We start from the raw sequence: 57671 nt of genomic DNA, 5'->3' as shown, positions 1-57671 counted from the left end.
TGAGCAGTTCGATCAGCGACTTGGTCGAGAACATGCGCTTGAGGCCGGGACCGGGATTCAAGCGGCTGAATTTGGGCGCCATGGAACTCGCCGCGAACAGCCAGCCACCCAGGGAAACCGGACCGATGATGGCGGCCAGCACCAAGGTGATCATCACGGGCTGGATCGACCACAGGGCAATTTGCCCCGAGCGCATCAGGTAGGTGGCCATGGAGCGCTGATCCAGAATCACTTCCCGCGGCAGCGAGAAATTGATGCGCATCAGCTCCATCATGTCCTGCGCCATGGCACCGCCAAAAATCAGCAGCGCCGAGGCACCGACCAGCATGATCGCCAGGGTGTTGAGTTCCTTGGACCGGGCTACCTCACCCTTTTCACGGGAGTCCTGCTTGCGCTTCTCCGTGGGGTCTTCTGTTTTGTCCTGACCGCTTTCGCTCTCAGCCATGACTCAGCTCGCCCGCGCCATTTCGCGTAACAACTGCAAGGCTTCGGTGGCCAGCGGTTGATACTGGTTGAGAATGTCCGCCAGCCCGACCCAGACGATGAACAGCCCAAGCACCAGGATCAGCGGGAAGCCGACCGAGAAAATATTGAGTTGCGGCGCCGCCCGGGTCATGACGCCAAACGCGATGTTGACCACCAGCAGCGCGGTGATCGCCGGCAGCACCAGCAACAACGCCGAACCGAGCACCCAGCCGAGCTTGCCGGCCAGTTCCCAGTAGTGATTGACCATCAGGCCGCCACCCACCGGCAACGTGGTGAAACTCTCGGTGAGGATCTCGAACACCACCAGATGACCGTTCATGGACAGGAACAGCAGCGTCACCAGCATGGTGAAAAACTGCCCGATCACCGCCGTCGATACGCCGTTGGCCGGGTCGATCATGGAAGCGAAGCCCATGCCCATCTGGATGGCGACGATCTGCCCGGCCACCACAAAGGCCTGAAAGAACAGCTGCAAGGAGAAGCCCATCACCGCACCGATGAGAATCTGCTCGGCAATCAGCAACAGCCCGCTCAGATCCAGGGCATTCACCGGCGGCATCGGCGGCAAGCCCGGCGCGATGACCACGGTAATGGCCAGCGCGAAATACAGGCGAATGCGCCGCGGCAGCAAGGTCGTGCCGAACACCGGCATGACCATCAGCAAGGAGCCGACGCGAAACAGCGGCAACATGAACGTCGCCACCCAAGTGCTGATCTGCGTATCGGTCAGCGCAAGCAGTGACATGGTTTAGCCGATGACCTGAGGAATGCTGCCGTACAACTGCAGGATGTAATCCATGAAGGTCTGCACCATCCATGGACCGCCGACGATCAGCGTCACCAGCATCACCAGCAGGCGCGGCAGGAAGCTCAGGGTCTGTTCGTTGATCTGGGTGGCTGCCTGGAACATCGCCACCAGCAAGCCCACCAGCAAACTTGGAATCACCAGGATCGCCACCATCATGGTGGTCAGCCACAGTGCTTCGCGAAAGATGTCGACTGCGACTTCCGGCGTCATGGCGAGACACCGCCGAAGCTGCTGGCCAGCGTGCCGATGATCAGCGCCCAGCCATCCACCAGCACGAACAACATGATCTTGAACGGCAGGGAAATGATCAGCGGCGAGAGCATCATCATCCCCATGGCCATCAACACACTGGCCACGACCAGGTCGATGATCAGGAACGGAATGAAGATCATGAAGCCGATCTGGAACGCCGTTTTCAGCTCGGAGGTCACGAAGGCCGGTACCAGGATGGTCAGCGGCGCCTGATCCGGCGTCGCGATGTCAGTGCGCTTGGACAGGCGCATGAACAGCTCCAGATCGCTGGTGCGGGTCTGGGCGAGCATGAAGTTCTTGATCGGCACCTGCGCCTTGGCGACCGCATCCTGGGCCGTCAGTTTTTCCGCCAGATACGGCTGCAAGGCGTCCTGGTTCACCCGGTCGAATACTGGCGCCATGATGAACAGGGTCAGGAACAGCGCCATGCCGGTAAGGATCTGATTCGACGGTGTCTGCTGCAAGCCCAGGGCCTGGCGCAGGATCGAGAAGACAATGATGATCCGGGTGAAACTGGTCATCAGCATGACAAACGCCGGGATAAAACTCAGCGCGGTCATGATCAGCAGGATTTGCAGGCTGACCGAGTACTCCTGCGCCCCCTGCGCATTGGTGCCCAGGGTGATGGCCGGGATCGACAGCGGATCGGCGCCGAATGCCAGTGGCGCGGCCAGCATCAGGGCCAGCGTCAAGACGATGCGTAGCGCACCCATTACTTCTTATCCTTCTGATCTTTACCCAGCATCTCCAACAGGCGCTGGGCAAATTCCGGCGTCGGCTTCTCGGTACTCGGCACTTGCACCGGCTCCTTGAGCACATGCAGCGCAGCAATGTTGCCGGGGCTCAGGCCGAGCAGAATCTGCTCGTTGCCGACCTGCACCAGCATCAGCCGGTCGCGCGGCCCCAGCGCGCGGGAGCCGACAATCTCGATCACCTGCCCCTTGCCGGCCGGACCGGCCTGCTGGACCCGACGCAGCAACCAGGCGAGGAGAAAGATCAGCCCCAGCACCAGCAGCAAGCCGAACACCAGTTGCGTCAGTTGCCCAGCCACACCACTGCTCACCGCCGGCGCAGCAGCCGTGGTCGCCGTTGCGACCGGTTCGGCCGCCAGCACGCTGAACGGCATCGCCAGCACAAATCCCAGAACCTTTTTCACTCAGCGCAGCTTCTTGATGCGTTCGCTTGGGCTGATCACGTCCGTCAGGCGGATGCCGAACTTCTCGTTGACCACCACCACTTCGCCGTGGGCGATGAGCGTGCCGTTGACCAGCACGTCCAGCGGCTCGCCAGCCAGGCGATCGAGCTCGATCACCGAACCCTGGTTCAGTTGCAGCAGGTTGCGGATGTTGATGTCGGTGCTGCCCACTTCCATGGAAATCGACACCGGGATATCGAGGATCACGTCCAGGTTCGGGCCTTCGAGGCTGACCGGATCGTTGTTTTTCGGCACGCTGCCGAACTCTTCCATTGGCAGGCGGTTGGACGCGGAGCTGCCGGAGTCAGCGGCCAGCAAAGCGTCGATGTCGGCCTGCCCGGCATCGCCGGTTTCTTCCAGGGCCGCAGCCCATTCATCGGCCAGTGCCTGATCGTCCTGCATGTTCATATTGTCAGTGTCCTCGGCGAGCAAAAATTCAGAATTCGGTTAATCGCGAATGGGTACGAGCGCCGGTCAACGGCGCTCGATCGGCTCGATCACTTGCAACGCCAGGTTGCCCTTGTGCGAGCCCATCTTGACCTTGAAGGCCGGCACGCCGTTGGCGCGCATGATCATTTCTTCCGGCATCTCGACCGGGATCACATCCCCCGGTTGCATGTGCAGGATGTCGCGCAGGCGCAACTGACGACGGGCCACCGTGGCACCGATCGGCACGTCGACGTCCAGCACGTCCTGGCGCAGGGCGTTGACCCAGCGCTCGTCCTGGTCGTCGAGGTCCGACTGGAAGCCGGCGTCGAGCATTTCGCGCACCGGCTCGATCATCGAGTACGGCATGGTCACGTGCAGGTCGCCGCCACCGCCATCGAGTTCGATGTGGAAGGTCGACACCACAATGGCCTCGCTCGGGCCGACGATGTTGGCCATGGCCGGGTTCACTTCCGAGTTGATGTACTCGAAGTTGACTTCCATGATCGCCTGCCAGGCTTCCTTCAAATCGACGAACGCCTGCTCCAGCACCATGCGCACCACACGCAGTTCGGTCGGGGTGAATTCACGCCCTTCGATCTTGGCGTGCCGGCCGTCACCGCCGAAGAAGTTGTCCACCAGCTTGAACACCAGCTTGGCGTCGAGGATGAACAGCGCGGTGCCGCGCAGGGGTTTGATCTTGACCAGGTTGAGACTGGTCGGCACATACAGCGAGTGCACGTATTCGCCGAACTTCATCACCTGCACGCCGCCGACCGCCACGTCCGCCGAGCGACGCAGCATGTTGAACATGCTGATGCGGGTATAGCGGGCGAAACGCTCGTTGATCATTTCCAGGGTCGGCATGCGTCCACGGACGATGCGATCCTGGCTGGTCAGGTCATAGCTTTTGACGGTGCCGGGTTCGGCAGCGTTTTCGGTCTGTACCAGACCATCGTCGACGCCATGCAACAGCGCGTCGATCTCATCCTGGGACAGCAGGTCCTGCACGGCCATGTCGTGTTCCTACTGCAGTACGAAATTAGTGAAAAGCAACTGTTCGATCACCACTTTGCCGAGCTCTTTCTGCGCCACTTCCTGGACGCTGGCGGTGGCTTTCTGCCGCAGCATTTCCTGGCCGACCGGCGAGGCGAGAGTCGCGAAGTCCTGCCCGGAGAACAGCATGACCAGGTTATTGCGGATCACCGGCATGTGGACCTTGAGCGCATCCAGATCCGCCTGATTGCGACCGAGCATGGTGATGCTCACTTGCATGTAGCGCTGGCGACCGTTCTGGTTGAAGTTGGCCACGAAGGCCGGCGCCATCGACTCGAAAATCGCTGGCTGTTTGCCGACGGCAGCGACTTGCGCCTCGGCGGCGGCAGGCTTGCTCTGAGCGCTGTGCATGAAGTACCAGGTCGCCCCCACGGACACACCGATCGCCAGCAGCAGGGCCACCACGATCACGATAATCAGCTTGAGTTTGCCTTTGGTTGCGGGGTCTTTTACTGCTGCGTCGCTCTTCGCCATGCCAATAATCCGTCACTAATCGGGTTTTCACAGTCGCACGGCAAGGCAAGAGCAAGTGTTATGCCATGTAGGAGCGAGCCTGCTCGCGAAAGACGTGAGAGCGCCGCGTTTATTCAGATGGCCCTCGTCATCGTTTAACTCCATCGCGAGCAAGCTCGCTCCTAAGAGGGTTCGTTCCCATGCCATGGGAACGATTGGAGTGATGGCTTTGATCAGGCGTAGTAATCGACCACACTGGAGCCGATCACGCGGGTGGTATTGGCAGCCACTTCAGCGACGCCCGGGGCCACGTCGTCATCCATTGAATCGAGGCGACCGCCGCTGGCATTGGTCCGCCCGCTCTGGCTTTGCCGGGCCTGTTCCTGCCCTTGGTGCGAACCACGGGACTGGTCCGACACGTTGACATCGACCTGCCCCATGCCCTGCTGCGCGAACATGTCGCGCAAGCGATGGACCTGGCCATCCAGCGCCTCACGGACACCCGGATGCGCACTCATGAACGTAACCTGGGTCTGTTGATCGGGAACCATGTTCACCCGAATGTCCAGGCGCCCGAGCTCAGCGGGCTGCAACTGGATGTCCGCCGCCTTGAGGCTGGCGCTGGACAGGTACATGACCCGGTTCACCACCTCTTCGGTCCACCCGCTCTGATGCATGGCGATCGGCTGGTTCACCGGCAAGGCATTGGCGGTCTTCGGTGTGGCCGCCTGGGTCAGCGCGGCCAGACGGTTGGCGAAATCATCGACACGGGTGTCGCTGCTGGCGGACTTGAGGTCTTTCAGGCCGTCATCGAGCAACCCGCTGAAAGCCTTGTCATCCCCTTGGCTGGTGCTGTTCTTGTCGGCCTGAACATCCAGCAGGGTCGCCATGCCGGCGGCAAAGTTTTGCGCCGGTGTCAGCTCACCATCAGCCTGGGCTTGTGCCTGTGTCGGCGCAGCCTTGGGCTGCGCCTGACTGGAAGCCGAAACGTGACCGCTCTGCTCCATTGCCAGGCGTAACGCTGGCAGGGCGTCGAGCGGATCGGCCTCGGGATCGAAATCGCCGTCAGCAGCAGCCTGTGCCGGTGTGGCTGTCACGGTGATTGCTGCGGCAACCGGCGTGTCAACCGTTGGCGGCACAATGTTGGCCGCGGCAGGTGTTGCCGGCGCTGGCGCAGTGACTACTGGCTGTACGGCTTGCTGCAACGAGGGATCAAGCGCCGGATCGAGCGGTGCGGTATCGACGACCGGAGCACGGTCGACATCTGACGCCTCATTGTCGGCGGTCTTGTCGTCAGCCTGCACCGGCGTATCGGAAGGCAAGGATTTGCCGCCATCGGCAACCACCGGCTCCCCGGCGGCAGACTTGTCGTCGCCAGCGTCTTTTTCTCCGGCGACATCGGAGCTTTTTTCGCGACTCGGCTTGACCGAGGCATCCGCCGACGCATTGGGCTTGTTCCGGGCCTGATTGGCATAGACATGAGCGAAGCTTGCGGCCTTGTCCCCAGGCTCAGCGGTCAGCGCCGGAGGATTGGCGCAGGCCGCTTGAATCTTGGCCTGCCTGGAGGCCTGAAGCAGAATATTGGGGGTAACGGGCATGAAACAGTCTCCGCTGCACGGGGCTCGTAAGTACAGTTGGACGAGTTAAATGCAAAGGTCGAGCCAGTTTCACTCGAAGGAGACAAAATGCAGCGCATGCTCAGATTTTCGCTGGGCAACGCTGTCGTTCAGCTTCGTACAGAGGCCGGATAGCGGCGAATTCGCGGTCGATTTCGCCGACCAGTTCCTGAACGGCGGCACATGGCAAATCTTTGGCCCGCTGTTCAAGTTGATGGCAGAGCTCGGTCAGCCTGACTGCACCCATATTGCTGCTGCTGCCCTTGAAGCTATGGGCGGTTGCAACGAGCAGTGCAGTACTGTCAGTCGTTCGCAAGACGTTAATGCGCGCTTCGGAGTCCGCAAGAAAGATATCCAGCAAATCCGCATAGCCCTCTTCCATCACTTCCTGCAATGCACTCAGCACGCCGCGATCCACATGTTTGTCGTTTTTGTCGTTCATTTGCTCACTCCTTGATCAAGAATGCGCGGATTACTGCGCAGCCTTCCAGATAAACTCCACACGTGCACTTCGACCATCGTCGGTCCAGCGGGCATTACGCCCCAACTGGCGGATCAGACTGACTCCACGTCCCGACAGGCGGATGTCATCCACAGGTCTTTTCATCACCCGCTCGACATCGAAACCCTTGCCGCTGTCTTCGATGTGAATGGTCAGGCAACCGCCGTCGTCTGTTGGCGTCACCTGCAAATGCAACCGTACATGGCCTTCCTGAAGTTCGTCCAGACGGGTATTACGCTGCTGATAATAACGCGCAAAACCCGATGCATCGCGCTTGAGGCTCGAGTCCAGCCCCAGCACGCCATGCTCCAGCGCATTGGAATAGAGTTCCGCCAGCACACTGTAGAGCGCACCGCTCTGGCCCCGCAGACCATGGACCTCAAGCAGCAATTGCAACAGATAAGGCAAGGGGTTGAAACGCTTCAGTGTGGCGGCGCGAAACTCGAAACTCACCGACCAGTCCAGCGGGCACGACTGGCCGCTGTCGGAGTAGACCAACGCCGGCGGCGTGATCTGCGCCGGCTCCAGCAAGCTGATTTCGACCATGCTGACATCGTCGCGCGCTTCACCGCCAAACTGTCGCAGCGCATGCTCGATCTCTTCGAACAGCGCATCCGGCTGGCGATTGGCGGCGAACACCTGCTGCAATCGCTGCACGCCAAACAACTGGTCATTGGCGTCGCAGGTGTCGATCACCCCATCGGACAACAGGAAAACCCGATCCCCGAGCGCCATGGGAAACACCTCGGTACGCTCATCGAAGGACTCCGGACTCAGCACCCCCAAAGGCAGGTGCCGCGCCGGCAGAGGCGTTCGCTCGCCACTGGCAATGCAATGCAGATAACCGTCGGGCATGCCGCCGTTCCAGACCTCCACTGAATGACGCTGAAAACTCAGACACAGCAACGTGGCACAGCAGAACATGTCCACCGGCAGAATGCGCTTGAGCTTGGCATTCATCTCGCGCAGGGTTTCCGCCAGGCCATAGCCCTTGGCGGTCATTCCGTAGAAGACTTCGGCCAGGGGCATGGCGCCCACCGCCGCCGGCAGACCGTGGCCGGTGAAGTCGCCCAGCAGCACGTGCATGTCGCCGGCCGGGGTGAACGCGGCCAGCAACAGATCGCCGTTGAACAGCGCATAGGGCGATTGCAGATAACGGATATTCGCAGCGGCATTCAGGCAGCCGGAGTGCGCCACCTTGTCGAAAACGGCCTTGGCCACACGCTGCTCGTTGAGCAGGTAGTCGTGGTGCCGGGCGATCTGATCACGCTGTTGCAGCACGGTCTCCTGCAAGCGCCGCAAGCGATCCATCGCCTTGATCTTGGCGGCGAGAATCACCTGGTTGTAGGGCTTCGCCAGAAAGTCGTCACCGCCGACTTCCAGGCAACGGGCCAGGGCTTCGCTTTCGGACAACGAGGTGAGGAAGATGATCGGCACCAGGGTTTCCCCGGCCAGGGCCTTGATTTGCCGGGCCGCCTCGAAGCCGTCCATCACCGGCATCATCGCGTCCATCAACACCAGGTGTGGTTGCTGCTGGCGAAACGTGTCGACCGCTTCGGCACCGTTGGCCGCCGTCAGCACTTCGTGCCCCAGGCGGCGCAGGATGCTCGACAGCAACAGGCGATCGGCGGCGCTGTCCTCGGCAATCAGGATCTTCAGCGGCTCCAGTGGCTGCATGGCAATCAACTGATGTCGAACAGCTTGTCGAAGTTGGAGATGGCGAGGATTTTGCGCACGTCGGTATTGCTGTTGACGACGCGCACATCGGAGTCGTCGCCACCGGCGTGATCGCGCAGCAACAGCAGCATGCCCAACGCAGAGCTGTCGAGGTAGGTCGCATCTTTCAAATCGACCACGATCGAACTCGGCATTTTGCCCTCGGGGAGCTCATAGGACTCACGAAATTCCTGATGCTTGGCGAAATCGAATCGTCCTTTGACCGATATCGTCAACTTTTGCCCATCAGGGGACACTTCGGTAACGACTGGCATTCAATGGCTTCCTTGTCTTTGGAGAACGTACGTGTAGAAGGTTTAGCACTTGGTGGGAATAGGAGCAAGATCAAAAGATCGCAGCCTGCGGCAGCTCCTACAGGGGATTGCATTCTCATGTAGGAGCTGCCGCAGGCTGCGATCTTCTAATACGGATCCTGACGCGGCAAGCGCTGGGACAACTCATCCAGCAGTTTCTGTTCGCGCCGGTCCTCAAGCGCCCGCGCCTCATCGGCATAGCGCTGAACCAGCTTGCGCAAACCTTCGACCCGGGCAAACGCCTGCTGCCAGGTTTCCCGCGCCTTGTTCAGGTTGTTCTGATGCCAGGCCAGGCTTTGCCGCTGCTGGTCGATGGCCGTGCCCAGTTGCGCGAGAAAGCCCTGATAACCCAGCAACCATTGGCCCGAGACGCCACCGCTGCCGCGTACGATCCATTGTTCCTGATAGTCGAGACGGAAGGCTTCAAGGTCGGCGAGTTTGCTTTGTGCCAAACGCACTTGCCCCTGAAAGTGCCCCAGGCGCTGGACCGCGGTTTTCTCGGCCTTTTCGGCCATTTCCACCACCGGCGCCAGCCTTCCTGCCCGACTCAGGGCCATGATCGCTTAACCGCCCGCCGCGGGCGCGAAGATCGAGGCGAGATACGCTTCGCTTTCACCCAGGCTGATGCTGTCGTTGAGACCCTGACGCAGGTATTTGACCAATTGCGGCTGCAGGGAAATCGCCAGATCGGTCTCGCGATCTCCGCCGGCGACATAGGCGCCGACGCTGATCAGGTCGCGACTCTGCTGATACCGCGACCACAATTGCTTGAAATATTGCGCACGGGCCATGTGTTCCGACGAGACCACCGCCGGCATCACCCGACTGATGGACGCTTCAATATCGATGGCCGGGTAATGCCCCTCTTCGGCCAGGCGCCGGGACAGCACGATGTGCCCGTCGAGCACGCCCCGTGCCGAGTCGGCAATCGGGTCCTGTTGGTCATCGCCTTCGGACAGCACGGTGTAGAACGCGGTGATCGAACCACCGCCCTTCTCCGCATTACCGGCCCGTTCCACCAGTTTCGGCAGCTTGGCGAATACCGACGGCGGATAGCCCTTGGTCGCCGGCGGCTCGCCGATGGCCAGGGCGATTTCCCGTTGGGCCTGGGCGAAACGGGTCAGGGAGTCCATCAGCAACAGGACATTCTTGCCCTTGTCGCGGAAATACTCGGCGATGCGCGTGCAATACATCGCCGCGCGCAGCCGCATCAGCGGCGCATCGTCCGCCGGGGACGCCACCACCACTGAACGCTTGAGCCCCTCTTCACCGAGGATGTGCTCGATGAACTCTTTAACTTCACGGCCTCGCTCACCGATCAGCCCGACGACGATGATGTCGGCCTCGGTGAAGCGCGTCATCATCCCCAGCAACACCGATTTACCGACACCGGTACCGGCAAACAGGCCCAGCCGCTGGCCGCGCCCGACCGTCAACATGCCGTTGATGCAACGGATGCCCACGTCCAGCGGTTCACTGATCGGTTCGCGCTTGAGCGGGTTGATGGTCGGGCCATCCATTGGCACCCAGTCTTCGGCCTTCATCCCGCCCTTGCCGTCCAGTGCACGGCCGGCGCCATCCAGCACCCGCCCGAGCATGCTCATGCCCATCGGCAAACGCCCGGTATCGGACAAGGGAACTACGCGGGCACCGGGTGCGATGCCAGCGACGCTGCCGACCGGCATCAGAAAGACTTTACTGCCGGAGAAACCCATCACTTCGGCTTCGACCTGCACGGGGTGATAGCTGTCGTCGTTGATGACCATGCAGCGACTGCCCATGGCGGCGCGCAGACCTTCGGCTTCGAGGGTCAGGCCGACCATGCGCAGCAAGCGGCCCTCAAGGATCGGCGCGCCGGCAAGCGTAGTCGCCTCGGCGTAACTGCCCAGGCGCCTGGCGAAGCTGGTGCGCTCAAGGCGCATCAGGCACATCCGCTACTGGCGCGGCAGCAGGCTTGCTGTCGACCGGCAGTTCCAGGCTCAAGTCCGGTGCGGCCGGGTGCAAGGACTGTTCGTGCAACTGGTCGAACAGCTTGTCCATCACCTGCGCGACACGGGTTTCGACTGTGGCGTCGATGCGGCTGTGTTCTGTCTCGACCCGGCAACCGCCGGGCAACAACGACTCGTCCTCGACGATGCGCCAGGTTTCTTCATGGCGTTCGCGCAGGGCTTTGACCTGTTCGAAATCCTGCGGGTTGATATACAGCCGCACATTGCCCACGCCCAACGGCAAGAGCTTTAGAGCCTCGCGCATGACGTGTTCGATTTGCGTGGAGTCGATGGCCAGTTCGCGCTGGATCACCTGTTTGGTGATGTGCTGCACGAGGTCGACCAGGGTTTTTTCGATCTGGGTGTCCTGCTCGGCGATGGGCTCGAACAGATGGCTCATCAATTGCTCCAGCGCTGCAATCTTGGCGGCCAGGACCACCTCGGCTTCCTGGCGGACCTTGAGCGTGGTGCTGTGGAAACCTTCCTTCTCACCCACCGCAAAGCCTTCGTTGTAGGCTTCCTGGCGAATGCTTTCGAGCTCTTCGAGGGTCAGCGGCTGGACTTCCTCCAGCGGCACTTCCTCCATTTCCGGCGGCTCGGGTTCAGGCGTTGGTTCAGGCTCCGGCTCCGGCGGGTCGAAACTGGGCAGCGCCCAGGACTCGAAGCCACCGACATCCCTGGCCCGGATCAGGTCAGTGGGTGCATCATCATTCTTGACCATGGTGTTAGATCATTTCCTCGCCGCCCTTGCCGCCGAGAACGATTTCTCCGGCTTCGGCCATACGGCGGGCGATGGTGAGGATTTCCTTCTGCGCGGTTTCCACGTCGCTGACGCGCACCGGGCCCTTGGCTTCCAGGTCGTCGCGCAACAGTTCGGCGGCACGCTTGGACATGTTCTTGAAGATCTTCTCCTTGACGCCTTCGTCCGAACCCTTGAGGGCCAGCACCAGCACATCGGAGGACACCTCGCGGAGCAGCGCCTGGATCCCGCGGTCGTCGACATCGGCCAGGTTGTTGAAGACGAACATGAGGTCTTCGATCTGACCGGACAGGTCTTCGTCGACTTCGCGAATCGAGTCCATGAGCTGGCCTTCAATGGAGCTGTCGAGGAAGTTCATGATGTCCGCTGCGCGCTTGATGCCACCCAGGGTGGTGCGTGAGGCGTTCGAGTTGCCGGAGAACTGCTTCTCGAGAATCTGGTTGAGTTCCTTCAGGGCCGCTGGCTGTACGGTGTTCAGCGAGGAAACCCGCAGAATGATGTCCAGTCGCACCTTGTGGTCGAAGTTGCCGAGCACTTCACCGGCCTGGTCCGGATCGAGGTACGCCACCACGATTGCCTGGATCTGCGGGTGCTCATAACGGATCACGTCGGCGACGGCGCGCGGCTCCATCCATTTCAGGCTGTCGAGGCCGCTGGTGTTGCCACCGAGCAGGATGCGATCGATCAGGCCGTTGGCCTTGTCTTCGCCCAGGGCCTGGGTGAGCATCTTGCGCACATAGTCGTCGGAGCCGACGCCCAGGCTGGTCTGGTCGCCGACGATATCGACGAACTCGCTCATCACCTGCTCGACCTGCTCGCGGTGCACATTACCCATCTGGGCCATGGCCACGCCCACGCGCTGAACCTCTTTGGGGCCCATGTGGCGCAGCACCTGGGCAGCGTCGGTGGAGCCCAGGGACAACAACAGGATTGCGGCTTTGTCGACCTTGGACAGTTTGGCGGCAACGGCTCGGTTATCACTCATCTGCGTTAATCCACTCTTTCACGACCTGGGCCACACGACCCGGATCTTCTGCCACCAGACTCTTGATTGCGTTCAACTGAGCGTCATAGCCTTCGCTCGGGCTCGGCAGCAGGATGCTTTGCGGACCGCCGAGGCTGACACGGTCGTTGGCCAACTCGCCATCCAGACCGCCCATGCCGCCCAACTCGACGTCGCTGCCGATACCGGCCAGCTGCTTGCCCTTGCCGCCCCCGGTGATGTTGTTGAGCACCGGACGCAGCACACCGAACACCAGCACCAGAATGAACAGCACACCCAGCACTTGCTTGACGATGTCCCAGAACCACGGCTGGGAATAGAACGCAATATCGGCAATCACTTCACCGCGCTCGGCGGAGAACGGCATGTTGATCACGCTGACGCTGTCACCACGGCTGGCATCGAAGCCGACCGCGTCCTGCACCAGGCGAGTGAAGCGCGCCAATTCATCGGCGCTCCAGGGCGCACGGGTGGTTTCGCCGTTGGCCGGATTGATCTTGACCTGATCATCGACCACCACCGACACCGACAGGCGATTCAATCGGCCCTGCTGCTGCTTGGTGTGGCTGATGGAACGGTCGAGTTCGAAGTTCCTGGTCGATTGTGAACGCTTGTCCGCCGGGTACGGTGCGAGCATTGGCTGACCGGTGGCCGGGTCCATGATTTGCTGGCCGTTGGCATCGATCAGCGGCTGGCCTGGCTGCACCATGCCGGCCGACGCGGTGGCACCCCCGGTGGTTTGCGGCGCGGAGGCCGGCGACGGCGGCTGGTTGCTCAAGGCACCCGGCACACCTTGCGGGCCGTTGCTGGCGGTACGCTGCTCGTTGACCGACTGCTCGCTGCGCAACGCCGGTTGATCCGGGTTGAATTGCTCGGAAGTCGACTCGACCGCACTGAAATCCACGTCGGCCGAGACTTCGGCCTTGTAACGGTCGTTGCCCAGCACCGGCTGCAGGATATTGTGCACGCGCTGGGTGAGCATGCTTTCCATGCGACGGCTGTAGTCGAATTGCTTGCCGGCCATGGTCAGTTCGGAGTTTTCCGCCTGATCCGAGAGCAGGGTGCCCTTCTGGTCGACGACGGTGATCTGCGACTTGCTGAGTTCGGGAACGCTGGTCGCCACCAGGTTGATGATGGCCACGACCTGGCCGGGTTCGAGGGAGCGACCGGAATAGAGCTCAACCAGAACCGAAGCGCTCGGCTTGCGCTCGTCGCGTACGAACACCGAACTTTTCGGGATCGCCAGGTGCACGCGGGCACCCTTGACGTTGTTCAGGCTGGAAATGGTCCGGGCCAGTTCGCCTTCGAGGCCGCGACGATAGCGGGTCGCTTCCATGAACTGGCTGGTGCCCAGTCCCTGCTCCTTGTCGAGGATTTCAAAACCGATGTTACCGTCGCTGGGAGTGACACCAGCGGCCGCAAGCTTGAGCCGCGCGCGGGACAGGTCATCGGCCTTGACCAGCAAGGCACCGGAATTGGGTTCGACGGTGTACGGGATATCGGCGGAGGCCAGGGTTTCCATGACCTGCTTGGCGTCCATGCCGGCAAGGCTGCCGTACAGAGGCCGGTAGTCCGGTTGCTGGGACCACAACACCACGGCAAAACCAATCGCCACGCTCGCTGCCAGGCCGACCAGCAGGCCCACCTGACGCAACATGGTCATCTCGGAAAGGTTTTCCAGGAAGGACAACCCGAACAGCGGCGGCTTGCCGTCTATTGGAGTGGCCTTGGCCGGAACATTATCGGCGACTGCTTCTGCCATGACTCAATCTCGTCCTTTAAACCGGCATCTGCATGATGTCTTGGTAAGCCTGAACCAGCTTGTTGCGCACCTGGGTCAATGCCTGGAATGACACACTGGCCTTCTGCGAGGAAATCATCACGTCTGTGAGGTCGACGCCGCTTTTGCCGATTTCGAAGGCGCTGGCCAACTGAGTGGAAGCCTGTTGCGTGTCGTTCACTTTATTGACGGCCTGGCCGAGCATGTCGGAAAAGCTGCTGCCCGCCACTTCAGGGACGGCCGTCGATTTCGGCGCAGACATGGCATCCATTTGCATGGCGCGCATGTCGAGCATCAACCGATTGAATTCAATACCTTGGCTCATGGTCTCTCTCTTTGACGACCCGCAATTTTTTGACACTCACTCGGCGGGTAATGAGGTGTTAGCAACAAGGGTGCCAGCTCCATGGCCTTGTTTCACAAAAGCCCTTCTCATCGCCGCCGCCCCCCCTGTAGGAGCGAGCCTGCTCGCGATGAACCCGAGAACACCGCGGGGTGTCAGGTTCCCAGCGTTATCGTTCACGTCCATCGCGAGCAGGGCTCGCTCCTACAGGGACACAATCAGGATCAGGTGGCGAACAAAAAGGCCTCCACATCCATGCCGGCATCGCGCATCTGCGCCAGCTTGTAGCGCAGGGTTCGCGGGCTGATACCCAGGCGCTCGGCCGCCTCTTTGCGACGACCGCGCTCGGCGCGCAAGGTATCGATGATCATCTGGAATTCACGGCGACGCAGGTCATCGCCCAGCGCACCGACCGACTCGGACTCGACTTCCACGGGGCGCGCCACTGCCTGCGCCAACGCAGGCAGTGGCGCGCAAGCCACCGGCCCGGCGAGGCAGAAATCCTGCGGCTGGATCAAGCCACCCTGCTGCAGAATCAGCGCACGCTGAATCGCGTTGTCCAGCTCACGAACGTTACCCGGCCATGGATAACCGATCAGGCACGCCTGAGCTTCGGGCGACAACCTGGCAGGCGAATGCTTCATTTTATTGACGTGCCTGGCCAGCAGACGCCCGGCCAGCGGCAGGATGTCGGCGGTACGCTCGCGCAACGGGCGCCAGGCCAGGGGAAACACCGACAGGCGATAATAGAGGTCCTCGCGGAAACGCCCCGCCGCCACTTCACCCGCCAGGTCGCGATTGGTGGTGGCGACCACGCGAATATCCAGCGTGATCGGTTTGCGCGCACCAACCCTTTCGACCTCGCGCTCTTGCAGCACACGCAGTAATTTGGCCTGGAGCCCCAGGGGCATTTCGGAAATTTCATCGAGCAAAATGGTGCCGCCGTCGGCCTGCTCGAACTTGCCGGCTTGCGCGGCAATGGCGCCGGTGAAGGAACCCTTCTCGTGACCGAACAACGTCGCTTCGAGCATGTTGTCCGGAATCGCTGCGCAGTTGATCGCGATGAACGGCTGATTGGCGCGATGAGAATGCTGATGAATATAACGCGCCAGCACTTCCTTGCCCGTACCCGACTCGCCCGAGATCAACACCGTGGAATCGCTGCGTGCAACCCGCGCCGCCAACTCGAGCAACTGCGCGCTCGCCGGCTCGAACGCTACCGGCCCTTCGCCCTCGGTCAGGCCGAGACTGCCCAGGGCATGACGCCCCACCAGATCGAGCAACGCCTTGGGCTCGAATGGCTTGACCAGATAGTCCGCCGCCCCCTGGCGCATCGCATCGACCGCGCGCTCGACCGCACCGTGAGCCGTCATCAGCAACACCGGCAACTGCGGCTGCCGCGCTCGCAGCATGCCAAGCAACTGGTGGCCGTCCATGCCCGGCATATTGACGTCACTGATCACCAGGCTGAAGGCCTCGCCGCCAACGGCAAGCAACGCCTCCTCTGCCGACCCCACCGCCTTGTAATCATGCCCCGCGAGCAGCAGCGTATCAGCCAGTGCCTCGCGCAAAGCGCGGTCGTCCTCGACCAGCAGAACCTTGATACCCATCGGCGTCACTCCGCGCCTTGAGCGCTGCTGAACAACGGCAGGATGACCTGCGCGCAGGTGCCGCGACCGAGCCGCGAGCGCAGCTGCAATTCGCCCCGATGAGCACGCGCCACGGCCTTGACCACGGTCAGGCCAAGACCTGTACCGGTGCTCTTGGTGGTAAAAAAGGGTTCGCCCAATCGCGCCAGAACGGCCGCATCGATACCGCTGCCACTGTCACTGACGCACAGGCGCAGGTTGTTGCCGCGGGTGTAGAGGTGAATCTTGAGGCGCAATTGACCGGCACTGGCCTGGATGGCGTTCTCGATCAGATTGAGGATCGCACCGACCAGGGTGTCGCGATTGCACAGCAACTCCCCCGAGTGACTGTCGCACTGCCAGCGGATCGGCAGATCCTGTACGTGGGTCAGCGCCGCCGCTTGCAACGATTGCATCAGTTGACCGGGGGTCACGCGGTCGGTCAGCGGCAACTCGCCACGGGCGAAGACCAACATGTCGCGCACCTGGTGCTCCAGCTCGTGCAGGCGCTCCTTGAGGCGCCCGGCAAAGCGCTGCCGGGTAGTGACCGGCAACTCTTGCTCGGTCAAGTGACTGGCATACAGCAGCGCGGCGGACAACGGTGTGCGTATCTGATGAGCCAACGAAGCGACCATGCGCCCCAGCGACGACAGACGCTCATGACGGGCCAGTTGATCCTGCAGATGGCGGGTTTCGGTCAGGTCATTGAGCAGCACCAACTGGCCCGGCTCGGCGTCCAGCGAGCGCGTGGCGATGGACAGGCGCCGACCGTCCTTGAGCGAAACTTCATGACCATCGTCTTCGCGCGGGGCAAAACTGCGGGCAATGACGTAGCGCCACAATTCACCTTCCAGCGGCAGGCCCAGCAGCTCGCTCGCCGCCGGATTGGCTTCGCGCACGATGCCCTGGGCGTCAATGACGATGACACCGCCGGGTAACAGATCAAGGAGGTTTTGCAGACGGTTGGCCAGGCGTTCCTTTTCCGCCAGCTCCTGCATGCGCTGGGCACTGACCACCGCCAGTTCACCCTTGAGCTCGGTGACCCGGGCTTCAAGCATGCTGTAGGAATCAGTCAACTGAGTGGACATCTGATTGAACAGTGCGAATGCCTGCTCAAGGCCCAGCCGACTCGCCTGCTCTACGGACGACGGCTGCCGCGAAACATCAGGGACAGGAGACATCTGGGCGGCTTGGGGCATTGTGCTCTCTCGCTTGGCTGACCGTCAGTGAAACGGAACGTTGCGAGGGACGTAGCAATACCCGTGCCTAAAAAAAACTTCTTATAAATGAATGACTTGAAAAACAGGCGTCAATCATCCGCCTGTTCGTCTCCATCACGACGACTCATGCCGTACTTGCGCATCTTTTCCACCAGCGTGGTACGACGGATACGCAACCGCTCGGCCGCGCGCGCCACAATGCCATTGGCGTCATCCAGCGCCTGCTGAATCAAGCCTTGCTCCAGACCACCGAGGTAGTCCTTCAGGTCCAGACCCTCCGGCGGCAACATGGCGTTGGCCGTGAAGTCCGGCGTATGACCGTTGATGGCCACGCGCTCTTCCAGATCGCTGCGCAGGCTGTCGACCATTTGCTCGTCTTCATCGTCGACGTAGCGGAATTTCTTCGGCAACTCGACCACGCCGATCACGCCGTATGGATGCATGATCGCCATGCGCTCCACCAGGTTGGCCAGTTCGCGGACGTTGCCCGGCCAGCCATGGCGGCACAGCGACATGATCGCCGCCGAGTTGAAACGGATCGAACCGCGCTTCTCGTGCTCCATGCGCGAGATCAACTCGTTCATCAGCAGCGGAATGTCTTCGACGCGCTCACGCAGCGGCGCCATCTCGATCGGGAACACATTCAGGCGGTAGTACAGGTCTTCGCGGAAGGTGCCGATCTCGATCATGCTTTCGAGATTCTTGTGGGTCGCCGCAATGATGCGCACGTCGACGCTCTGGGTCTTGTTGCTGCCCACGCGCTCGAAGGTGCGCTCCTGCAACACGCGCAGCAACTTGACCTGCATCGGCAGCGGCATGTCGCCGATTTCATCGAGGAACAGGGTGCCGCCGTTGGCCAGTTCGAATCGACCGGCGCGACTGGTGATCGCCCCGGTGAAGGCGCCCTTCTCATGGCCGAACAATTCGCTTTCCAGCAACTCGGCCGGGATCGCCCCGCAGTTGACCGGCACGAACGGCGCTTCGCGGCGCTTGGAATGGTAATGCAGGTTGCGCGCAACCACTTCCTTGCCGGTGCCGGACTCACCGAGGATCAGCACGCTGGCATCGGTATCGGCGACTTGCTGCATCATCTGGCGGACGTGTTGGATCGCCCGGCTGGTGCCGACAAGACTGCGGAAAAGATTAGGCTCGCGATGACGACCGCGCTCGCGGGCCTGGTCGTACATCTCGCGATAGACCTGGGCACGGTGCAGCGAATCGAGCAATTTGCTGTAGCTGGGCGGCATTTCGAGAGTCGAAAGCACTCGCCGACGCTGGTCTTCCGGCAGGTCAATGGAAGAATTATCGCCCATTAACAAAACCGGAAGGAACTCATCCCATGTCGAGAGTGTCTTTAACAAGCCCAGAAGTGAACCAGGAGCATTGACTGTCCCGATGAGGACACAGATTACTTCACGACTTGACGACAAAGAGCCGACAGCCTGCTGCCAGTCATGGCTACCGCAGGGTAAATTTTCTTCACCGAGAAAATTCAAAATCACCGCCAGGTCGCGGCGGCGGACGCTATCGTCATCAATCAGCAGAATTTTGGTTTCACGCCACATGCAATAGCAACTTCCCTAGTCAACTCAATGCCCAAAATGCTGGGGCAAGCTAGACGCTTGCAGGCATGTTATGCCTGAAGACGACTGAAATCTGGAACCAGCCACTAGTTAAGTCAAAAAACCGCGCACAGTCAAATTTATGGCGCACATATCTGGATTAACTTGGGGTTAATTAACCAAACAGATGGTAAACCTTTGCCGCGTTCCGCGCTTGCTGGATCTGAGACATTTCATCGACTATCGCCTGCCTCTCCCCCATCGCTACCTCAAGTAGCTGCTTGTAGACATACAGCAACTCCTCAAGATTGCTACGCAGAACTTCTTCGTCCAGCGAAGCCTCGCTCAAGACGTCTTCCATGCAGGAACGGCAATCCAGGTCCAATTGACCGATGGCCTCCCAGTCGCGCTCGGCCAAAGCACCGACCAGCGCTTCGCGAGTTTGTTCTATTCGCTGCAATACAAGACTCATGGCGATCTCCCTAGAACTGCGGAGCTGGCGCAGCAATGCCGTCCCAGCCTTCTTTCACCGTGCGCAGCAAGCCCGCGACCTCATCGAGAATCCTCGGGTCGCTGCTGATGTTCGCCTCGGCCAGGCGCTTCATCATGTAGATGTAAAGGCTGTCGAGTTCGCCCACGGCTTCGGCGCAATTTTCAAGATCCAGGCCTTCACGCAAGCCACCGATGATGCCGATCGCCTTGCTGATCGACACACACTTGCCGGGAATGTCCTTGCGCTCCAGGGCACCTTTGGCCTGAGCGATCCGGTCCAGGCCACCTTCCATGAGCATCTGCACCAAACGATGCGGACTTGCTTCGGACGTCTGGGCGTGCGCCCCCACTTTCTGATACTGCCGAAGGGCTAACATTGGATTCATGTTCTACCTCATTACCACAATGACTCGTATAGCCAGAGTATCGTCTGCAAGACAGAAAACTTTAGATCAAAAGACAAAAACCCGGCACACGCGAAAATGCGTAGCCGGGTTTTTTCGTCAACTCATGACTAGCTGTTGGACTTCTGGGCGTTCAAGGAAGTGAAGAACGAGGTGATGTTCGTCGCCGTCGCCTTCATTTGCCCGACCAACAGGTCCATTGCGTTGTATTTGGCGGTCAACGTCTTGGTCATGTTGGCGACACGCAAGTCCAACGCAGACTGCTGGTTTGAAAGGTTCTTGCTCAGGCTCTGCAGGTTGGTATTGCGCTGGTCAAGCAACCCGCCCGTCTGCACATAGGGCTTGATTGCAGTGCCCATGCGCGCCAGCAGGCCGTTGGTAGCATTGCTACCGTTGAACAACTGCTGCACCTGGCCGCTCATGCCGTTGATGGCCATCGTCTTGTTGAACGCCGTTGCATCGAACGCCAGGTTGCCGGTTTTCTCGTTCGTCAGCACGCCGATCTGCGACAGCACCGCCAATGGACCGCCCGCCCCGGGAGCGGTCAGCACACCGCGGATATCGGAGATCAGAGTGCGCGACATCGAGTCGCCGGTAAACGCCGCCTGAACCGTCAGTTTGCCATCGGCATCCGCGGTCGCCTTGGACAGGGAATTGATGGTGTTCATCAGGGTGTTGTAGGAATCAACGAACGACTGGATCGAGGTTTGCAAACCGGCGGTATTGGTCGCGACGGTGACGGTCGCCGCAGCCGGCGGCGTACCTGGACTCACCGACGCCAGGTTCAGGGTCAGGCCGCTGACTGCGCCGGTTACCGTATTGCTCTTGCTGGTCACTGCCAGACCATCGATGGTCAGCGATGCATCCACCGCAACCCCGTTGACAGCCCCTGAACTTGAAGCCGAAGGGTTGGCGCCCATCGCTTGGGTACCGTCGATTTCAAGACCGACGATACCGCTGACCGTAAGGTCGGAACCCGCGCCGGTCTTGCTGGAGCTGATCACCAGTCGCGACGCACCACTGCTGTCGGTCACGATGTTGGCAGAAATACCATTACTCGCCTGCGCGGAGTTGATGGCATCCCGGGTGCTCTGCAGGGTCGCACTGGCTGGAATCGTGACATCGTAATCAGTGCCATTCTGACTGATTTTCAAAGTACCACTCGGAATGGCACTGGCCGCACCGCCGGCGAAAGAAGCACTGGCGACTTTCGAGCTGGTGGCCAGGTTATTCACAACAACGCTGTAGGTACCGGCAACAGCGGTGTTGTCGGAAGTCGCACCCAGAATCGACGGGGTACCCGAAGTGGCGGTATAGCCCGCAAACACGGGATTGGTCTTGCTACCGAGATTGGTCAGCGCCGTCTGAAAGGCCGTCAGTGCGCTTTTCAGGGAACCGACACCGGAAATCTTCAGCGTGTTGGTTTTGGTCTGAGTATCGATCTGCGTCTGTTTCGCCGATTTGTCGGCGTTGACCAGCGCAGTGACGATCGCACCGATATCCAGGCCAGAGCCTAAGCCCGCACCCGGTAAAATTGGACTTGCCATTTTTCGTCTCCCTTCAGGTTGCTGCCACTCTTTTGACCAATGCCTGCGCCCAAGAACGTACAAACACTATTCATGCCAGCTATCAGACTTTGGCGTCGAACAATACGTGACTCGCATTGCTCAGGCTTTCTGCCAGCTTGAGGGCTTCTGCGGAGGGGATCTGTCGCACGACTTCACCCGTTTCGCTTGCAATCACTTTGACGACGACCTTTCCGGACTGCTCGTCTATCGAGAACTCCAGATTGCGCTTGATCGACTGTACAAACTTTTCGATCTGCTGCACCGCCTGCTTCAGGTGGACGTCATCCGCATCCGGTTTCTTATCCGCCGCTGGAGTCACGCTGGCGGCTTCAGGCTTTTCCGGCGCTTTATCCGAAACGGTGCTCGCTGGCTGGGGAGCCGGATAAGACACGCCAAGCTTTACGCTCATCTCCATGTCCATCACCTCTTAACGTAAAAAGCGAGAGAGCGTGACCAGCACACTCCCCCGCTCAAACTTATTCCGAAATTACTGAAGCAGCTTCAGTACAGCGGAAGGCAGTTGGTTGGCTTGAGCCAGAACCGAGGTAGAAGCCTGTTGCAGGGTTTGCTGCTTGGTCAGGTTCGCGGTTTCTGCGGCGAAGTCGGTGTCTTGTACACGGCCTTGTGCAGCAGTGGTGTTTTCCACGATGTTCTGCAGGTTGGAGATGGTGCTGGTCAGACGGTTCTGCGAAGCACCCAGGTTTGCGCGGGTGGCGTTGATCGATGCCAGAGCGGCGTCGATCGCGGTGATCGCGTTGTCGATGTTGGCAGACAGGGTAGCGGAAGTCGCACCGGTCAGAACAACAGTACCGCTGCCTACGGACAGGGATACGGCGTCGAACTTGGAGCTCAGTACCAGGTCGATGCGGTTGGCCGAACCAGTGTTGGCGCCAACTTGCAGCTGCATGGTGCCAGCCGAACCGTCCAGCAGGTTTTTGCCGTTCAGGTTGGTAGAGGCAGAGATACGGGTGATTTCGTCAGACATCTGAGCGAATTCGGAGTTGGTAGCGGTCTGGTCAGCAGTGCTGTTGGTACCGTTACGTGCTTTAACAGCCAGTTCACGCATACGCTGCAGAATGTCGGTCGAAGCTTGCAGCGCGCCTTCAGCGGTCTGGGCAACGGAGATACCGTCGTTGGCGTTCTGCACTGCCTGGTTGCCACCACGAATCTGTGCGGCCATGCGAGTTGCGATCTGCAGGCCAGCGGCGTCGTCTTTGGCGCTGTTGATTTTCAGGCCGGAAGACAGGCGAGCCATCGAAGTCGACAGAGCGTCGGTAGCACGGTTCAGGTTCTTCTGAACGTTCAACGACGTGGTGTTGGTGTTTACTGTTAAAGCCATGACGAATTCCTCGTTGGTTGGGTACTGCGGCTTCCGGCCCTGGCAACCGCCGGGTATGGCCTAGAGAACCTTCGTAATAGTTATCGTCGGGTTGGCAGGTTGCTTGAGGGCTTTTTTTAAAAAAAATGCCATCACCCTGCCATCTCCGAGAAAACAAGGGCTTAGCGCCCCTCAACCGCGAAAAAATGACGCCATAAAACTGTCCAGCCCACAAACGCCCGCGCCAAAGCTGTCGCCACCCCTCAAGCCGGCAGGTTTTCGAGCAACTCGATCAACTCATATTCCATGAAGTCGGCGAGCCCCAGCCAATCCTGGCGCTCCTGACAGGCCAGCATTTGCCTGAGCATCAAAGCCCACGCCTGCTGAACCTCCTGGGGCGCCTGCGCAAACAGTCGCTGCGCCTCATCGAACAGATCGACCATGTTCAATGCCGCTTCGACATCACGTCCCAGGCGAAAAAGCCCTGCGCACTGCCGGTACTCGTCAATGCCTTTCACTTGAGGCTTCATTGCACGAAATCCTGATTGAACTGCGTACCGGCAATCATCGCCCCTGCCCGACTGCTATTGAAAAAAAGCACCTCGGGATGCCTGGCAATGTAACGCTCGAGCTCGCACAGGTAACTGCGGAAATTCAATTGCGTCTTGACCTTTTGCCCATGACCATCGTGCACCCAGTGCCTGGCCTGGTTCACTGGCGGCCCCAGGTCACCATCGTTCCAACCGGTATGGGTGCGGTTCATCGGAAAGGAAAAATCCGCACCGAAAAGCGTGATGCGCTGCGCGCCCATCTTCACCGCCAGATCGACCGCAGGATGGATCACGCTGCCACTGACGTAGAGCTGCGCACGCGGCTGTTGCTCACGCAACGCAGCGTAGATCGGGCTGGCGGAATAACCGCCATAACGCTTGCCTTTCCAGGCCTTCAGCATGTGTGGATCGCTCAAAGGCAAGTACACCAGCGGAATGCCTTCGGAGCCCTCGCCCGGCAAGTGCAGCACGCTGATGCGCTGATCGATGCTCACGACCAGGTCAGGCTTGATTCCGTGCTCGCGAAGGGGCCGGTAAGCGGTATCTACGCTGATGAACAGCGGTCGCGGCGTTTGATTGCGCACCGCTGCCAAACGCTCGAAATTCCCTTCAAGGCTGGGCCCTGTGGCGATCACATAGATTTCACGCTCGGAACACGTGCCAAACAGCTGTGCCACATCATCATCGGCCAGCAGCACTTCAAGGGTGTCCTGCAAGCGCTGCTGAATGACGGGAGACTGCGGGTCGAACTCACGATTGTTGAAACTCAAGTGCACTTCGCTGACCAGGCGATCACGAATCTTCGCACTGAAGTCATCCGCCAGCAGCATCTCGGCAGGCAATGCAAAGAACGGTGTGCAGATGTCCGACAGATCGCCGGCATACAGCAATTGCACACGCGGATCGCCCAGCCACTGGCGCTGATCGATCAGCTGCAACACCAATGCGAAAAGCGCGCCGTTGAGGATATGGACATAGAGTTTCTCAAGCCCGGCACGCTCCAGCAAAACCGAAGGCAAATCGCCAAAACCGGTGCCGTAGACGTGCAGATGAGGCTTGTCGAACGCAAGACTGGCAGCCTGTAAACGGGCCTCGCGCAGGCGATCATGGCGGCTGGTGAGCTGGATGCCGCCCACACACAACGTCGAGTCTCGTCCTTCGATCAGGTCAACATCGACGGTCAGGCGATCTTCCGTATTCAATCGCGCATACAGCGACGGCCAGCGCCGCTGGATAACCTGAGCATTGTCTTCAAAGCATTCGCTCATGCTACCTCGCATTCCCTACAAGCAAAAAAGCGCTCAAGGTTAACCCTTGAGCGCTTTTTTGTACCGGCCTTTTTATTAAAAAACTTTCACTCAAGGGCGATAGATGATCGCCGAACCCCATGACAGCCCCACACCGAAACCGCTGAGCGCAACGCGCTTCCATTCGGAATCGAGAATATGCTTTTCCAGCAGCAATGGAATGCTCGACGACACCGTGTTACCGGTCTCGACCATGTCCTTGATGAACTTCTGCGGGCATTCTTCGAAGCGCCGCGCGACCGCATCGACAATCGCCGCACTGCCCTGGTGAATGCAGAACGCGTCGATGTCATCCGCGCTCAATTGCGACTCACCGAGCAACTCATGCAAATGTGCCGGCACCTTGAGCAGTGCGAAGTTGAACACCTGGCGACCGTTCATGAAGAACACGCCGTCGGTGACTTTCAAATGTGGAGCGCCGGAACCATCGGTGCCGAACTTGGCCTTGCCCAGTGCCCAGGTCGGGTTTTCGCCCATCCAGGTCGCGGTGGCTGCATCGCCGAACAACATGGTGGTGTTACGGTCTTCCGGGTCGACGATCTTCGAATACGGGTCGGCAGTGATCAGCAGGCCGTTCTTCAGGCCAGCGGCCTCCATGAAGCCCTTGATCGCATAGATGCCGTAGACGTAACCGGAACAGCCCAGGGAAATATCGAACGCGGCGACGCTGGTCGGCAGGCCGAGTTTGTCCTGCACGATGGCCGCGGTATGCGGCAGGCCTTCTTCGTCACCGTTCTGGGTGACGACGATCAACGCATCGATGGATTCACGTTTCAGATCAGGGTTGCTGGCAAACAGCGCATTGGCCGCTTCAACGCACAGATCGGAAGTTTCCTGATCAACGCCCTTGCGCGGCAGGAAAGCCGAACCGATCTTGCCCAGGATGAATTCTTCATCCTTCTCGAATTTTGCACCTTGTGCGTAATTGTCCACGCCGGCTACAGGAACGTAGCTCGCAATGCTTTTTATGCCAATCATTACGGCTTCCCAATAATAAACAGCCCAATACCACCACCCGCAGGAATCGAGGGGCGCCGACAAACCTGGATTTCTGTCGCCCCAAGGCGACGGCCGGGAAGCGTAAAGGACCATCACTGAACCCAATAAAGGGTCAGGCGCCATCTTCCCGGTCAATACAATACAGTGAAGATGCCCGTTATGACTCGCAGGTCACGCTATTTTGCCGAATCAGCCCGGCAATGGGTCATTCGACCAACGACCAGTCCAGTGGTGTTCCACGCTTGATAGCCTGACGGGCACGGCGTTCCAGGAGGCTTTGCGCATGCTTGGGCGCCAGCCCGAGCCCCGGACGGATGGCTCGCAGATTTGTCGCATTGAAGGGCTCGCCAGCCGCCATGTCCTGGGTGACATACAACGATCGACGGTACACCAGGGATTGGCGCTCCGCCTCGGTGACGCCGTAATGTACGTGCCCCATGGCTTGCCAGGCGCGTTCGGTTTCGATCACCAGGCTGGCCAGCTCCGAGGGCTCCAGCGAGAAACTGGCGTCGACGCCACCGGCCGCACGCTCGAGGGTGAAATGCTTTTCCACCACCGTTGCGCCCAGTGCCACCGCCGCCACGGACACACCGACGCCCATGGAGTGGTCGGACAGCCCCACCTGGCAATCGAACAATTCGCGCAAATGCGGGATCGTGCGCACATTGCTGTTCGCGGGAGATGCCGGATAGGTGCTGGTGCATTTGAGCAGCACCAGATCCTTGCACCCGGCTTCGCGGGCGGCACGCACGGTTTCATCGAGCTCGGCGATGCTGGCCATGCCGGTGGAAATGATCAGCGGCTTGCCTGTTGCGGCCACCCGGCGTATCAGCGGCAGGTCGGTGTTTTCGAAACTGGCGATCTTGTAGGCCGGCACGTCGAGGCTTTCGAGAAAGTCCACGGCGCTCTCATCGAATGGCGTGGAGAACGCCAGCAGCCCCAGTTCTTTGGCGCGAGTGAAAATCGGCGCATGCCATTCCCAGGGCGTGTGGGCCTTCTCGTACAGCGCGTACAACGAAGTACCGGCCCACAGACTGTTGGGGTCCTTGATGAAAAACTCGCCTTCGGCCAGGTCCAGGGTCATGGTGTCGGCGGTGTAGGTCTGCAGCTTCAACGCATGGGCACCGGCCTTGGCCGCGGCCTCGACGATTTGCAGCGCCATGTCCAGGGACTGGTTATGGTTGCCGCTCATCTCGGCAATGATGAAAGGCGGCGCATCGGCACCGATCAGGCGCTCGCCAATCTTGAAGCTAGTCATCTGTGTGATCCTTCAATACGCGCGTGAACGCGCAGGCACTCTGGGTAAAACCGGCTTCGCGAAAGACCTTCAGCGACGGCTGGTTAGCGGGCAAGACCTGGGCCGTGAGTGACTGAAGTTCTGGCCAGTGGGCCTTCACAAAGTTTTCTCCACGGTCCAGCAGCGCCCTGCCCCAGCCCAGGCCGAACCGGCCTTCGAACAGGTAAATCGACACCTCGGCGGTAAAGCCACGCAGGTCATAACGCAGCACACCGACCGGACCGTCATCGGCCTCGGCAATCAACAACAGCCGCCGGGGATTGCTCAGGCTCGCCGTCAGCCAGTTTTGATGCGCAGGCCACTCGATCACGCCGGTCTCCAGCGACGAGCGGCGCACGGCCTCGGTGTTGCGCCCCTCGAACAACAGCTGCGCATCACCCAGGGTCGCCGGGCGCATCCTCAGCACCGCGCCGGCCAGCGCCGCCGCTACCCGCTGCGCGCCACGACCATCGACCAACAGTCGAGATTGTTGCGCCAGGCTCTGGCGCAAACCCTGGTTACCCGCGACAAAGCCAATGGCCAGGCGCAGCTGCTCGACGCTGACATGCTCGCGGGCCCCCATGAATACATGGGCGCCCGCGGCCGCCATCACCTCGCCGTTGGCCTGCTGGTTGTTCGATACGGCAATGCAAATCGTCGGCAGCCCCATGGCCGCCCGCTCCCAACTGGTGCCGCCACCCGCCCCGACAAACAGGTCGGCTTCGGTCATCAATCGATAAAAGTCGCTGACAAAACTGTGCAGGCGCCAATGCGGGCGACTCGCCGCCAACGCCTGCATCTGCGCCCAGGCCGGATTACCCGCACCGGCGACAAAATCGACTTCCAGCTCGGCAAAGTCCGCCAGCGCCAGCATCGCATGATGGGTCTGCATGGCTGCGTCGAAACCGCCGAAATTCACCAGCACATGCCGGGCCTGGGGCTTGATTTCGATGGCCGGGCAACGGAACTCGTCGCGCAGCATGGCAAACCGGGGGCCGAACAATGTCCGGCAGCCTGGCGCCAGCAACGACGCATAAGCTTCTGGCGTACCCGAAAGATTCTGGTTCAGCAGCAAATCGGCGCTGTAGGTCCGCGTGGCGAGGTCATCCACCACGGCGATCCGTGGCGAAAAGCGCCGGGCGGCCGTCTGCCAGTGATGATCGAGGCCGTAGTGGTCGACAATGATCCAGTCGAACGCCGGCTGGTGTTCCAGCAGCGGCTCGAGCGCGGCGATGTCCGCCTGCCATGGCAGCATGGATTCGATGGCTTGCTGCGGGTCTTCATCGGTGTAGCGCTCGGGCAGCGCGAAGGTTTCGAAACCTTCGGCCCGCAGTGCCGCCACTCGATGCCCCGGTAACAGGCGACAGGCAAAAGCCACGTGACTGCCCTGCCTGCGCAATACGCGGGCCAGGCACAGGCAGCGCGCGATGTGGCCGCTGCCGATGGTCGGCGAGGCGTCGGAACGAATCAGCACTCTCATTTCAGCTCACCTCCGGCTTTGAGCGCGGCATACAGGTACTCCGCGCGCGTCCAGTCTTCCGGTGTGTCGATGTCCTGCACCAGATGACGCGGCAGGATAACCGGCAGGCTGTACGGTGAATACAGCACCTCGCCACGCAGCCACGCATCGCTGCGGCCCCAGTAGAACTGGCCGGCATCCTGATAGGCGATCGACAAATCCTGGGAGCGGGTATCACGATACTGCGGATACAGTGCCGTCAATGCGCCGTGATCATCAAGGGTCAGGGCTCGCTGAACCGGGAAACCGAAGTCGCACACCGAGAAGGCGAACGACTTGTCGGGATGCTGTTCCAGCAGGTTCAGCCCCTGGGCAAGAAATCGCGATTGCAGCAACGGCGCGGTCGCGTAGATGCAGCAGGCGCGATCAAACGTCTCCCCTTGCTCACGCAGTGCTTGCAGGGCATGGGCGATCACCGCTGCGGTACCCGTGAAGTCATCGGCCAGTGCCGCCGGGCGCATGAAGGGCACCTGGGCGCCGCAGTCCCGCGCCAGCCCGGCGATTTCTTCGTCGTCGGTGCTGACCACCACCCGGGAAAACAACCCGGACTCCAGGGCGACCTGAATCGAGCGGGCAATCATCGGCACACCGGCGAACGGCTTGAGATTCTTGCGCGGTATGCGTTTGCTGCCACCACGGGCCGGGATGATGGCGACGTTGTTCAACGGCGTTTTTCCAGGACAAACCAGGTGATGTCATCCACCGGGAATTGCCGATCGCGGTGGTAGCCAAAACCGTAATCGAGCAGTTGCAGGTCGTCATAGCGATCAAGCATTTCACCGGCAAAATCGCGCTTGAACAACTTGCCGCTGTTGCCACGATACGGGACCTCGACCGGCGCCGGGTTGTAGTATTCGGCGATCAGTATGTAGCGCTGGCTCAGCTCATACAGTTGCGCGTACGCGGCCGGCAGCAACTCCGGCGCCAGGTGAATCAGCACGCCTTTGCTCAGGGTCAGGTCGAAGGTACGTTCCCGGGGGAAATCGAACAGCGAACCGTGCCAGATCTGTGCAATACCCAACGCCCGGGCCGCGGCACAGGCACTGGCATTGATCTCCACGCCGAACAACTCGCAGCGTGGCAACAGCTGCCGCAGTGCCTGCAGGTTGTTGCCGGCATTGGTGCCCAGTTCCACCAGGCTGTCGATGCGCCCGACCCGTGTCAGCGCCTTGGCAAACAACGCCAGGTTAGCGGCCACCAGCGGCTGTCCGAGATTGCGATCAACGTACTGGTTGCCGAATTCGCCCTGCCAGAAAGCTTCCTGCTCGGTCAGTTCACGCATCACACATTTCCCACCCGCCGCAATGGCTGGATTATTTCGATCATCTGCCGCATCTGCTCGACCACATAGTCCTGTTCTTCATCACTGAGCAACGGGTACAACGGCAGGCTGATGGCTTCGGCGTAGTAACGTTCGGCCTGCGGAAAATCACCTTCGGCGAACCCGAGATCACGATAGTAAGGCTGCAAATGCACGGGAATGTAGTGCAGGTTCACCCCGACCCCGGCAGCTCGCAAGCCCTCGAACACCTCACGATGCGTGAGATTGATCTGATCGAGTTGCAGGCGCACCACATACAGATGCCATGACGACTCGGCCTCGGGTTGTGCACCGGGCAAGGTCAGCGGCAAATACGCCAGCAAGCGCTCATAACGCGCCGCCAGTTCACGCCGACGCTCGATGAACTCATCCAGTTTGTTCAACTGCGACAAACCAAGGGCCGCCTGCAGGTCGGTAATGCGGTAGTTGAAACCGAGCTCCACCTGTTCGTAGTACCAGGGGCCGTGGCTGGGTCCGGTCATTTGCTGCGGATCCCGGGTCATGCCGTGGCTGCGCAAGCGTTGCAAACGCTCGGCGAGCTCCGGGCTGTTGGTCATGACCATGCCGCCCTCGGCACTGGTGATGATCTTCACCGGATGGAAGCTGAACACAGTCATCGCGGCAAACTCGCCACAGCCTACCGGGCGCCCGGCGTAGGACGCACCGGCGGCATGGGCCGCGTCTTCGATCACCGTTATGCCATAGCGCCTGGCCAGGGCGGCGATCCTGCGCATGTCGCAGCTCTGCCCGGAGAACGCCACCGCCACCAGGACTTTCGGCAGCCGGCCTTCACGCTCGGCCTGCTCCAGCTTGACGGCCAGCGCAGCGGCATCGAGGTTCCAGGTCAGCGGGTCGATATCGACAAAATCCACCTCGGCACCGCAGTAGCGACCACAGTTTGCCGAAGCGAGAAAGGTATTCGGTGTCGTCCACAGCCGATCGCCCGGGCCGAGCCCCGCCGCCAGGCAAGCGATGTGCAAGGCCGCCGTGGCATTGCACACCGCCACGGCAAAACCGGCCTCGCAGCGTTCGGCCATCGCTCGCTCGAAGCGCTCGATGGTCGGCCCCTGGGTCAGCCAGTCAGACTGCAATACACCGACCACGGCGTCGATGTCCGCCTGATCGAGGCTTTGCCGAGCGTAAGGAATCATGCTGGCAACCAGACACGCACCAGCGCGTCCCGGATGATCTGACACCCGAACGAACCGGTCCGGCCTGCGATGAAAATCGAATTACCGTTGAACATGCCTTGAATCCCTTATACCTTTTCGCCGGGCCTAACCGAGCATCTGCACCCAGTTCACCGAAGCACTTTCGCCCAGGGCAAAGCCCTTGCCGCTCAAGGCCAGGTTGGCGTTATAGGCCTGGTCCTGGGCAAAGGCTGGCGCCCACTTGTGACGCAGCGCATCGAGGGCCTGCGGCGCCTGTGGCACTGCACCCGAATGAATGACCTGTACCAGCGGCGTCCACACGGTGAGGTAACCGGCCTGACCGGCCCGCAAGCACAGATCGACGTCGCTCAAGCCGTCGGCGAAGGTCACGCTATCGAGACCGTCCAGCTCGTCGAACAACGCTTTGCGCACCATCAGGCACACCTTCGACACCGCCGAGTAGTTCTGCTCCAGGGCCAACCGGTGCAGGTAACCTTCGGCGTCGTGTTTTTCCCCGACAAAGGCTGAGCCCACACCACCGTTCATGCCGAGAATCAGCCCGGCCTGGGTGACCTTGCCGTCGCGGTCGATCAACTTGGGACCGACCACGCCGACTTCCGGACGCTGGGCGTGATTGAGCAGCGACTCAAGCCAGTTCGGGTTGACCACTTCACTGTCGGCGGCCAACAGCACCAGGTACTCGCCCTGCGCCTGCTGGCTGGCCGCGTTGTACAACGCCGCGTCGCTGAGGGTCTGGTCGGCACGCAGCACGCTGACTTTCGGATGCTGGTAAGTACCCAGCCAATCGTTGACCTCGGCCGACTGATTGGGGTTGAGCGCGATCAGCACTTCGTACTGGATGTAGCGGGTACGCAGCAAGACCGCTTGCAGGCACTGTTGCAGGGCCGCCAGGTCATCCCCGGCCGGCAGGATGATCGACACCAGCGGGCGCTCGGTGTGGCGGTAGTCGATCTGATAAGTACCCGGCACCGTCGAAGTGACCTTGGCCTTGTAGCCACGATTGCCCAGGTGACGCATCAACGCCAGGCGCTCATCGGCGTTTTCTTCCAGCACCGGTGCCTGGCTGATCAGCAACGGCTCGTCCAGGTGGGCCAGCCCGTTGAGGCCACCCTGCTCGATGATGCGCAGCAGCAGGTCGAATTCCAGGGCCTTGCTGAAGTCAGGCTGGTAGCCGCCGACTTCAATGAACACTTCCCGGCGGATCAGCCAGTGACGCGCCATCAAGGCCGGCAGGCTTTGCAGCAAGTCAAGATTGAAGCCAGGGCGGAACACGTCCACCAGTGCGCCTTCGGCGGTGCGCAGGATTTCGTCGGTGGCGACGGCGCGGCAGTCTGCGGCGACCAGCAATTCCAGGCTGGCACGCAACAGGCCACCGGCAGTGAACTCGTCGCCGGCTTCAGCCAGCAGCAGCCAGTCGCACGTCGATTGACGAGCACTCTGGTTCAGTTTGTCGACGTAGTTGCTTTGCGTGACCCGGACAAAGTGCAGGGTGTTCTGCGCCGTGGTCGCCGCCGGTGCTTCACCGGTGGTGAAGACCACAATCCTGAACGCCTTGCTGTGACCTTCGAGCAGGCTGTCGAGAGAGACTTGCAGCTTGTCGATATCGTTATCCAGGTCCAGCAGGAAGATCCCGAACTGTGGACCACCGTCGTTGGCCGCCAGGTGTTGGGCGATCGACTCAGCCTCAAGTGCATCGGGCTGACGGGGCGCAAGCCACTTGAGCAAACGACCGGAGAGCATCTTGTCGAACGTCGCACCGTTGCCCTCGACCGACACCGCGTCAAGACGTGCAGCCCAGTCGTTCAGGGGCTGCGCCTCTTCTTCTTCGCCCAGCAGTTCCAGCTGAGCCACCAGACGCTTGACCACCGTGCGGTTGAACACATTACTGTCGTGGGCCTGCCACAAACGGTCGACCACACTTTCCGGCGTGTCATTGTTACGCGCCAGCATCAGGCTCTGCTGGCGGGTCCAGATACCCTCCAGGCCTGCCAACTGAACGCGACCGGCCGGCATGGCGTGCAACAGGAATTCGAACTGGGTCAACTGATCGAAAAACTGCTGATTGTAGAACGGCATTTCGACGTATTGCTTAGGGCCGAAACGGCGCTCCGGGCCTTTCTCGACGCTCGTCCAGGCGGACTCGATAATCAGCTCGGTGGTCAGTGCGCGACCGGTGCGCAAGCTATCGGCCAGGGCTTCAAAACTTTGCAGCGCGAACTGTTTGCCTTGCTCCGGGTTCTCGCCTTGAACTTGAGTCGGCAGCCCGAAGAGGAACGCGGCAAAGGCTTCACGCTCGGCGACCGTCTTGGCATCGGTATGAGCCAGCGTGTGGAAGATCTCGGTGTTGTGGTCCGAATACCCGTAGTTCATCTCCCGCACGACATACGGGATCGGCAGAATCCGCGCCTTGCCCCGCGCCAGCATGTAATACGTGTGACCGATTTCCTGCCATTGGAAGGACGTATCCTGAGGCATCACCTGATACCAGTCACGTACCAGGTCGGTACGCTGTACGGCATAGAAAGGCGGCAGGTACTGGTGCATGTAATCCAGTACACGCTCCTCGGCATTCTCGGACGAATAGTCCTCGCAGACCTTCTTGTCACGCCGAAAGTAGCTGACGCTGTTGGGTTGCGACAGGTACATCATGCTGTAGCCGTGGCACAGGCCGTAATCGGGATTGGCCTCCATGAATGCCACGGCGGCGCGCAGGGCGTCATGTACATGGAAGTCATCGTCGGCGGCGAACACCATGAACGGCGTGGTCACTTGCTCCACGCCAAAAGCCAGCTTGGCGCGAACGCCCCAGTAGCCAAACTGCGGGACATGCTGGTAATCCACATTTTCAAACTGCCCGGACAGGCTTGGCTGGCCTTCGGTCGAAGAGTCCAGCACCAGAATCCTGCAAGGCAAGCCACTGTAGAAACGTGCCGCCCGGCGCAAAAATGCCGGCCGCTCGTGAGACATCAGCACCACGGTCAACTGTTCGTTGAGTGCCAACCCGTGTCCAGAATTGTTCTTGCCTTGCATACCTTTCCCCACAACGGCGTATCGCCGAAAAAACCCAACGATGTCTTGTCGATTACCGCACGCGACGCAAATAGCCATCCGGCGCGACGGTGATCAGCAGCTTGCTGTGAATGGCCTGGTCGATTTCAAAATCGCGGTTTTCTTCCAGATAGGCCCATACCGCAGTTTTCGGGTTGTCGCCCTTGCCCCACGGGCGGTCCGGGAAGGCGTCTTCGGGCATGTCTTCCACCACGGTATCCATCACCACGCAGTAACTGCCTACCGAGGTCATCGGCGCATAGGCCCGCAGTTCTTCAAGCACATGCTCGTGGGTGTGGTTGGAGTCCAGAACCACCAGCACTTTCTTGCCTTCGACGCGCTGGCGAACCTGTTCGACAATCGCCGGATCGATACTCGAACCCTGGATCATCCGGATCCGCTTGCTCATCGGGTGCGCTTCGATTGCCTCACGGTTGTGCTGGCGGATATCGATGTCGACGCCCAGCACTTCGCCGTGGCCGATCAGTTCCAGCATCGAGGCGTAAAACACCAGCGAGCCGCCGTGGGCGATACCGGTCTCGACGATGATGTCCGGCCGCAGCGCCCAGATGATCTCCTGCATGGCGACCATGTCCTGGGGGAACTGAATGATCGGGCGGCCCATCCAGCTGAAGTTGTAGGTGTACTTATGTCTGGCGGTCGTGCCAACCCAATCCAGCGACGTGGCTTGCAAGGCTTTGTCCTGTTGCAGGCCTTCGATGTTGTCTTTTACTTCTTCACGAAACTGCTCATGAGGATTCATTACAGACTCTCCGGAAATTAGTCGCGGTGGTTACTTGAAAACCCGACCGTCTTGAAAGGAAGCAGGATTGGTCTTGATGGTCCTGGCGGGGCTGCCCACCACAACCGCATAGTCTGGAACGTCTCTGGTCACCACGGCGCCCGCACCGATGGTGACCCAACGACCGATGCGCAATCGCGGCAGGATCGTGGCGTTGGTGCCGATAAAGGTGCCGTCACCGATCTCGACACAACCGGCAATGCAGACGCCCGGCGCCATGAACACCGAATGGCCGATCTGCCCTTCATGCCCGACCACGCTGCCGGCGCTGATACTGGTGTTGTCACCCAGGCTGACTTGCGCCTGCATGATCACGCCCTCTTGCAGATACGTGCCGACGCCCATCGTGATCATCGTCAGATCGATGCCCGGGTGGATGAAGTTACCCAGGCTGCCACCGGCCTCGACGATCTCGCAGGTGGTCCGGTAACGCAGCGCCGTGCTGCCAGTGATCAAATTGACAAAGCGTGTGTCGGGGCCTTTCAGCTCGGCCACCTTATCGGTGCCACCCACCACCGGCACGCCATGAAACAGCGTGCCTTGTTTCGCCGGATCGTTATCGAGAAAGGCGAACCGCACGTCCGGCTGGCTGCGTTGCAGGGTGAGGATCATCCGTACCGCTTCAGGATTGGCCGCCCCCAGCAGGTAAACCTTCATAGCCGGGTCCTTTTGAGTACCAGCGCGCGCAGCACCTCGATGACCCGGTGCTGATCGTCATCGGTCATGTCGTGGTAACTCGGCAGATTGATCGCGCGTTCCGGCAGCGCATGCGCCACGGGTGAGTCGGCCGTCAGTTGGCTGAACATCGGCAAGGACGACAGCGGCCAGAAGAACACCCGCGCGTCGATATCGGCGGCCTGGAAGGCGGCGCTCAACATGTCCCGCGTGATCCCCAGCTCGCGGTCAAAGACCACGGTAGGCATCCAGTAACCGTTGCGCGCGTGTTCCGGTTCAGGGTTCATGGACAAGCCCGGCAATGCAGCCAGGGCGCCGGCGTAGTTGGCGAAGATCGCACGCTTGCGCTCGATCAACTCGTCGATCCGCTCGACCTGCGCGCAACCGACGGCGGCTTGCAGGTTGCTCATCTTGTATTTGAAACCGAGGAAATCCGGCCAGAACTGTTTGCTGCTGCCGGCCACGCGGCCATGGTTGGACAGGGTCAGCACACGGTCATACAGAACCTTGTCCGACGTCACGAAGATGCCGCCTTCGCCGGTGGTCATGGTCTTGGTGCCATGAAAGGAAAACGCGCCGAACGCGCCCAGGGAACCGGCGGCCTGACCGCGCCACTGCGAGCCAATCGCCTCGGCGGCGTCTTCGATGACCGGCAGGCCAAACTCGCGACCGATGGCCAGCAACGCATCCATGTCGCAGAGATTGCCGTAGAGGTGCACCGCCAGAATCGCTTTGGTTCGTGGGGTGATCGCCTGGCGAACCTGCTGCGGGTCGAGGCACCAGCTGTCGGCCAGCACGTCGACGAACACCGGCGTCGCGCCCAGATAGGTGATGGGCGCGGCCGAGGCGATCCAGTTGGTATCGGCGAGGATCACTTCATCGCCGGCACCGATGCCCAGCGCCGCCATGCCCATGTGCAGCGCGCCGGTGCAACTGGACGTTGCAATCGCGTACGTCGCACCCACGTGCTCGGCAAAGGACTTTTCGAAGCGCGTCAGGTATTCGTAGCAGCGCTCTCCCCAACCATGGCGGACGGCATCGAGTACGTAGTCAGCTTCCAGCTCACCGACACTGGGTTTGGTGTAATGAATTCGGCTCATCGAATGATCAACTCGGGAATGGCAATGACAAAACGACCGTCCCATGCACGAATGCCGGCAAAGGCCTGGGTGATCTCATCCAGCAGGTTCCACGGCAGTACCAGCACGTAGTCCGGTTTTTCGATGTCGATCTGTGCCGGCGACACGATCGGAATGCGGCTACCGGGCAGGTATTTGCCTTGCTTGTGCGGATTGGCATCGGCCACCCAGGCCAGCAGGTCCGGCTTGACCCCGGCGTAGTTGAGCAAGGTATTGCCCTTGGCGGCGGCGCCGTAGCCGACCACGCGCTTGCCATCGGCCTTGGCCTGCAACAGGAAGCGCAGCAGGTCATGCTTGATGCGCTCGGCGGCGGGCGCCAGGGTCGCGTAGAACCCAGAGGTTTTCACCCCGGCGGCGAGTTCCGCCTGCAATTGTTGCCGGACCGCCGGTTGCACTTCGCGACGCTCGCCATCCAGCCGCTGGACGAACACCCGCAACGAACCGCCATGGGTCGAGAGCTGACTGACGTCGAACACTTGCAGGCCATTGCGCTCGCACAAGGTCTGCACAGCGGTCAGCGACAGGTAGGAATAATGTTCGTGGTACAGCGTGTCGAACTGCTGGCCGGCCATCAGGGTCAGCAACTGCGGGAACTCGAAGGTCGCCACGCCCGTCGGCTTGAGCAGGGTCGCGAAACCGCCGAGAAAATCATTGATGTCCGGCACATGCGCCAGCACGTTGTTGGCAGCCATCAGGTCGGCGCCCCAGCCTGCGCTTTTCAACTGCGCGGCGGTGTCGCGACCGAAAAACAGTTCACGAATCTCCAGGCCTTTTTCCCGCGCCGCTTGCGCGGTGCTGCGGGTCGGCTCGACGCCCAGGCAAGGGATGCCGCGCCCGGCCACGTACTGCAACAGGTAACCGTCGTTGGCCGCGACTTCCACCACACGGCTGTCGGCGCTCAGGCCGAAGCGCTCGACCATCTCGGCCACATAGCGCTCGGCATGGGCCAGCCAGGTGCTGGAGAACGAACTGAAATAGGCGTACTCGGCATCGAACAGGCTGTCGGCGCTGGTGTAATCCTCGGTTTGCACCAGCCAGCATTGCTGGCACACGGCAACCTTCAGTGGCACCCATTGTTCGGCCTGCTCCAGCTGGTCGACACGCACATAAGCGTTGGATGGTGGCGAGGTGCCCAGGTCGATCAGCGGCAGGGTCAGCGCAGTGGCGCAACCACGGCAGTTCATAGACGCACTCCGGCAAAGTGTTCATCGAGCGCCCGATGACTCGCATCGCGCACCGACAGATTATTGACAGGCAACGGCCAGGCAATCGCCAGCCGTGGATCGAGCACCGACAACCCGCCTTCGTGTTCCGGCGTGTAGTCGTTGCTGTGCAGGTAAAGCAGCTCGGCGTCGGCGCTCAGGGTCTGGAAGCCGTGGGCGAACCCGGCCGGAATCAACAGGCTGCGGCCATCGCCGGCACGCAGGTGTTCGGCGTGCCAGTGCAGGAAGGTCTCGGAATCTGGACGCAGATCCACCGCGACATCCCAGACTTCACCGCGCAGGCAGGTGATCAATTTGGCTTCCGGCGCACGGGCATTCTGGTAATGCAGGCCACGCACGCTGCCGCGTTCGCGGGTGCAGGAGTGATTGATCTGGCGGATATGAAACGCCTGGCCAAACGCACCGAGGCTGCCTTCGCAAAACAACCGGGAAAAGTGCCCGCGCTCGTCCTCGAAGCGTTTGTGCTGCACGCTGAACAAACCGCTCAGCGGCAACGCCTTCAGCAGAAATTCACTCACAGCGCGCCTCGGTACAGGTTCAATTGCGCCAGGCTGATGGCGCGCATGTCATCGCCGTTCTGCCACGCCAGATGCCAATCCAGGGTCTGGGTCAGGCACTGCTGCAACGACCAGCGCGGTTGCCAGCCGAGCAATTGACGGGCGCGGCTGCTGTCCAGGCGCAGCAGGCCGGCCTCATGCAAATCGCTCGGTTCGATGCGCAGCCCGCGTGCCTGCGGCCAGCGGCTAGCGAGCAGTTCGACCACTTCACCGACGCTGCACATGTCCGCTTCGCCGGGACCGAAATTCCACGCACCAGCGAATTGCGGGCCCTGCTCAAACAGACCGGCCGCCAGTTGCAGATAGCCGGCCAGCGGTTCCAGCGCGTGCTGCCATGGGCGCACCGCCTGCGGATAGCGCAAGGTCACCGGCTCATCCGCCGACCACGCCCGCAGCACGTCGGGAATCAACCGCTCCGGGGCGAAATCGCCACCACCGAGTACGTTGCCGGCACGGGCCGTGGCCAGCGCCAGACCGTGCTCGGCGTGCTTTTGCGGCGCAAAGAACGAGGCGGCATAGGATTGCGCCAGCAATTCGCAGCAAGCCTTGCTGCTGCTGTAGGGATCGTGACCGCCCAACGCTTCGTTTTCGCGGTACGGCCACAGCCATTCCTGATTGGCGTAGACCTTGTCGGTGGTCACCAGCACACAAGCACGCACGCCGCCGACCTGGCGGATCGCTTCGAGCAGGTTGAGCGTCCCCATGACATTGCTGGAGTACGTGCCCAACGGGTCGCGATAACCTTCGCGCACCAGCGGCTGTGCCGCCAGGTGCAGGACGATTTCCGGCCGGGTCTCGGCGATCAGTTCCAGCAAAGCACCGAGGTCACGCAAGTCGCCGCGCTGATCATTGATGCCTTCGTGAACGCGGGCCAGTTCGAACAGGCTCGGCTCGGTGGACGGATCGAGGGAAAACCCGCTGACTTCGGCACCCAGGCTTTGCAGCCACAACGTCAGCCAACTGCCCTTGAAACCGGTGTGGCCGGTGACCAGCACCCGCTTGCCGCGCCAGAATTGCGGGCTCAGTCCCATTGCTTCCATGGGGCCTCCCCGCTCTGCCACAACGCCTCGAGGTGGTTTTTGTCACGCAGGGTGTCCATCGGTTGCCAGAAACCGTCGTGCTGGAACGCCATGAGTTCGCCGCGCTCGGCCAGACCATCCAGCGGCCCGGACTCCCAAGAGGTCTCGTCGCCGTCGATCAACGGCAGCACCTTGGGCGACAGGACGAAGAACCCGCCATTGATCCAGCCACCATCGCCGCGAGGTTTTTCGGTGAAACCCAGGACCTTGTCACCATCGCGATTGAGCGCGCCGTAGCGGCCGGGTGGTTGTACCGCGGTGACGGTCGCCAGTTTTCCGTGCTGCAGATGGAAATCCACCAACGCGCCAATGTTGAGGTCCGACACGCCGTCGCCATAGGTAAAACAGAACGCCTGTTCGTCTTCGAGGTAGCGTCGGGCGCGGCGCAAACGGCCGCCGGTCATGGTCTCTTCGCCGGTGTCGATCAGCGTGACGCGCCATGGCTCGCTGTAGTTCTGGTGAACATCCATGCGGTTGTTGCACATGTCGAACGTGACGTCGGAGGTGTGCAGAAAGTAATTGGCGAAGAAGTCCTTGATCGCATAGCCCTTGTAGCCAAGGCAGATCACGAAATCGTGGATTCCGTGAGCGGAGTACTGCTTCATGATGTGCCAGAGAATTGGCTTGCCGCCGACCTCGATCATCGGCTTGGGCTTGAGGTGCGACTCCTCGCTGATCCGCGTACCCAGGCCACCCGCCAAAATAACTGCCTTCATCCCCTTCCTCTCTTGTTCGTCGCAGGGCTCAGCCAAGCTGTATCAAGCTTTTGCGGGCCATCCGGGTTAAACCTGCCGCCGTTCAGGGCGCATCCGGACTCACCGGAAGTGCTCGTTTTATGGCGATATAAGGGGGACTTGCAGGAAACGCGCCAGCTCTTTCAATCCGCTACCGGGCGATGCGCTGCGGGGGGGACTGTAGGAGCCGGCTTGCTGGCGATGGAGTCGAGTGCGCTGCGTTTATCCATGTTACCCGCGTTATCGTTCGCGACCATCGCTGGCAAGCCAGCTCCTACAGGGGACTGCGTTTATTCAGGCTTTGCGCGTTATCGTAGGCGACCATCGCCAGCAAGCCGGCTCCTACAGGGGACCGCGTTTATTCATGTTTGCCGCGTTATCGTTGACGACCTTCGCTGGCAGGCCAGCTCCCACAGGAGGCCATGCCTAAACCGGTCCAAGCAAAAAAAAAGGCAGGCGACTCAACGTCGCCTGCCTGGTCGGGATCGATGCGCGAACGGTCAGTCCGCCAGCCAGCCATTTTCCCAGTAGCGCAAATTGTCGCCGCGCAGCACGTAGTCACGCAGCACGATCTCGCGCAACTCATCGCCCATGCGATAGCTGGCGTCCGGATCGTCCAGGTGCATGCGGATCGCTTGCAGCCATTCATCCGTGGAGTTGGTCTTGATCCGGGTGCACGGCAGGTAGCCGCGATAGGCTTCGGTGTCGGTGCAAATTACCGGGTAACCGCAAGCGCCATACTCCAGCAGGCGCAGGTTGCTCTTGCAGTCGTTGAAGATGTGGAATTCCAACGGCGCCAATGCCAGATCCAGGTTCAGGCTGGCCAGTTTGGCCGGGTACACATCCAGCCCGATCACCCCGTGAAACTCATGCATGTACGGGCGCAAATCGTCCGGGCACATGCCGAAGAAGACCCAGTCGACTTCATTGGCCAGTTCGCGAACCACATCGGCGATCACTGCCAGGTCACCGTGGTGGCTGGTGCCGCCGCCCCAGCCGACCCGGGGCTTTTTCGAGGTTCTGCGCTGACTGCGCAGGTCGGTCCACAAGTGCGACGCCAACATGTTGGGCACCACGCGAATGTCCTGATGCATATCCGACAGCGCGTTACCCAGCGGCTCGGTGGAGACCACCACGCGATCGCACATGCCGATGGCGCGCCGCACCAGTTTTTCCATTTCATCCTTGCCCGGCATATTGCGGATATGCGCATTGCGGTGCGGGACGTTGATCACGAAGTCATCCAGCTCATAGATACGCCGCGCACTGGAGTATTTTTGCAGGCTCGGGATTTCGTTGATCGGACCTTCGGAATAGCGCCCCTGCAGGATGATCACGTCAGGCGAATGGCGCTCGACTTCGATGATGGTCGGCAGGTTGTAATGAATGCGCCCGTGCGCCCTGCCGGCGGCCTCCAGCTCGATCAACGGTTGCGTGACCCGGTAATGGCCGATGGCAGACGCATTGACCGGCAACGCGAGAATCTTCGGCAGCTGCGCCCTGGAAAACGGGCTCCAACCGGATCGCAGGCCGGGCTCGAGACTGAAGCTTGCCCCGCCCAATCCCTGCAACGCCAGGTTGGTGTTGTAGGCCGGATCACGGGCCACGATCGGCAGCCAGCGCTTATAGAAAACTTCCTGCTCCTGCTCGCTTCGAGCCTGGTCACCCTCTCGCGCAACCACCGCCGGCTGCGCGCCCAACGCCAGTTGCGCGTGAGGCGTCCAGACCACCAGATAACCTTCCTGGCCAACCCGCAAACACAGATCCACCTCATTGAGGGACTGCGCCAGGCCCTGCTCATCCAGGCCACCGACTGCATCAAAGACAGACTTGCGCACCATCAGGCAATCGCCGCCGACGGCACTGAAATTGTGAGCGACCTGCAAGCGGTACATGTACCCCGCCGCCTGCAGCGACTCACCATGGAACGGCACGCCAGCCGGCCCTTGCAACCCGAGTATCAGGCCGGCATGCAGCACGCGGCCATCGGGGTTGAACAGCTTGGCGCCTACCACGCCGACTTCCGGACGTTGCGCATGATTGAGCAGCTCGCCCAGCCATTCACCTTGGGTTATCACCGTGTAGGGGTTGAGCATCAGCACGTACTCGCCAGCGGCCTGCTGCGCGGCGAAATTACGCGCCGCCGCATTACCCTGCAACTCGCAGCGCAGTACCCGGATCCGCCCGCTGCCCAATTGCGCCATGCCGGCGAACCAGTCGAACGCCTCGACGCTCTCGCTGCCGTTGTCCACCAACAGCAACTCGTATTCGCCGTAGGCGGTTTTCTCCAGCAGACTCTCGACACAACGTTGCAATGCCAGGGTCTGGTCCTTGCTGACGATCACGATCGACACCAGCGGCCGATCAGCATGCTGATAGTCGACTCGATTGAGCAGCGCCGAACTGCCCTCACGAATGTCGTGGGCGACACCCAGGCGCTGCAAGTGTGCCTCGAGTAACCGCGGATTGGTGTCCATCACTTGCGGCAGCGACAGCCATTTGGCCAGGTCGAACGCCGACTCCAGCAACACCTCTGAAATGTGCCCGACCACATGCGTGCCAGCACTCTCGACCATTCGCCACAACATATCGTGTGGCGCCAGTTCGCCGTACACCGAATCGAACCCGCCCAGCGCCAGGAATTGCTCGCGCTCGAACGCCAGCGCTCGCCCCACGTAGGGATAGCTGCGCATCAGGTCCAGGTTGAAGTCTGGCTTGAATGCAGGCTCGGCCGACTCCCCCTGATGCAAGCCACCTTCGTCGCTGTACAGGCAGGTCAGCGTGCGCGACAACGCAATTCGTTCAGCCATGACCAACAAGGCCGGCGCCACCAGACGATCACCGGCACGCAGCAGATAGAACCAGCCAGTGCCTTCCAGTTGTGGTAACAGGGCGTTGATCTGCTGCTGCCAATCGTCCTGCAGCGGCAAGCGGAACACACGCTCATCCAGCGCGGCCTCAGCGCAGGATGCCGACAGCACCAGTGTCAGTTCAGGGGCGTAATCCTGATCCGCCAGCGATTGCAGGGTGAGTTCCAGCGCCGAACGGCTGCCTTGCTCATCGATGATGACCGGAACGATTTTGGGTCGGGTTGACCAAGCCTCCAATGTATCCGCCAGCAACTCGCGCTGACCGTCGGTGAGCGTGCGGCACGCCAGCCACTGGGCATACAGTTGCGCGAAACTGACACTGGCGATGCCGACATGCCAATCCTGGGTGGTCTGCTTGGTGCCCAGGGTCCGGCTCAGCGGCAACTCTTCCCAAACCCGCGGTGACTCGTCCACTTTGGTCAGTGGCACATAGCGCACCCAACCCTGGGCCGGCGCAGATTCGCCGCCACGAGCCTTGAGCATCTGCGACAGCCATTGCCGCTCGGTTTCGGCCGCGTCTTTCATCGACTGCTGGCCGCTCAGACGCTCGGGGTACAGGCGCTCGACGCCGAGCACATGATTGGACACCGCCAGATTGCCGCGCCGCATCAGGCAGACGTACAAGGCAAAATCGAGGGTCGCGACGAAACAATGGCCGGGCTGCGTCAGTGCCGGGAACAGTTCGAGCACGTCAGCCCGCCGGAACATCGCGTTGCTGAAGCCACCGAGAATGTTGACCGGGAAGTTTTCGAAGATCGCCAGCAGGTCCTCGCCCTTGAACACCCCGCCCACCGGGGAAAGCGGAGTGTTTTCCAGGCGCGACGGCAGCGGCATGTCGTCGGCATCCCAGAGCAGACGCTGGGCCACGACCAGATTGACGTCAGCACAGTCGATCAGCACCTGGGCCTGACGCTCGATGCAGGCCGAGAACAACTGATCGTCATCACACAGAAACTTGATGTACTCGCCTTGCGCCACTTCCAGGCAGGCTTGCAGATTACCCACCAGCCCCAGGGTTCGCGGATTTCGCACATAACGTACGGTCGCGCCCTGCTCGACCACCGAAGCCACGATCTCTTCGATCTCATGCCCGCGACTGTCATCGCAAACGATGATCTCCAGGTTGCCGTAGCTCTGGTTCACAGCCGTGTGCAAGGCACGACCGAAAAAGCGTGGATTGAAGGCGGGAATGACCAGGCTGACAAGCGGAAGTGAATTCACGGCGGGCTCACAGGCGGCGCGAGCCCGCCCTGAAAAGCGAGCCCTTGGTTACCGCAAAAAAGACGATAAATACTGAAGGGGCACGACCATCGGGCGCCTGCGCGCCCGACCACGGTCATATCTTGTTGAACAGGCCCAGTTGAGAAATCTTGCTGAACGCCAACTGCGCCGCCTGCAACATGGTCTGCTGCAAGGTCAGGCGAGTCATGACTTCAGCCGGGTCCGAATCGCGAATCGACTTCTGGCTGGCGCTGTTCGCCAGGGTCAGGCTCTCGTTGGTCGCGGTCTGGTTATCCAGTGCCTGACCGCGGGCACCGATCGTGGTGATGGCCGAGCCGATCTGGTTGGCCGCACTGTCGATGTTGCCCATTCCCGACTCCATGGTGCCCAGCAACTTCTGCTTGGCCACCGGGTCGCCATCGATCGGCGTGTTCAACGCGGTGATCATCTGTCCGAGAGTGTCGAGCACGTTCTGGGTCTGATGGTTGTTGGACTGAATCACGAACTGGTCGCCGGACGCCGGGGCGCCACCGCCCAGGGCAAAGGTCACGCCTGCTGCGGTGGCGTTGCCGCCCGCCACTGTGCCCGACGAAACCGGTTTGCTGTCGGCGGTGATCGGCGCGGCATACAGGTCGAAATTGCTGGCACTGGTGAACTTGAGGATCGCCCCGCCCGACGGGAAGGCGTTGGTGTAATCCGTCGGGTTGGTCACGGTGGAACCGGTGATGACCGCGGTCGACGGGTTACCGGCGCTGCGTGAGGTGTTGAAGGTGTCCGACGAGGAAGACAGATTGAAACTGTGGCCGGCGATCACCGCATCCGGATTGGTATCACCGGTTTTGAGGTTGATGTTCAACTTCAGGTCGACGCCACGGAAACTGACCGTCTGGTTGGCGCCATTGGAGTTACTGACCAGACCGTTCTGACTGGCTTCGGCGGTCACGTCGTTGCCCAGCGAGTCGGTGATCTGCAACTGGGTGCTGCTGAGGAAACTGACGGTGTAGGGCTGGCCGCCAGTGAACTTCGCGTTGTAGGTGGAGCTGGTGCCGACCGTACCGTTGGACAGCACCACGCGACCATCATCCACCGCCGGAGCGGTCATGGTGGTCTGGGTGCGACTGGTGTTGATGGTCTGCTGGAACGCATTCCAGCCAGTGGTGTTGGTCCCGACCGTCATGCCATCGCCAATGCCAAGGTCGATGCTGGTCTGGTCACCGTTGTAGCTGTAGGTGCCGTCCGAGTTTTGCGAGTAAGGCGCGGTGTCGGTTTTCGAACCGGAGAACACGTAGTTGCCGTTGGCATCCCTGGAGTTCATCAGGCCCAGCACTTGTTGCTGTATCTGCCCCAGCTCCGACGCATAGGCCTTGCGGTCCGCGTCGGTGGCAATGCCATTGCTGGCGGCGAGGGCCAGTTCCTTGGCGCGCTGCAAAGCGGTACCGATGGAGTCGAGCGTCGTTTCCTGCAGGCTCAACGCACTCTTGGTGGTGTTGATGTTGGTGCCGTACTGATCAAGCATCGCGCTCTGCTGACCCAGTTGCAGCAAACGACCGGCACCGATCGGATCATCGGCGGCAGTGTTGACGCGGATCTGGCTGCTGATTTCGTTGCTGGTCGCGATGGCCTTGTTGAAGTTGCGCTGGTAGTTGGCAGCGGTGATTTCGTAATACTGGGCGGTGGAAATGCGCATGAATTACGACTCCTTAAAGGCTGTTGATCAGCGTGGTGAAAATTTCCTGCGCAGCCTTGATGATCTGCGAAGACGCGGTGTAGTACTGCTGGTACTTGACCAGGTTGCCGGTTTCTTCATCCAGGTCGACCCCGGAGTTCGAATCCCGTGCCCCTTTGGCGTTGTCCAGGATCGCCGTGGTGGCGTCGCTGTCGGACTTGCCCTGGGCAGCCTTGGCGCCGACGTTGGTCACCAGTTTGTTGTAGGCATCGGTCAGGCTGATGCCCTTGCTCGCCGTGCCGGTGTCTACGGTCTGTCTGGTTTGCAGTCCGACCAGCGCCTGAGCGTTGCGGTTGTCCGAAGACGCCGCGCCCGTCAGGTTGATGGTGAAGCTTTCGCCGCTGGCTGGCGTGGCGCCGACCGTGGTCTGCACGGTGAAGGTCTTCTGCACGGCTGGCGTGACGCTGGTGTCCATGACCGGAGCACCGCTGGCATCGAGCATGCCCACTTTCAGGTTCAGGGTGTTGCTCTGGCCGGGAACGATGGTGCCGGTGCCGATCGAATTGCCCTTGGCATCGACCATGTTGTAGCTCTGGCTACCGCCGCTGGCCGCGCCGAACACCAGTTTGACCGGCGTCGAGTTCTTGAGCGCGGTCTGCATTTCCGCCTGGGCCGCCGGGTTGTAGATGTCGAGGGTGCTGGTCAGCGTCGGCTGGGTGTAGGTGCCGGTGTTGTTGGCAGTGGTCACGCCGGTCAAAGGGGCTGCGGCAGCGATTTTTTTCGGGTCGGTGAGCACGGTCTGGATACCGGCCGCCGCGCCACGGGTCGGCGTCACCTTGAACGAATCGCCGGCGCTCAGCGCACCGCCGTTCAGGTTCAGGCTGAAACCGTCGATTACCGGAGCCGGGGTCGTCGTGGTGCTGAACGCGCCCATGTCGGTGCCGTCCGAGCGCTTGACGGTGTAGTTGGTGGCGCTGGTGAACGCCACCTGATAGTCGCTGGTGGTCAGCTTGCCGGTATCCTTGATGGTGACATCCAGGTTGCCGGAGCCGGCACTGTTGCCCGCCGCCGCAATGCTGCGCTGGCTGACCAGTGCGGCACTGTTGATGTTGTTGAAGATCGCCGCGCCGAAATCACCGTTCTTGTCGATGCCTTGCGCCTGCTGGCTGTTGATCTGGTCGGCCACCACCAGTGCCACGCGCCCCAGCTCATTGAGCGAAGGGTCGAGGACTTCCTTGCGATACGTCAACAGGCCGCCGATTTCACCGCCGCTGACCACCGAGGTGACGTCGATGGTGCTGGAGCCACGGTTGAGCTGTAGCGCCATGCGCGATGGATCGTCCTTGCCTGGCACGGTTTGCAGTGTATTGGTGGTGTTGCCGACCACCAGTGGCTGGCCGCTGCCGATGTAGACGTCGTAGCTGTTGCCGCGCTCGACCACCTGGGTACCGACCAGCTCGGACAGTTGGCGCACGGCTTCGTTGCGCGAGTCCAGCAGGTCGTTTGGCTGGTTGGTGCCGGTGGAGAGCTCGGAAATCTTCTGGTTAAGCGTGGCAATCGTGGTGGACAGCTTGTTCACCTGGTCCGCCATGTCGCCCAGGCTGCCGTTCAGGTTGGTGTTCTGGTCGTTCAACTGCTTGGCAATCGAATTGAAGCGGGCGGACAAGGCCTGGGCACCGGTCAGCACCGACTGGCGGGACGTGTCGTCGGTGGCCGAGGTCGAAACGCCTTGCATCGAGGTGAAGAATTTTTGCAGCACACCGGTCAGCCCGGTGTTGGAATCGGAAAGCGTGGCGTCCAGCGGCGTGGCCTGTGCGTTGTACGACGTAGCTTCGCTGTCGAGCGAGGTAGCGGTACGCAGCTGCGAATCGAGATACGAGTTATACACGCGACGCACATCGGCCAGCGTTGTGCCGGTACCGATGAACACGTTGCCGTACTGAATCGAGCCTTTGGTGCTCTGCACAGATTGCTGGCGCGAGTACCCGGCGGTGTCGACGTTGGCAATGTTGTTGCCGGTCGTCACCAACGAGTTATGGCCAGCACTCAGCCCCGACATCCCGATATTGAGCAAACTCATGGTTCAGACCTTATACCTTGTGCCTATAAAGGCGTGGTGGAAACGCCCGCCGCAGCGTAGTTCTGGTAACTCGTCATCTGCTTGGCTATCTGCGAAATCTTGCTTGCGTAGTCCGGGTCGGTTGCGTAACCGGCCTTCTGCAACTCGCGTACAAACTGTTCTGGGTTATCGGCCGACTTCACGACATCTTGATAGCGATTATTGGTCTGCAGCAAAGTCACAAGGTCATGGAAACTGTCCTTGTAGGAATCGTAGGAGCGGAACTCGGCCGTCTCCTTGACCATCTGCCCGTTGCGGAATTCGCTGGTGATCGCCCGCGCCGAATTGCCCTGCCAGCTGTTGCCGGCCTTGATGCCGAACAGGTTGTGGCTGCTGCTGCCGTCCTGCTGGCGCATGACCGACTTGCCCCAACCCGTTTCCAGGGCCGCCTGGGCCACCAGGTAACGTGGATCGACACCGATCCGGGCCGCCGCGTCCTTGGCCATCGGCAACATGGTGTTGACGAAATCGTCGGCGGAGCTGAAAGCCTTCTTCGGTGGCGCCAGAGGAATCTGCGCCATGGCGCGACCGTAAATCTGCATGCCTCCAGTGGAAGCCTGCTGCGCATTCGCCAGCCAGTCGCCGTTGTACAACGGACCGGTACCGGTGGTGGTCGTGCGCTGCGGCAATTGGGTTGCGTTGGCTGTTGCAGTGGCGGTCGTCGCCGAAGGCACCAGCCCGGCCAACAGACGATCAGCCAGCTTCGGCGGCAATGCCAGGCGCCGCTGATTGATCAGCACCATGTCATTGCGATGAGCGCCCTCGCCCGCCTCTTGCTGGGCATGGACCGAGCGCGAGGCCCACAACGGACGCTGGCCGTTGACCCGCGACAACGGCCCGTTGAGCGCAACCGTGCCAGCCGCCAGCGGCGTTTGTGCAGCCGCTTTCGCCGCTTCTTGCCTGGCAGCCGACGCGGCGGCGGCCTCGCCCGGCGCCATGGGTTTGTTCTTCGACATCTGGCGCATCAGCACGTCCGCCAGGCCGATACCACCGCCCTCGCGGGACATGGAAACGGCCAGCTGCTGGTCGTACATTTCCTGGTACTGCTTGGCCGCCGGGGTGTTCATCGGATTGTCCTGACCCAATGCTTCGGTGGCCGAGCGCATCGACTTGAGCATTTCCCCGAGGAACAGCGATTCGAACTCCTGCGCCACCTTGCGCATGTTGCCGTCGCTGTTCTTGTCGCCGACCTTGAGCTGATTCAGACGATTGAGGTCCGAATAGGAGCCCGAATCGCTGCTGCTGACCAGACCGCTCTTGCGCATATCCACGATGGCCGTCCTCAGATCACGATCAGGTCGGCTTGCAGGGCGCCGGCCTGCTTCAGCGCTTCGAGGATGGCCATCAAGTCTCCCGGTGCCGCGCCGACCTGGTTCACCGCCCGCACGATCTCGTCGAGGGTGGTGCCTGGGCCGAACTTGAACATCGGCTTGGCTTCCTGCTGGGCGTTGACCTTCGAACGCGGCACAACTGCTGTCGTGCCATTGGACAGAGGGCCGGGCTGGCTGACGATCGGGTCTTCGGTGATGGTCACGGTCAGACTGCCGTGGGTCACGGCGGCCGGGGAAACCTTGACGTTCTGGCCGATCACGATGGTGCCGGTACGGGAGTTGATGATGACTTTCGCGACCGCCTGGCCCGGATCGACTTCAAGGTTTTCCAGGATCGACAGGTAGTCGACACGCTGACTTGGATCGAGCGGCGCGGTGACGCGAATCGAACCGCCGTCGATGGCCTGGGCCACGCCAGGGCCGAGCATGTCGTTGATCTTGTCGACGATGCGCTTGGCGGTGGTGAAGTCGGAACGGTTGAGGTTCAGCGTCAGGCTGTTGCCCTGGTTGAAACCGCTCGGCACCGCACGCTCCACCGAGGCACCACCGGGGATGCGACCGGCCGACGGAACGTTGACGGTGATCTTCGAGCCGTCGCGACCTTCCGCATCGAAACCACCGACTACCAGGTTGCCCTGAGCCACCGCATAGACATTGCCGTCGATACCCTTGAGCGGTGTCAGCAGCAAGGTGCCGCCGCGCAAGCTCTTGGAGTTACCGATGGACGAAACGGTGATGTCGACCTGCTGCCCCGGCTTGGCGAACGCCGGCAAATCGGCACTGATCGACACCGCCGCGACGTTCTTCAACTGCACGTTGCCCGAACCCGGCGGCACCTTGATGCCGAACTGCGAGAGCATGTTGTTGAAGGTCTGCAGGGTGAACGGGGTTTGCGTCGTCTGGTCACCGGTGCCGTTAAGCCCGACCACCAGGCCGTAACCGATCAACTGGTTGGAACGCACGCCGGAAATGCTGGCGATGTCCTTCAGGCGCTCGGCGTGCGCGTTGAACGCGGCGGACAGCATCAAGGCGGCCACCATGAGGTGTTTAAGATTCAAACGGACCACCTAGAAAGGGAACAGCGGACTGAGGAAGAAACGGTCGAACCAGCCTGGCTGACTCGCATCGGCGAACGAACCGGTGCCCGAGTAGGTGATGCGCGCATCGGCGACACGGGTCGACGACACGGTGTTGTCGGTAGAGATGTCATCGGCGCGAACAAGGCCGGCAATCCGCACCAGTTCATCGCCGGTGTTGAGGGTCATCCACTTCTCGCCGCGTACCGCGATGATGCCGTTGGGCAACACGTCGGCGACGGTCACGGTGATCGAGCCGGTCAGGGTGTTGCCCTGGGCTGCCTTGCTGTCGCCCTTGGTCGCGCGGTCGCCTTCATAGCTGGCGTCCAGACTCAGGTCACCACTGCCAAACGGATTGTTGGTGTTGGGCGTGGAGCCGAACAGCGAGGTCAGGCCGATGCTGGCCTTACTGTTCTTGCCAATTTGCGAGTTGGCGTTTTTGCTGGCCTGGGTCCTTTCGTTCAGGGTGATGGTGATGATGTCACCGATCCGGAACGCCTTGCGGTCACTGTAGAGGTTCTGTTCGAAACCGGCCTGATAGATCGAGCCGTTGTTCGCCGCCGCCGGTAATGGCGTACGCGGCAACACCGGCGCGTAGTAAGGGTCATTGGGCTTGGGCGTCGCAGGCACGCAACCTGCGAGCGCGGTGATCCCACTCAGTGCCAGAACAGATACATAGCGATTCATGACCCTACCTCACGGTGTTGCAGGCAGCCTCATGGCCGCACATAGACTTGATTACAGATTCTGCGTTACGAACGAGAGCATCTGGTCGGCGGTGGAGATCACCTTGGAGTTCATCTCGTAGGCGCGCTGGGTGGTGATCATGTTGACCATCTCCTCAACGGTGCTGACGTTGGACGTTTCCAGGGTGTTCTGCAGCGTGGTGCCGAAACCGTTCAGGCCCGGAGTGCCGACTTGCGGCGCGCCACTGGCGGCGGTTTCCAGGAACAGGTTGTTGCCTACTGCCTGCAGGCCGGCCGGGTTGATGAAGTCGGCGGTTTGCAGGTTGCCGATCACCTGGGCAGCCGGGTTGCCGGCAATGGTGATGGACACGGTGCCGTCGCGACCGACCGTGAAGGTCTGCGCGTCGTTCGGAATGACAATCGCCGGCTCCAGGGCAAAGCCGCTGGCGTTGACGATCTGGCCGTTGGAGTCCAGGTGGAAGGTACCGTCACGGGTGTAGGACGTGGTGCCGTCCGGTTGCAGGATCTGGAAGAAACCGCGACCGTCGATGGCCATGTCCAGTGGCTGCTCGGTGGTTTGCAGGCTGCCGGCGGTGAAGTTTTTCTGGGTGCCGACGATGCGCACACCGGTACCCAGTTGCAGACCCGAAGGCAGTTCGCTGTCCTGGGTCGACTGGGCGCCTGGCTGGCGCTTGATCTGGTAGAGCAGGTCCTGGAACTCGGCGCGGTCACGTTTGAAACCCGTGGTCGACACGTTGGCCAGGTTGTTGGAAATGGTGGTCAGGTTGGTGTCCTGGGCGGACAGGCCTGTCTTGGCAACCCATAGAGCCGGAAGCATTCGATTCTCCTCGTGCGCCTGTTTTACGGCGCGACGTTCTGGTAATTAGCTGATCTGCAAGACCCGAGCCATGGCCTGGTCATCGTCTTTGGCGGTGTTCATCATCTTGATGTGCAGCTCGAACTGCTTGGACAAAGCCAGAACCGAGGTCATCTCTTCCACGGCATTGACGTTGCTCGACTCGAGGAACCCGGACACCAGCTTGACGCCGGCATCGGCCTGCGCAGGCGCGCCGTCCTTGGTGTGGATCGAACCATCCAGGCCCTTGGTCATGTTCTTGAGGTCCGGGTTGACCAGCTTGATGCGGTCGACTTCAGCCATCACCCGGGGACCTTCGCCCATCGCACGGATGCTGATGGTGCCGTCCTCGCCGACTTCGATCTGCTGCTCCGGCGGCACCGCAATCGGCCCGCCATTGCCCATGACCGGCATGCCGTTGCCGGCGCGCAGCACGCCCAGGGCGTCAACGTTCAGGCTGCCGGTGCGCACATAGCTTTCACCGCCATCGGGATTCTGTACGGCAATCCAGCCGTTGCCTTGCACGGCAACGTCGAGGTCGCGGCCGGTTTCCACCAGTGAGCCAGGGGAGAAATCGGTGGCCGGGCGTTCGGACATGGCAAACGCACGCGCCGGAAAGCTGTCACCGAACACCGGCATTGAACGAGCTTGCTCCAGGTCTTTCTGGAAGCCGTTGGTGGAGATGTTCGCGAGGTTGTTGGCATGCGCCTTTTGCGCCAGTGCATTCTGGCTGGCGCCGGTCATTGCCACATAAAGGTACTTGTCCACACTCTTTCCTCTGCCTGCCGGACGTTTGCCGCCCACTGCTGTACTGCTGAGCCATAAGCAATTTGCAGACCAACTTGTTTTTGGCGGCGCCAGGCCCGGCAAACAGGGGACTTTGGGGATTCAGAGGGGATTTGTGATTTGTATCAGAGACGAAAAACCGGCGGTGTCATGCCAGTGGGTGGCAAGGTGTGACCGTGGGCAACGGCCACAACCGCCATCGCGAGCAAGCTCGCTCCCACTGGGTCACTGGTGATCACAGATTGTGTGTCCGCCGATGAACCACTGTGGGAGCGAGCTTGCTCGCGATGAGGCCAGCACAAACGCAGCAGGCCTCAGCTATGACTCAGTCTTGCCCACCTCATATTCACGCAACTTGTTGGCAATGGTGGTATGCGAAACCCCCAACCGCTTGCCCAGCTGCCGGCTGCTCGGATGCTCGGAATACAGCCGCTCCAGCACCGCCTTCTCGAAACGCCCGACGATCTCGTCCAACCCACCCTCCAGCGAAAAATCGCCAAGGGGCTGACGCACACCATAGTCCGGCAAACGAATGTGCTCGGCCTTGACCGTCCCGCCGTCGCACAGGGAAACCGCCTGGAACAGCACGTTCTCCAGTTGCCGCACGTTACCCGGCCAATGGTAGTGACTGAGACGCTCCATGGCCGCCGGGGCGAGTTTGGGCAGCGGGCAACCAATCTGCCGGCTGGCCTGATCGAGGAAGTGCTCCACCAGCGGCGTCAAGCCGTCGAGGCATTCGCGCAGCGGCGGGATGTGCAGCGACAAGACATTCAAGCGGTGATAGAGGTCCTGGCGGAACTCACCGCGAGCGCACAATTCGGACAGGTCGACCTGGGTCGCGCAGATCACTCGCACGTCAAGGTAGACCTCTTCATCACTGCCTACACGACGGAAGCAACCGTCCTGCAGGAAGCGCAGCAACTTCACCTGCAAGCGCGGGCTCATTTCCCCGACGCCATCGAGAAACAGCGTACCGCCCGCCGTCAGCTCCAGCAGCCCGAGCTTGCCTTCTGCCCGCGCCCCTTCGAAGGCACCGGGGCCGTAACCGAACAATTCCGTCTCGGCCATGGACTCGGGCAGGCCGGCGCAGTTGAGCGCCATCAATGGCGACTGCCCACGAGGACTGGCCAGATGGCAGGCCCGCGCCAACAATTCTTTGCCGGTGCCGGTTTCGCCTTCTATCAATAGCGGTGCATCGAGTGGCGCCATGCGCCGCGCTTCGCGCACTACGGCAGCCATGACTTTCGAGCTTTGGAAGATGCTGTCGAAGCCACGCAATTCCTGCTTGCGCACGTTGTAGATGCGCTCGCCCACCCGATCGGCGCGGTGCAATGTCAGCACCGCACCGGCCATGGCTTCGCTGTCGTCATGCTCCGATTGCAGCGGCGCGATGTCGGCCAGGAACACGTCACCCTTGACCTTGACCCGCAGCCCGTTGATCCGCGACTTGTTGGCGCGCACCAGTTCCGGCAAATCGAAATCCTCGGCGTAGCGCGACAGGGGAATCCCCGGCACTTCGTCGACCCGCACCCCGAGCAACTGCGCCGCTGCCCGGTTGGCCGCGACGATGGAACCGCCCATGTCGATCGACAGCACCGGAAACTCCAGCGCACCGAGCAGAGCGTTGAGCTCCATGTGCCGACGCTCGCTGGGCATCAGCCCTACACGCTTGACGCCAAACACCCCGGCAATCGCTTCGAACTTCGGACGCAAGGCCTGGAACTGAATGTTGATCAGGTTCGGGCAATGCAGGTAGATGGCGTTGCCATGCTCACCACCCACCTCACCGCGGGCCACGTTGATCCCGTACTCCACCAGCAGATTGAGAATGTCGCGCAGGATGCCGATGCGGTTCTGGCAGTGGACTTTGATACGCATATAAAGGCCCAAACAGTGAAGGACGAGGCCAATGGCAGGGATTTTTCTGCGTGGGCGCTCAGATAGTCGTCAAGATTATGTGACAGGCAAAGCATTTTTCAAACCGTGAAATCTCAATAACTGCGCGATCACGACCAATACGTAACGAAAACTTTACGATTATCGGGGAATTTTCCTACGCATGACGCCGGACACTTGCTGCAACAGTGCAATCCTTGGGGTATTTCTAGGTCCATAGCAGTACATAACAAGAACGAAATCCCCTAGCAGGAGAGCAGCATGAAGCAGACGCAATACGTGGCTCGCGAGCCCGATGCGCAAGGTTTTATCGACTACCCCGCCGAAGAACACGCGGTGTGGAACACGCTGATCACTCGCCAACTGAAAGTGATCGAAGGGCGTGCGTGCCAGGAGTACCTGGACGGTATCGAAAAACTCGGTCTGCCCCACGACCGCATTCCTCAACTCGGCGAAATCAACAAGGTCCTCGGTGAAACCACCGGCTGGCAAGTTGCCCGGGTTCCCGCACTGATTCCCTTCCAGACCTTTTTCGAATTGCTGGCCAGCAAGCAGTTTCCGGTGGCGACCTTCATTCGTACCCGCGAAGAACTGGACTACCTGCAAGAGCCGGACATTTTCCACGAGATCTTCGGTCACTGCCCGCTGCTGACCAACCCGTGGTTCGCCGAATTCACCCACACCTACGGCAAACTCGGCCTCAAGGCGTCCAAGGAGGAACGTGTGTACCTGGCGCGCCTGTACTGGATGACCATCGAATTCGGCCTGGTCGACACTCCGCAAGGCCAACGCATCTACGGCGGCGGCATTCTGTCTTCTCCGAAAGAGACCGTGTATTGCCTGTCGGACGAGCCTGAGCATCAGGCGTTCGATCCGCTGGAATGCATGCGCACGCCCTACCGCATCGATATCTTGCAGCCACTGTACTTCGCGTTGCCAAATCTCAAGCGTCTGTTCGACCTCGCTCACGAAGACATCATGGGCATGGTCAAGCAAGCGATGCAGATGGGTCTGCACACACCGAAATTTCCGCCAAAACCAAAAGCCGCGTGATCCGCCGCTTTTAGAATCAAGTGAGCCTGTCAGAAACCATCGCTTTGGATTAGCGTGGTAGCACTGAGGGCCGATTTCCCAACATTCGATTTCAGGAACACATCATGACCGCATTAACTCAAGCCCATTGCGAAGCCTGCCGCGCCGACGCCCCACAAGTCAGCGACGAAGAACTGCCGATCCTGATCAAGCAGATCCCGGACTGGAACATCGAAGTACGTGACAGCATCATGCAGCTGGAAAAGGTCTTCCTGTTCAAGAACTTCAAGCACGCCCTGGCGTTCACCAACGCCGTCGGTGAAATCTCCGAGGCCGAAGGCCATCACCCGGGCCTGCTGACCGAGTGGGGCAAAGTCACCGTGACCTGGTGGAGCCACTCGATCAAGGGTCTGCACCGCAACGACTTCATCATGGCCGCGCGCACTGACGAAGTGGCGAAGGACGCCGAGGGCCGCAAATAATGCATTTCGACGCCATCGGTCGAGTACCTGGCGACCCGATCCTCGGCCTGATGGAGGCCTACGCGCAGGACCCGAACCCGCGCAAGTTCGATTTGGGCGTGGGCGTCTACAAAGACGCCCAGGGCCTGACGCCGATTCTCCAGTCGGTGAAGCTTGCCGAGCAACGTCTGGTGGACAGTCAGTCCACCAAGACCTACATCGGCGGTCACGGCGAGCCGGCGTTCGGCAAAGCGATCAATGAGCTGGTGCTGGGCGCCGACTCGAAGCTGATCAGCGCACAACGCGCCGGCGCCACCCAGACACCGGGTGGCACGGGTGCGCTGCGCCTGAGCGCGGACTTTATCGCCCAATGCCTGCCGGGCCGCGGCGTGTGGCTGAGCAACCCGACCTGGCCGATCCACGAAACGATTTTCGCGGCAGCCAAGGTCAAGGTCAGCCACTACCCATACGTGGGCAGTGACAACCGTCTCGACGTCGACGGCATGCTGGCGGCGCTCAATGAAGCGCCCAAGGGTGACGTGGTCTTGCTGCACGCCTGCTGCCACAACCCGACCGGTTTCGACCTGTCCCAGGATGACTGGCAGCGGGTGCTGGAGGTAGTACGCAAGCGCGAACTGCTGCCATTGATCGACTTCGCGTATCAAGGATTCGGCGATGGCCTGGAGCAGGATGCCTGGTCGACCCGGCTGTTCGCCGCCGAGTTGCCGGAACTGCTGATCACCAGCTCTTGCTCGAAGAACTTCGGCCTGTACCGCGACCGCACCGGCGCACTGATTGTCTGCGCGAAAACCGCCGACAAGCTCACCGACATTCGCAGCCAACTGGCCAACATTGCCCGCAACCTGTGGTCGACGCCGCCGGATCACGGGGCGGCCGTGGTCGCGACCATCCTCGCTGATCCGGAGCTGAAAAACCTCTGGGCTGACGAAGTGGAAGCCATGCGCCTGCGTATCGCCCAACTGCGCAGCGGTCTGGTGGAAGCGCTGGAGCCTCACGGTTTGCGCGAGCGCTTCGCGCACATTGGCGTGCAACGCGGGATGTTCTCCTATACCGGGTTGTCGCCTGAGCAAGTGAAGAACCTGCGGGACAACCACAGCGTGTATATGGTCAGTTCGGGACGGGCTAACGTCGCAGGTATTGATGCTACGCGTTTGGATTTGCTGGCCGAGGCGATTGCCAAAGTCTGCGAGTAACCCCCCAAACTCAGCAAATCCCCTGTGGGAGATTCTATGGTTGAGGGGAACCCCTCAACCTGCTTTCGGTTGGTATTCGCCTTGCCCTTTCAGCAGTGCAAATACGATCCGGGCAAGTTTGCGGGCCAAGATCACCAGTGCCTGCGTGGTGCTGAACCCTTTGGC

General features: G+C 60.9%; 54 protein-coding genes and 1 pseudogene (1 of these 55 running past the window's edge). 3 read left to right on the top strand and 52 right to left on the bottom strand.

Going from position 1 to position 57671, the window contains the following annotated elements; all coding sequences use genetic code 11:
- From flhB to AC1DKH_RS23825, 51 genes are all read right to left on the bottom strand, one after another.
- A protein-coding gene (flhB, locus tag AC1DKH_RS24075) for a flagellar biosynthesis protein FlhB (protein WP_477799507.1) crosses the window boundary here: on the bottom strand, positions 1 to 445 show its 5' portion. 695 nt of this gene lie to the left of the window's left edge; the window shows 445 of its 1140 coding nt (coding positions 1-445); its start codon is at positions 443 to 445; the stop codon falls past the left edge of the window.
- Between the two features lie 3 nt (positions 446 to 448).
- Positions 449 to 1231, bottom strand: a complete 783-nt coding sequence (fliR, locus tag AC1DKH_RS24070) for a flagellar biosynthetic protein FliR (protein WP_223461383.1) — start codon at positions 1229 to 1231, stop codon at positions 449 to 451.
- Between the two features lie 3 nt (positions 1232 to 1234).
- The gene (gene fliQ, locus AC1DKH_RS24065; RefSeq protein ID WP_007983364.1) at positions 1235 to 1504 is read right to left on the bottom strand and encodes a flagellar biosynthesis protein FliQ; all 270 of its coding nucleotides are present in this window, start codon (positions 1502 to 1504) and stop codon (positions 1235 to 1237) included.
- The gene (gene fliP, locus AC1DKH_RS24060; protein ID WP_429487482.1) at positions 1501 to 2259 is read right to left on the bottom strand and encodes a flagellar type III secretion system pore protein FliP; all 759 of its coding nucleotides are present in this window, start codon (positions 2257 to 2259) and stop codon (positions 1501 to 1503) included. The genes fliQ and fliP overlap by 4 nt, the downstream gene beginning before the upstream one ends.
- Positions 2259 to 2672, bottom strand: coding sequence for a flagellar biosynthetic protein FliO (gene fliO / locus AC1DKH_RS24055; RefSeq protein ID WP_477799524.1), 414 nt, complete (start codon positions 2670 to 2672; stop codon positions 2259 to 2261). Before fliO ends, fliP begins: the two co-directional genes overlap by 1 nt.
- Positions 2673 to 2702: 30 nt before the next feature.
- A complete protein-coding gene (fliN, locus tag AC1DKH_RS24050) occupies positions 2703 to 3149 on the bottom strand; it encodes a flagellar motor switch protein FliN (protein ID WP_477752420.1) in 447 nt (148 codons plus the stop codon).
- A 66-nt stretch (positions 3150 to 3215) separates the two neighbouring features.
- Complete coding sequence (gene fliM / locus AC1DKH_RS24045; RefSeq protein WP_057398369.1) at positions 3216 to 4184, bottom strand: flagellar motor switch protein FliM; 969 nt, start codon at positions 4182 to 4184, stop codon at positions 3216 to 3218.
- 9 nt (positions 4185 to 4193) lie between these two features.
- Positions 4194 to 4697 carry a flagellar basal body-associated protein FliL gene (gene fliL / locus AC1DKH_RS24040; protein ID WP_477799506.1) on the bottom strand — a complete coding sequence of 168 codons (504 nt, stop codon included), beginning with the start codon at positions 4695 to 4697 and terminating at the stop codon, positions 4194 to 4196.
- Between the two features lie 212 nt (positions 4698 to 4909).
- On the bottom strand, positions 4910 to 6274 hold the full coding sequence (locus AC1DKH_RS24035) for a flagellar hook-length control protein FliK (RefSeq protein ID WP_477799505.1): 1365 nt from the start codon (positions 6272 to 6274) through the stop codon (positions 4910 to 4912).
- 100 nt (positions 6275 to 6374) lie between these two features.
- Positions 6375 to 6734, bottom strand: a complete 360-nt coding sequence (locus tag AC1DKH_RS24030) for an Hpt domain-containing protein (RefSeq protein WP_477799504.1) — start codon at positions 6732 to 6734, stop codon at positions 6375 to 6377.
- Between the two features lie 30 nt (positions 6735 to 6764).
- Positions 6765 to 8471 (bottom strand): ATP-binding SpoIIE family protein phosphatase, encoded by a 1707-nt coding sequence (locus AC1DKH_RS24025; protein ID WP_477799503.1) that lies wholly within the window; start codon positions 8469 to 8471, stop codon positions 6765 to 6767.
- 5 nt (positions 8472 to 8476) lie between these two features.
- Entirely contained in the window at positions 8477 to 8785 is a 309-nt protein-coding gene (locus tag AC1DKH_RS24020) for an STAS domain-containing protein (RefSeq protein WP_477799502.1), read from the bottom strand.
- A 146-nt stretch (positions 8786 to 8931) separates the two neighbouring features.
- The gene (gene fliJ, locus AC1DKH_RS24015; RefSeq protein WP_477752414.1) at positions 8932 to 9381 is read right to left on the bottom strand and encodes a flagellar export protein FliJ; all 450 of its coding nucleotides are present in this window, start codon (positions 9379 to 9381) and stop codon (positions 8932 to 8934) included.
- Positions 9382 to 9387: 6 nt separating this feature from the next.
- The gene (gene fliI / locus AC1DKH_RS24010) at positions 9388 to 10746 is read right to left on the bottom strand and encodes a flagellar protein export ATPase FliI (protein ID WP_477799501.1); all 1359 of its coding nucleotides are present in this window, start codon (positions 10744 to 10746) and stop codon (positions 9388 to 9390) included.
- A complete protein-coding gene (fliH, locus tag AC1DKH_RS24005) occupies positions 10736 to 11533 on the bottom strand; it encodes a flagellar assembly protein FliH (protein WP_477799500.1) in 798 nt (265 codons plus the stop codon). The genes fliI and fliH overlap by 11 nt, the downstream gene beginning before the upstream one ends.
- A gap of 4 nt (positions 11534 to 11537) precedes the next feature.
- Positions 11538 to 12557, bottom strand: a complete 1020-nt coding sequence (gene fliG, locus AC1DKH_RS24000) for a flagellar motor switch protein FliG (protein WP_007983391.1) — start codon at positions 12555 to 12557, stop codon at positions 11538 to 11540.
- A complete protein-coding gene (gene fliF, locus AC1DKH_RS23995) occupies positions 12550 to 14337 on the bottom strand; it encodes a flagellar basal-body MS-ring/collar protein FliF (RefSeq protein ID WP_477752412.1) in 1788 nt (595 codons plus the stop codon). Before fliF ends, fliG begins: the two co-directional genes overlap by 8 nt.
- 16 nt (positions 14338 to 14353) lie before the next feature.
- On the bottom strand, positions 14354 to 14680 hold the full coding sequence (gene fliE, locus AC1DKH_RS23990; RefSeq protein WP_008021337.1) for a flagellar hook-basal body complex protein FliE: 327 nt from the start codon (positions 14678 to 14680) through the stop codon (positions 14354 to 14356).
- Positions 14681 to 14922: 242 nt separating this feature from the next.
- Positions 14923 to 16308 carry a sigma-54-dependent transcriptional regulator gene (locus AC1DKH_RS23985; RefSeq protein ID WP_477799499.1) on the bottom strand — a complete coding sequence of 462 codons (1386 nt, stop codon included), beginning with the start codon at positions 16306 to 16308 and terminating at the stop codon, positions 14923 to 14925.
- A gap of 5 nt (positions 16309 to 16313) precedes the next feature.
- Entirely contained in the window at positions 16314 to 17507 is a 1194-nt protein-coding gene (locus AC1DKH_RS23980) for a sensor histidine kinase (RefSeq protein WP_477799523.1), read from the bottom strand.
- Between the two features lie 128 nt (positions 17508 to 17635).
- The gene (locus AC1DKH_RS23975) at positions 17636 to 19111 is read right to left on the bottom strand and encodes a sigma-54 dependent transcriptional regulator (protein WP_477762522.1); all 1476 of its coding nucleotides are present in this window, start codon (positions 19109 to 19111) and stop codon (positions 17636 to 17638) included.
- Between the two features lie 172 nt (positions 19112 to 19283).
- Positions 19284 to 19580, bottom strand: coding sequence for a flagellar protein FliT (gene fliT / locus AC1DKH_RS23970; RefSeq protein WP_015096255.1), 297 nt, complete (start codon positions 19578 to 19580; stop codon positions 19284 to 19286).
- A gap of 10 nt (positions 19581 to 19590) precedes the next feature.
- On the bottom strand, positions 19591 to 19986 hold the full coding sequence (gene fliS, locus AC1DKH_RS23965) for a flagellar export chaperone FliS (RefSeq protein ID WP_477752409.1): 396 nt from the start codon (positions 19984 to 19986) through the stop codon (positions 19591 to 19593).
- A 128-nt stretch (positions 19987 to 20114) separates the two neighbouring features.
- Positions 20115 to 21551 carry a flagellar filament capping protein FliD gene (fliD, locus tag AC1DKH_RS23960; RefSeq protein ID WP_477799498.1) on the bottom strand — a complete coding sequence of 479 codons (1437 nt, stop codon included), beginning with the start codon at positions 21549 to 21551 and terminating at the stop codon, positions 20115 to 20117.
- 82 nt (positions 21552 to 21633) lie between these two features.
- The gene (locus AC1DKH_RS23955; RefSeq protein ID WP_477752407.1) at positions 21634 to 21987 is read right to left on the bottom strand and encodes a flagellar protein FlaG; all 354 of its coding nucleotides are present in this window, start codon (positions 21985 to 21987) and stop codon (positions 21634 to 21636) included.
- Between the two features lie 72 nt (positions 21988 to 22059).
- Positions 22060 to 22911, bottom strand: a complete 852-nt coding sequence (locus tag AC1DKH_RS23950) for a flagellin domain-containing protein (protein ID WP_108218632.1) — start codon at positions 22909 to 22911, stop codon at positions 22060 to 22062.
- Positions 22912 to 23153: 242 nt separating this feature from the next.
- Entirely contained in the window at positions 23154 to 23420 is a 267-nt protein-coding gene (locus tag AC1DKH_RS23945) for a hypothetical protein (protein ID WP_477752406.1), read from the bottom strand.
- Entirely contained in the window at positions 23417 to 24709 is a 1293-nt protein-coding gene (locus AC1DKH_RS23940) for a motility associated factor glycosyltransferase family protein (protein ID WP_477799497.1), read from the bottom strand. The genes AC1DKH_RS23945 and AC1DKH_RS23940 overlap by 4 nt, the downstream gene beginning before the upstream one ends.
- Before the next feature lie 90 nt (positions 24710 to 24799).
- Positions 24800 to 25726 (bottom strand): ketoacyl-ACP synthase III, encoded by a 927-nt coding sequence (locus AC1DKH_RS23935; RefSeq protein WP_477752404.1) that lies wholly within the window; start codon positions 25724 to 25726, stop codon positions 24800 to 24802.
- Positions 25727 to 25952: 226 nt separating this feature from the next.
- Positions 25953 to 27005, bottom strand: coding sequence for a pseudaminic acid synthase (gene pseI, locus AC1DKH_RS23930; RefSeq protein ID WP_477752403.1), 1053 nt, complete (start codon positions 27003 to 27005; stop codon positions 25953 to 25955).
- Complete coding sequence (pseG, locus tag AC1DKH_RS23925; protein ID WP_477799496.1) at positions 26998 to 28503, bottom strand: UDP-2,4-diacetamido-2,4,6-trideoxy-beta-L-altropyranose hydrolase; 1506 nt, start codon at positions 28501 to 28503, stop codon at positions 26998 to 27000. Before pseG ends, pseI begins: the two co-directional genes overlap by 8 nt.
- On the bottom strand, positions 28500 to 29207 hold the full coding sequence (pseF, locus tag AC1DKH_RS23920; protein WP_477799495.1) for a pseudaminic acid cytidylyltransferase: 708 nt from the start codon (positions 29205 to 29207) through the stop codon (positions 28500 to 28502). The genes pseG and pseF overlap by 4 nt, the downstream gene beginning before the upstream one ends.
- Positions 29204 to 29824, bottom strand: coding sequence for a pseudaminic acid biosynthesis-associated methylase (locus tag AC1DKH_RS23915; RefSeq protein WP_477752400.1), 621 nt, complete (start codon positions 29822 to 29824; stop codon positions 29204 to 29206). Before AC1DKH_RS23915 ends, pseF begins: the two co-directional genes overlap by 4 nt.
- Positions 29824 to 31014 carry a UDP-4-amino-4,6-dideoxy-N-acetyl-beta-L-altrosamine transaminase gene (gene pseC / locus AC1DKH_RS23910; RefSeq protein WP_477799494.1) on the bottom strand — a complete coding sequence of 397 codons (1191 nt, stop codon included), beginning with the start codon at positions 31012 to 31014 and terminating at the stop codon, positions 29824 to 29826. Before pseC ends, AC1DKH_RS23915 begins: the two co-directional genes overlap by 1 nt.
- Positions 31015 to 31140: 126 nt before the next feature.
- Positions 31141 to 34065: a TIGR00180 family glycosyltransferase gene (locus AC1DKH_RS23905; protein ID WP_477799493.1), complete on the bottom strand. Its 2925-nt coding sequence runs from the start codon at positions 34063 to 34065 to the stop codon at positions 31141 to 31143.
- 52 nt (positions 34066 to 34117) lie between these two features.
- Positions 34118 to 34846 carry a cephalosporin hydroxylase family protein gene (locus AC1DKH_RS23900; protein ID WP_477799492.1) on the bottom strand — a complete coding sequence of 243 codons (729 nt, stop codon included), beginning with the start codon at positions 34844 to 34846 and terminating at the stop codon, positions 34118 to 34120.
- A 30-nt stretch (positions 34847 to 34876) separates the two neighbouring features.
- Positions 34877 to 35542 (bottom strand): acetyltransferase, encoded by a 666-nt coding sequence (locus tag AC1DKH_RS23895; protein ID WP_477799491.1) that lies wholly within the window; start codon positions 35540 to 35542, stop codon positions 34877 to 34879.
- Positions 35539 to 36660 carry a DegT/DnrJ/EryC1/StrS family aminotransferase gene (locus AC1DKH_RS23890; RefSeq protein WP_477799490.1) on the bottom strand — a complete coding sequence of 374 codons (1122 nt, stop codon included), beginning with the start codon at positions 36658 to 36660 and terminating at the stop codon, positions 35539 to 35541. Before AC1DKH_RS23890 ends, AC1DKH_RS23895 begins: the two co-directional genes overlap by 4 nt.
- Positions 36657 to 37883, bottom strand: a complete 1227-nt coding sequence (locus tag AC1DKH_RS23885; RefSeq protein WP_477799489.1) for a methyltransferase domain-containing protein — start codon at positions 37881 to 37883, stop codon at positions 36657 to 36659. The genes AC1DKH_RS23890 and AC1DKH_RS23885 overlap by 4 nt, the downstream gene beginning before the upstream one ends.
- Positions 37880 to 38440 (bottom strand): dTDP-4-dehydrorhamnose 3,5-epimerase family protein, encoded by a 561-nt coding sequence (locus AC1DKH_RS23880; protein ID WP_477799488.1) that lies wholly within the window; start codon positions 38438 to 38440, stop codon positions 37880 to 37882. Before AC1DKH_RS23880 ends, AC1DKH_RS23885 begins: the two co-directional genes overlap by 4 nt.
- Entirely contained in the window at positions 38437 to 39519 is a 1083-nt protein-coding gene (gene rfbG, locus AC1DKH_RS23875; protein ID WP_477799487.1) for a CDP-glucose 4,6-dehydratase, read from the bottom strand. Before rfbG ends, AC1DKH_RS23880 begins: the two co-directional genes overlap by 4 nt.
- Positions 39501 to 40274, bottom strand: a complete 774-nt coding sequence (rfbF, locus tag AC1DKH_RS23870; protein WP_477762537.1) for a glucose-1-phosphate cytidylyltransferase — start codon at positions 40272 to 40274, stop codon at positions 39501 to 39503. Before rfbF ends, rfbG begins: the two co-directional genes overlap by 19 nt.
- A gap of 518 nt (positions 40275 to 40792) precedes the next feature.
- Positions 40793 to 44383 carry a glycosyltransferase gene (locus AC1DKH_RS23865; protein ID WP_477799486.1) on the bottom strand — a complete coding sequence of 1197 codons (3591 nt, stop codon included), beginning with the start codon at positions 44381 to 44383 and terminating at the stop codon, positions 40793 to 40795.
- Between the two features lie 115 nt (positions 44384 to 44498).
- A complete protein-coding gene (locus AC1DKH_RS23860) occupies positions 44499 to 46070 on the bottom strand; it encodes a flagellar hook-associated protein 3 (RefSeq protein WP_477799485.1) in 1572 nt (523 codons plus the stop codon).
- A gap of 13 nt (positions 46071 to 46083) precedes the next feature.
- Positions 46084 to 48129, bottom strand: coding sequence for a flagellar hook-associated protein FlgK (gene flgK, locus AC1DKH_RS23855; protein ID WP_477799484.1), 2046 nt, complete (start codon positions 48127 to 48129; stop codon positions 46084 to 46086).
- 23 nt (positions 48130 to 48152) lie between these two features.
- On the bottom strand, positions 48153 to 49439 hold the full coding sequence (gene flgJ / locus AC1DKH_RS23850) for a flagellar assembly peptidoglycan hydrolase FlgJ (RefSeq protein ID WP_477799483.1): 1287 nt from the start codon (positions 49437 to 49439) through the stop codon (positions 48153 to 48155).
- A gap of 11 nt (positions 49440 to 49450) precedes the next feature.
- A complete protein-coding gene (locus AC1DKH_RS23845; RefSeq protein WP_477799522.1) occupies positions 49451 to 50539 on the bottom strand; it encodes a flagellar basal body P-ring protein FlgI in 1089 nt (362 codons plus the stop codon).
- A 27-nt stretch (positions 50540 to 50566) separates the two neighbouring features.
- Positions 50567 to 51262 (bottom strand): flagellar basal body L-ring protein FlgH, encoded by a 696-nt coding sequence (gene flgH / locus AC1DKH_RS23840; protein ID WP_223547427.1) that lies wholly within the window; start codon positions 51260 to 51262, stop codon positions 50567 to 50569.
- A 51-nt stretch (positions 51263 to 51313) separates the two neighbouring features.
- Positions 51314 to 52099, bottom strand: a complete 786-nt coding sequence (gene flgG, locus AC1DKH_RS23835) for a flagellar basal-body rod protein FlgG (protein WP_015096282.1) — start codon at positions 52097 to 52099, stop codon at positions 51314 to 51316.
- Positions 52100 to 52144: 45 nt separating this feature from the next.
- Positions 52145 to 52885, bottom strand: a complete 741-nt coding sequence (locus AC1DKH_RS23830) for a flagellar basal body rod protein FlgF (RefSeq protein ID WP_477762542.1) — start codon at positions 52883 to 52885, stop codon at positions 52145 to 52147.
- Between the two features lie 336 nt (positions 52886 to 53221).
- A complete protein-coding gene (locus AC1DKH_RS23825; RefSeq protein WP_008021363.1) occupies positions 53222 to 54781 on the bottom strand; it encodes a sigma-54-dependent phenylalanine hydroxylase transcriptional regulator PhhR in 1560 nt (519 codons plus the stop codon).
- 279 nt (positions 54782 to 55060) lie between these two features.
- Between AC1DKH_RS23825 and phhA the strand changes: the two genes are divergently transcribed.
- The 3 genes from phhA to AC1DKH_RS23810 all read left to right on the top strand — a co-directional run bounded on the left by phhA (position 55061) and on the right by AC1DKH_RS23810 (position 57506).
- Positions 55061 to 55852, top strand: a complete 792-nt coding sequence (gene phhA / locus AC1DKH_RS23820) for a phenylalanine 4-monooxygenase (RefSeq protein WP_104449926.1) — start codon at positions 55061 to 55063, stop codon at positions 55850 to 55852.
- 104 nt (positions 55853 to 55956) lie between these two features.
- Positions 55957 to 56313, top strand: coding sequence for a 4a-hydroxytetrahydrobiopterin dehydratase (locus AC1DKH_RS23815; protein ID WP_046037728.1), 357 nt, complete (start codon positions 55957 to 55959; stop codon positions 56311 to 56313).
- Positions 56313 to 57506, top strand: coding sequence for an amino acid aminotransferase (locus tag AC1DKH_RS23810; RefSeq protein ID WP_477799482.1), 1194 nt, complete (start codon positions 56313 to 56315; stop codon positions 57504 to 57506). The genes AC1DKH_RS23815 and AC1DKH_RS23810 overlap by 1 nt, the downstream gene beginning before the upstream one ends.
- A gap of 54 nt (positions 57507 to 57560) precedes the next feature.
- Here AC1DKH_RS23810 and AC1DKH_RS23805 read toward each other — a convergent pair.
- Positions 57561 to 57671: pseudogene (locus tag AC1DKH_RS23805) on the bottom strand (IS110 family transposase); the annotation flags it as partial.

It is taken from the genome of Pseudomonas sp. 05L36 (assembly GCF_056398125.1).
Note: the sequence above shows the minus strand (reverse complement) of the source record. Positions and strands in the feature narration are given on the sequence as shown.

Coding starts and splice junctions, on each gene's coding strand:
- fliJ (WP_477752414.1), bottom strand. CDS start 9,381: ATGGCCCTGAGTCGGGCAGGAAGGCTGGCGCCGGTGGTGGAAATGGCC.
- AC1DKH_RS23895 (WP_477799491.1), bottom strand. CDS start 35,542: ATGAAGGTTTACCTGCTGGGGGCGGCCAATCCTGAAGCGGTACGGATG.
- fliP (WP_429487482.1), bottom strand. CDS start 2,259: ATGGGTGCGCTACGCATCGTCTTGACGCTGGCCCTGATGCTGGCCGCG.
- pseI (WP_477752403.1), bottom strand. CDS start 27,005: ATGACTAGCTTCAAGATTGGCGAGCGCCTGATCGGTGCCGATGCGCCG.
- fliN (WP_477752420.1), bottom strand. CDS start 3,149: ATGAACATGCAGGACGATCAGGCACTGGCCGATGAATGGGCTGCGGCC.
- fliH (WP_477799500.1), bottom strand. CDS start 11,533: ATGGTCAAGAATGATGATGCACCCACTGACCTGATCCGGGCCAGGGAT.
- AC1DKH_RS23845 (WP_477799522.1), bottom strand. CDS start 50,539: ATGGTGGCCGCCTTGATGCTGTCCGCCGCGTTCAACGCGCACGCCGAG.
- AC1DKH_RS23810 (WP_477799482.1), top strand. CDS start 56,313: ATGCATTTCGACGCCATCGGTCGAGTACCTGGCGACCCGATCCTCGGC.
- AC1DKH_RS23935 (WP_477752404.1), bottom strand. CDS start 25,726: ATGATTGGCATAAAAAGCATTGCGAGCTACGTTCCTGTAGCCGGCGTG.
- rfbF (WP_477762537.1), bottom strand. CDS start 40,274: ATGAAGGCAGTTATTTTGGCGGGTGGCCTGGGTACGCGGATCAGCGAG.
- AC1DKH_RS24035 (WP_477799505.1), bottom strand. CDS start 6,274: ATGCCCGTTACCCCCAATATTCTGCTTCAGGCCTCCAGGCAGGCCAAG.
- fliL (WP_477799506.1), bottom strand. CDS start 4,697: ATGGCGAAGAGCGACGCAGCAGTAAAAGACCCCGCAACCAAAGGCAAA.
- fliE (WP_008021337.1), bottom strand. CDS start 14,680: ATGAGCCAAGGTATTGAATTCAATCGGTTGATGCTCGACATGCGCGCC.
- pseC (WP_477799494.1), bottom strand. CDS start 31,014: ATGATTCCTTACGCTCGGCAAAGCCTCGATCAGGCGGACATCGACGCC.
- AC1DKH_RS23905 (WP_477799493.1), bottom strand. CDS start 34,065: ATGCAAGGCAAGAACAATTCTGGACACGGGTTGGCACTCAACGAACAG.
- AC1DKH_RS23940 (WP_477799497.1), bottom strand. CDS start 24,709: ATGAGCGAATGCTTTGAAGACAATGCTCAGGTTATCCAGCGGCGCTGG.
- fliS (WP_477752409.1), bottom strand. CDS start 19,986: ATGAATCCAATGTTAGCCCTTCGGCAGTATCAGAAAGTGGGGGCGCAC.
- AC1DKH_RS23985 (WP_477799499.1), bottom strand. CDS start 16,308: ATGGGTATCAAGGTTCTGCTGGTCGAGGACGACCGCGCTTTGCGCGAG.
- AC1DKH_RS24020 (WP_477799502.1), bottom strand. CDS start 8,785: ATGCCAGTCGTTACCGAAGTGTCCCCTGATGGGCAAAAGTTGACGATA.
- AC1DKH_RS23825 (WP_008021363.1), bottom strand. CDS start 54,781: ATGCGTATCAAAGTCCACTGCCAGAACCGCATCGGCATCCTGCGCGAC.
- rfbG (WP_477799487.1), bottom strand. CDS start 39,519: ATGGAAGCAATGGGACTGAGCCCGCAATTCTGGCGCGGCAAGCGGGTG.
- fliO (WP_477799524.1), bottom strand. CDS start 2,672: ATGCCGTTCAGCGTGCTGGCGGCCGAACCGGTCGCAACGGCGACCACG.
- fliI (WP_477799501.1), bottom strand. CDS start 10,746: ATGCGCCTTGAGCGCACCAGCTTCGCCAGGCGCCTGGGCAGTTACGCC.
- fliQ (WP_007983364.1), bottom strand. CDS start 1,504: ATGACGCCGGAAGTCGCAGTCGACATCTTTCGCGAAGCACTGTGGCTG.
- fliM (WP_057398369.1), bottom strand. CDS start 4,184: ATGGCCGTGCAGGACCTGCTGTCCCAGGATGAGATCGACGCGCTGTTG.
- fliG (WP_007983391.1), bottom strand. CDS start 12,557: ATGAGTGATAACCGAGCCGTTGCCGCCAAACTGTCCAAGGTCGACAAA.
- fliR (WP_223461383.1), bottom strand. CDS start 1,231: ATGTCACTGCTTGCGCTGACCGATACGCAGATCAGCACTTGGGTGGCG.
- AC1DKH_RS23885 (WP_477799489.1), bottom strand. CDS start 37,883: ATGAACTGCCGTGGTTGCGCCACTGCGCTGACCCTGCCGCTGATCGAC.
- AC1DKH_RS23860 (WP_477799485.1), bottom strand. CDS start 46,070: ATGCGCATTTCCACCGCCCAGTATTACGAAATCACCGCTGCCAACTAC.
- phhA (WP_104449926.1), top strand. CDS start 55,061: ATGAAGCAGACGCAATACGTGGCTCGCGAGCCCGATGCGCAAGGTTTT.
- flgG (WP_015096282.1), bottom strand. CDS start 52,099: ATGCTTCCGGCTCTATGGGTTGCCAAGACAGGCCTGTCCGCCCAGGAC.
- AC1DKH_RS23900 (WP_477799492.1), bottom strand. CDS start 34,846: ATGAATCCTCATGAGCAGTTTCGTGAAGAAGTAAAAGACAACATCGAA.
- pseG (WP_477799496.1), bottom strand. CDS start 28,503: ATGAGAGTGCTGATTCGTTCCGACGCCTCGCCGACCATCGGCAGCGGC.
- fliF (WP_477752412.1), bottom strand. CDS start 14,337: ATGGCAGAAGCAGTCGCCGATAATGTTCCGGCCAAGGCCACTCCAATA.
- AC1DKH_RS23815 (WP_046037728.1), top strand. CDS start 55,957: ATGACCGCATTAACTCAAGCCCATTGCGAAGCCTGCCGCGCCGACGCC.
- AC1DKH_RS23955 (WP_477752407.1), bottom strand. CDS start 21,987: ATGGAGATGAGCGTAAAGCTTGGCGTGTCTTATCCGGCTCCCCAGCCA.
- AC1DKH_RS23915 (WP_477752400.1), bottom strand. CDS start 29,824: ATGCGTGAACTGACCGAGCAGGAAGCTTTCTGGCAGGGCGAATTCGGC.
- AC1DKH_RS23890 (WP_477799490.1), bottom strand. CDS start 36,660: ATGAGCCGAATTCATTACACCAAACCCAGTGTCGGTGAGCTGGAAGCT.
- flgK (WP_477799484.1), bottom strand. CDS start 48,129: ATGAGTTTGCTCAATATCGGGATGTCGGGGCTGAGTGCTGGCCATAAC.
- fliD (WP_477799498.1), bottom strand. CDS start 21,551: ATGGCAAGTCCAATTTTACCGGGTGCGGGCTTAGGCTCTGGCCTGGAT.
- AC1DKH_RS24025 (WP_477799503.1), bottom strand. CDS start 8,471: ATGCAGCCACTGGAGCCGCTGAAGATCCTGATTGCCGAGGACAGCGCC.
- AC1DKH_RS23975 (WP_477762522.1), bottom strand. CDS start 19,111: ATGTGGCGTGAAACCAAAATTCTGCTGATTGATGACGATAGCGTCCGC.
- AC1DKH_RS23945 (WP_477752406.1), bottom strand. CDS start 23,420: ATGAAGCCTCAAGTGAAAGGCATTGACGAGTACCGGCAGTGCGCAGGG.
- AC1DKH_RS24030 (WP_477799504.1), bottom strand. CDS start 6,734: ATGAACGACAAAAACGACAAACATGTGGATCGCGGCGTGCTGAGTGCA.
- flgH (WP_223547427.1), bottom strand. CDS start 51,262: ATGAATCGCTATGTATCTGTTCTGGCACTGAGTGGGATCACCGCGCTC.
- fliT (WP_015096255.1), bottom strand. CDS start 19,580: ATGAGTCTTGTATTGCAGCGAATAGAACAAACTCGCGAAGCGCTGGTC.
- AC1DKH_RS23980 (WP_477799523.1), bottom strand. CDS start 17,507: ATGTCTCCTGTCCCTGATGTTTCGCGGCAGCCGTCGTCCGTAGAGCAG.
- AC1DKH_RS23950 (WP_108218632.1), bottom strand. CDS start 22,911: ATGGCTTTAACAGTAAACACCAACACCACGTCGTTGAACGTTCAGAAG.